The sequence below is a fragment of the Streptomyces shenzhenensis genome (assembly GCF_021462265.1).
Taxonomy (GTDB): Bacteria; Actinomycetota; Actinomycetes; order Streptomycetales; family Streptomycetaceae; genus Streptomyces; species Streptomyces shenzhenensis.
In genome coordinates this window covers 1-55,928 of sequence record NZ_JAJONF010000057.1, presented here as the reverse complement: position 1 = coordinate 55,928, position 55,928 = coordinate 1, and the positions used below count along the sequence as shown (strand labels likewise).

The following is a 55,928-nucleotide window of genomic DNA, read 5'->3' as shown; positions in this document are numbered from 1 at the left end:
AGCCGTACGGGACCACGCCTACGCGTTGATGGTCCTGGGCCAGGCCGAGGCCGATCGCGGCGGCATCGGCACCGCCCGTGTCCAGCTCGGCAAGGCGCACGAACTCTTCACCGGTCTCGGTCTGCCCGATGCCAAAGATGTCAGCCGGATCCTCGATAATCTGCCGGGCGGCTCCGCACCGACGGACGAACAGTGACGGTACCGGTCGCCGGCCCATATCGGCACATCGCGTCACGTCGCTAAAATCGCCCTCGCGATGGAGCGGGAATACCGAAAAGGCGAGGCGCACGTCGAATATACCAGGGATGGACCACGCATATTCCCCGGCGTGCGAGGATAAGAGCCAGCGGTCGCAATAGGCGCACAAAAAGCCGTGGAGCAGTCATTGATTCAGCTCCGGGACAGCGCGGACCGAATTCGGCCCTTTCTTAGGAGGCGTTTGAATGCCCAAACCTCGCGAACAGAAGGACAACCACCTCATCTACGCCGACGCCGTGGGATCGCGCGGTAAGTCGGGCGTGTGGTTCGGCGAGCGCGAAGACTTCAAGGCCAAGCAGGTCAGCGTGATGGACGCCGTCAAGGAGCGGATCGAGTGGGTGCCGGTCGAGGACGCCGTCATGGCGATCAGCCTTGACCCGCCGGGCATCGTTCTCATGGCGCCCAACCCGTCGCTGCCCGGCATCATCGTCCTCGCCGACGGTGCGACGTCCGAGAACACCGAGCATCTCAAGAAGCACTACACCGAGATCGTTCAGGGTGTGCTGAAGGACGCGAACATCGCGCAAGAAGACTGATCGATCCATCCTGCTGCGGTGTCATCGGCAAGCGACGGTGGCACCGCAGTGGGCTTCTCGCTGTGCGGTTCGTTCCGACGCATGGCTGGTTCCGTTTCTTTAGGAGTTCACCGTGACGAACGATGCCGATCGACTCTGGAACAAGTATTTGCTGGTCGCTCAGGGGGCGGAGGGAATTGTTTTCGATCCCGTCTCCCTGGGGAGCGCGAGTCTCACCGCCGATGAGATGAAGCGGATCCGCGACAACGAGCCCCAGATCCTGGCGGAGATGAAACAGCTGGGCTTCACTTCCGAGCCGCCGGCCGCACCTCAGCGTGATCTCATCTTCGACCGGATCAACAAGCTGGGCATGACCGGAAAGCCGCCGCGGATCAGCGGATACCGCATCGTGGTGACCGACCGCTGCAACATGACCTGCACGTACTGCTTCGTGGACACCAACACCGGCGCCGACGACATCACCATCCCCGAGCTCCGCGAAGGACTCGAGTACCTCTTCGAGCAGAACGCCGGCCAGGAGGAGGTCACCATTCAGTGGTTCGGCGGTGAGCCGACCACCCGGTTCGACCTGATGCAGTACGGAGACGAGTACGCTCTCGAACTCGCCGAGAAGCACGGCGTGGGGCGTGTGCAGTTCACCGTCGTCACCAACGGTGTCCTGATCAAGGACCCCATGATCGAGCACTTCAAGAAGTTCAAGTACGGCGTGGGCGTCTCCTTCGACGGGGCTCCGGACGACAACAAGGTCGAGCGGTTCCTGCTGTCGGGCAAGCCCGCGGACCAACGGATCCACCGGAACATCCAGCGGCTGATCGATGCCGGGGTGCACGTGGGCTGCAACCTCACCCCCACGCCGCTCAATGTGAGCAACCTGCCGGACACCGTCGAGTACGTGCTGTCCCTCGGCATCAACTTCATCTACGTCAACACCCCCATTCCGATCTCCGGCCGCTGGCACGTCGACGGCGAGGCGCTGTGCCGCGCGGTGTTCCGTTCGCGGCTTCTGGCGCTGTCCCGCGGTGCCATGCTGTTCTCCTCGCTCGACCGCATCTATCAGGCCCTGGACACCCGCCTGCCGAAGATGTACGAGCACATCCAGCAGGACGGTGGCCTGAACGCGGCTCTGCTGTCCCGCGGGCGCATTTCCATCCTCGACCTGAACTGGCGCGACGACTCGTTCGTCTTCCCGATCAGCCGGCTTCGGGAGCAGCCTGAACTGCTGGCGGGAGCCGCCAAGAACCTCCTGCCGGCGAAGGAGTGCGCAGAGTGCCCCGCCGCTGCCGTCTGCGGTGGTCCGTCCCGCAACGACGTCTCGCTCCGGAACAACCCCGAGCCCGACCCGCAGATGTGCGACTTCTTCCAGGTGGGTCTCGAACTCGCCCTCACCGACCAGACGGGGTTGCAGTGACCGACAGCCTCGGAGCACTCCGCGGAGTGCTCGTCTCGACCGCCGACAACTGCGAAGTGAACTGCCGGTTCTGCTTCCGGGCCGATGTCGGACGCGACGTCCTGAGCCTCGACACCTACGCCCGGGCACTGTCGCGGCTCCACGAACTCGGCGTGGAGGAGCTGTGCCTGTCCGGCGGTGAGCCGACCGACCACCCGGAGTTCCGTCAGCTCGTGCGCGTCGGACTCCAATTCGGCTTTCGCACCTCGGTGGTCACCGCCGCCAGGACCGGCCCGCGACTCGATGCCCTCGCCGGTGTCGCCGGCATGCTCAGTCACGTCACCGTCTCCGCCGACAGTCGCAGAGCGGACGAAATCGGCCGCACCGGCCGGACGATCTCCTCGACGTCGAAGGTCTTCGAGGCGTTGGGACACCGTCGGGCGAGCCTGCATGTCACCGCATACGAGCTGGACGAAGACGACCTGAAGGCCATCGTCTCGGTGGTGGAGACGGCCGATGTCCCGGTGGAGGTCAGCCCGCTGCTGCCGTCGCCGACGTTCCGTTTCGAGAATCCCCACCTCAAGCGCGACCTGGCGTTGATCGACACGTTCTTCGGCATGTCGGAGCAGTTGAGGACAGTGGTGTCGGACTACCACGAGTGGCTGCGCGGCCCGGTCGTCCGGTCCTGCCAGTCCGCGCGGCTGTACCTGTCCGCGGACGGCTTCCTGCGCCGCTGCCCCTACGACAGCTCTCAGCAGGTGTCGGTCTTCGCGTCGCGGCAGGAGATCGGCGAAGCGCTCGAGCAGTCGTTCTGCGAACCACCGACCACCGGTCTGGCCTGCATGGCGATCTGCCGTTCGGAATCCCACGAAGGGTGAGTTGTCCATGAACACGATGCAGGATCAGCCGTCCGTGGTGGTCGGCACCATGCGCTGCTCGGGGTCCTTCAACGGCCTGATGGTGCTGGGCCGCGACGCGGACGAGGGCCGGGAGTTCGTCGAGGGCGCGATCGCCCGCGGCTTCACCACGTTCGACACCTCGCCCGTGTATGCCCGCGGGAGAGCGGAGGAGGACCTCGGCGCGCACCTTCCCGACGACGCGTCGGTCTGGACCAAGATCGGGATCGACACCACCACTCCCCTGCCCACCCTGGACTACAGCCTCGAAGGAATGGCCAAGTCGCTGCAGGGCAGCCTGAAGCGGCTCGGGCGCGACCACGTCGAGGTCGCCTTCGTGCACAATCCGGAGCCGAGGCGGGTGTCGGACATCGACTTCGCCGGGCTCGCCAGGCACTGCTCACAGACGGGGCAGGCGGATCTGGTGGGCGTCAGTGTGCTCCTGCCGGACGTGAGTCTGCCGCAGATCGCCGGCAGGCTGCCTGTCGGCAGCGTGGTCATGTGCGAGGCGGACCAGCTGGATCCGCAGGACACGAACGTGACGCGCCTCCTCGCCGACTACCGTCTCGTGGTCCGCAGTCTCTTCTCGGGCGGGTCTCGGCTGCGGGCGGTACCGCCCGAGCGCAGGGCGGAGGCGATCGCCGCCAGGATCTCCGAGATTCACGAGATCTACCGCCCCGAAGCCGTGGTCGTCGGCCCTCGGACCAAGGAGCAGCTGGACGACTACGAGGCGGGGCCGGCCTGGCTCACGTCCGCTGCTCGGCACTCCGCACCCGGAGGGTCCCATGTCACTCGATGAGGCGGAGGTCGCGCAGCAGCTGCGGGTGTTCGGATTCGCCCACCTCCGGGGGGCCGCCGCGGACACCGTGGAGGAACTGCAGCGTGCTTTCGGCCGGCTGATCGATCTGCCGGCGGACGGTACGCCGAACGAGAGGGTCACCAGGTTCGACGCCCTCAACGAGATGCCCGAGCTGGGGCTGATCTCCGGGTCGGCGTGGGTGGGCGCGATCTGCGGGGCATTCTTCGAACGCAACCACGAGGTCATCACCAGCGATGCCAACGCGCTCGTCGGCGACTCGTACTGGCACTCGGACGGTTTCTACACCACGCCGTTCCTGCGTTTCGTTCTGTACCTGGATGCCACCGCGCACGACACGGGTGCCCTGCGTTTCCTCCCCGGCTCGCATCGAGCCGACAACGGCTGGCTCGGGGAACCGACCCGGCACGTCATCAGGCATGGGGAGGACCTCGGTCTCGCCGGTGGCGACGTTCCCTCGGTGGTCGTCGAGTCCCAGCCCGGTGACGTCATCGTCTTCGACACGAACGTCCTGCACTCGGCATGGCACGGCGACATACGACGGCAACTGGCGTTCAACTGTGTCGGTGACCCGGTGACCGAGACCGAACAGCGCGACACGCGTCGTTACTTCCTCAACCGCTACGTCTCCGGATCGGTGCCCATCGGATGAGACTCTCCTCTTTGTCGGTGACCGACGCCGAGGTCACCCGCTTCAGGACGTTCGGGTTCCTCCACCTGCGCGGCGTGCAGAACGACGTGGTGCCGGCCGTCTCCGACGCCTTCGAAGACGTCTTCGAGAACTTCCCGCAGGTCGGCCGGCAGGGGCGGGCGGGCGTCGCCCGGATCGCCGAGCGGAGCGAGGTGCTCCAGAAGGTGCTCCTGGCCGACGACCGGTGTCCTCGGGTGGCCCGCGGGCTGCTGGGCACGGACGTCGTTTACGTCGGCGGCGACGGAGTCCGCTACGACGGTGCCACCTACTGGCACCGGGACGGCAACCACCGCGCTCTGCGGCTCCTCAAGATCGTCCAGTACCTGGAGCCGCTCGACGGCGACACCGGAGCGCTGCGGATCATTCCCGGCACCCACCGCAGAGGCGGGAGCTGGGACTTGTTCGCCGCGGAGATGGAGAACCCGCTGCGCCGCCTCGGGATGCGGCCCGCCGAGGTGCCGGCCTTCACCGTCGCCTCCTCCCCCGGTGACCTCATCGCCTTCGATCCGCACTCCTACCACGCGTCGTTCGGCGGTGCCGACAAGCGGCGGCAGATCACCACGACGTATGCGGCCGTGCCGGAGTCGGCAGAAGCGCGACAGGAGCTGACGAGCTATCTGCTCGCCGACCGATCTCTCCTGTGACCCCCTCCCCCGGTACTCGGGCAGCCTTATGAAGCGCGTGAATTGAACGGGTTGGTTTGTGATGGACAACGTAACGGCGGAGACCACGGTGCCGCAGATCCCGACGGACCGGGAAGCGGAACCGGTCAAGTGGTTCGACGAACTGCGTGAGTCGCACGGTGTGCGCTGGGACGAGAGCACGAACACGTGGTACGTGACGCGATACGACGATGTGTACGAACTTCTCCCTGATCCCCGGCTCGGCGCCCAGGTGGAAACCTATTGCCCGCCCTCGCTGACGGAAGAGCAGGAGAACACCTACTGGCGGGTGACGGAGTTCATCGACCGCTGGCCCGTGTTCTCCGATCCGCCGCGGCACACCGGTATGCGGCGGCTGCTCCTGCCGCTGTTCACGCCCGCCGCCGTCCGGCAGATGGTCGCCGCGATGGCGGATTCCGTCGCGGCGACCGGTTCCACGGTGACGCCTGACAGGCTGTTCGCCGATGTCGTCAGGCCGGCTCTGGCAGCCGGCCTGGGCGATCTCCTCGACGAGGAGCCGGACGGCCTGGCACAGCTCGCGGACTGCGCCACCCGGATCCTGGCCGTCGGGCCGATCGAGACGTACGACCCCGGCATCGGGCGGCTCGCGGAAGAGGCCCTGGACGAGCTGACCGGGCTCGTCGCGCAGCGCTGCGCGGCTCCCCTGGGGGTCCTCGCCTCGGCGCTGAGCCGCGGCCTGTCCGACGGGACGTTGGATCTTCTGGACGCGACCGCGATATACGCCCAGCTGGTGAGTGGCGCGCTGGAACCCACCGCGGCGGCTGTCGCACGCCTGTTGGAGGCGTTGACCGGCCCGGAGAGCGCCGCCGTCGACCTGAAGGAAGACATCGACGGGGCCGTGGACGAGGCGCTGCGGCTGGTCACGCCCTTCCACTTGGCCACCAGGCGCGCGCTGTCCGATCTGACCCTGCACGGTCACACCGTACGGGCCGAGTCGCGCGTGGTCCTCGTACTCGTGGCGGCCAACCGCGACCCTAGGCGGTTCGCCGACCCGGGCACCTTCCGTGCGGACCGGACCGGGGCTCGCCATGTCGCCTTCGGGCGGGGCCGGCACGCGTGTCTGGCCGCCGGACTCACGCGGCAGGTCATGAGGGAGATGATGCTGCAACTCGCGTCGACCGGCCTGTTGGAGGAGCTGCCCCGGCTGACCGCGGTGTGGAAGGGGGACTTCGGGGCGCGTTTCGCCGACGACCTCGTGGTCACGCGGGACGCCTGAGGCAGGCCGCGGGGGCGCGGGACCGGGCCGTCGCGGTCCCCTGTGCCCTGACGAGCGCCGGCAGGGCCGCGTGGACCGGCGACCGGCGCCCCCGGCCGGCCCGCTCCGCCGGCTCCTGAACCGCAGCGACGCGCGGCGGTCCGCGTTCCCGTCGATCCCCGCTTCCAGACAAGGCATCACGATGATGGTCGAACCGAACAGCCTGACAGCCCTGCGCCCGGACAGCTTTCAGCCTGATGCGGAAAGTTCGGAGGCCGGACACGCCAGAAGTTTCGAGGAGACGTGGGACTCCCTGAAACCGCTGCTGCCTCGTGTCCCCGTCACGCGCGTGTACGACACCACCCCCCTGGATTACATCAGCTCCCCCGTGTGGTCGGCCGTGACCCCTCTCGCCAAAGACCTGACGGTGAGCGCGGGAAAGGGGGCGACGCCGATCGCGGCGAAGCTCAGCGCCGTCATGGAGGCGATCGAGCGAGTCTCGGCCGAGGAAATTCCGGCCCGCCGGATCGTCAGGGGTTCCTACAGGGAACTCGCTCCCGCCGCTGCGGTCGATCCGGAGGAGTTCAGCCTGCCGCAGGACACCACGTACCGGCCCGACGCCGTCTTCTCCTGGACGGGAGCGTACGACCTGGCGCAGGGGAGCCATCATCTGGTGCCGACCGACCTCGTCCTCAATCCCTCCACGGAAGGCATGACGGCTCGGATCGAGACCAACGGGCTCGCCTCCGGGAACACGTATTCAGAGGCGGTCCTCCACGCGGTCTGTGAGCTCGTCGAGCGCGACGCGGTGTCGGAGGAAGCGTTCTACTCCGCTCACCACGATCCGCTTTTCTCTCCTCGTCGGCCTTTGCGGGTCATATCACCGGAGTCGGTTCCGGCCGGAACCGCAAAAGAGCTCATCGACACGCTGAGCGGTCAGGGTCTGGTCGTCCGGATACAGGATCTGACCAACGTGATCGACGTTCCGGTCATCCGGGTCGTCCTTTTCGACGACGGATACTTCGGGCAGGAGGGCAAGGTGACCTACTTCCCCGGGTACGGGGCCGACCTCCAGCCCGAACGGGCGCTGCTTCGTGCTCTCACCGAGGCGTGCCAAGGTCACGCCAGCTTCGCCACGGGCGCGCGAGAGGTGTTCGAGACCGGGCGCGCCCGGCGCAGGCCGGCCGAGTTGAAGCGGATCGACTCTCTCTACCGGAACCCCGGCTCCCTGGCGTTCCCGCAGGCCAAGGACGGCAGCGGCAGCATCCTGCAGAACATACACACGGTCGTCGGCCGACTGCGGGACGCGGGACACGAAAAGTGCCTGGTGACAGAACTTACCCGCGGGGATCTCGGCGTGCCGGTGGTTCGTGTCCTGATTCCGGGCCTCGCGTCTCCCTACGGTGAGAGTTCGCGCACCCCTACCCTCCGCCTGCTGGAATCGGTGATCTGAGCCATGAAGACCACCATATTCACCGGGCCGTCCCTGCCGCCGGGCGAGGCACAGGCCCTTCTGCCGCAGGCGCAGGTCCTTCCCCCCGCGAAGCGCGGCGACGTCTACCGGGCCAGAGAAAGCGGGAGCTCACGGATCCTCATCATCGACGGATCGTTTTCGCAGGTGCTCCCGGTGTCACCACGAGAGGTCGTCGAGGTGGCTCGCGACGGCGCCCAGATCGTCGGGGCGTCCAGTATGGGGGCCATACGGGCCGCGGAATGCTGGCCCGTCGGCGTCCACGGTGTCGGAGCCGTCTACAGGATGTACCGGTCCGGCCTCTTCGATTCGGACGACCCCGTGGTGGTCGCGACGGATCCCGACGACGGCCACTCGGCGGTGAGCGTCGCCCTGGTCAATATCCGTGCGGCGATCAGAAAGCTGTACGGTCTCAAGCTGATCACCCGGTCCCAGGGTGTGGAGCTTCACCGGGTCGCCGCCGAATCGTACTATCCCGACCGGGTCTGGCGGCTTCTGTTCAAGAAGGCCGGGATCGACGACCCGAGTGGCGTGACAGGTGAAGTCGCGGCCTCCGTCGACATCAAGAGGGTGGACGCGCTGAGGGCTGTTCGCTTTCTGTCGCTCCTGCCCGACGGGGCACCTGCCGATGGAAACGGCCGCCGGTTCAGCCAAGGGCCGCGATACTCCTCGCACGACCCGCTTCTCGGCCACAGCCGTGAAGAACTCGATCTGTCACTTCCTCCGTTCGTCTTCGGAACCGGCCGGTATCAGAAATACATCCGGTTCCTGCTGGCCGAACAGCTCGACTTCGCAGGACTGACCACCGGAAGCGAGTCGAAGCTGTCCCGGAATTCCTCGGTCGAGCCGGCTCTCGCGCGCCTCTTCCTGGACATTCCGTCACTTTCCGCAAATCTGATGGACAAGATTCATCATTTCAGGCAGTTCGAGACGGAAGTGATGCTGTGGCATGCGGTTCACCGGCTGAAGGATCACAAGAGGAACCGCACGGAGGTGACACCTCCGCATGAGACCAGGGTCAGGGACTCGACAGCGAAGGCCCACGGCTATGACAACTGGGACGCGCTGACAGCCGACTTGCGTGCCGGCGCTCTGCCCAGCGGGGTCCCCCTCGGCTGGATCGAGGAAGCCTGTCACGGCTTGACTCTCGCCAGGTCCTGACTTCCCGGGGCCGCCGAGCGGCGACTCCGACGGAGGCCGGCGGCAGGAAAGCGCGGGCCTCCGACCTCGATCGTTCTTGAGGATCCGTCGCGGATCGGCCGGACAGCCGAACGGCGGCCCAGCCGGTGCGGGGACCGGGCCGCCGTGGTGACGGCCGAGTGCGTGAGCGGTCAGGCAGCCGGCGGGGGCAGGGCACTGCCGGCCTCGGCGCGTACCTTCTCGACCGCTTCCCACTCCTCGGTGCCGAGGTTGGCGAGCGCGGCCGGGAAGACGCCGTCCTGCTCCTTGAGGATGTGGTTGCGCAACATCGCCATCACCTCCATCAGGCGGTGCGGCCAGGCCGGATCCGAGGGCGTGGTGCCGTCGGCGGCCTCGGCCAGAACCGACTCGACGCTGCGGTGCTCGGCTTCCAGCGCGGCGATCTGCTCGGGGAAGTCGGCGGCCATCGCGGGGAACAGGCCGTGCTCCTCGACCTGCGTGTGGGGGGCGAGCACGGTCGCGATCTCGCGGGCGATCTCGGCCGTCCGGGCCACGTCACCGGCCTCGTGGGCGGGGCGGAGGTGGCTGATCAGACGGACGACCTCGTCGTGCTCACGGGTCAGCTCGTCGATGGACGCCAGGGACTGGCAGCCGCAGTACTCACACATCGAGGTCTCTCCTTGCCTGTGGGTTCCGTCGTCGTCGGTCGCGTGGTCTCACGTCGTGGGGTGTGCCCTGCGGTGCCGCTGTCCACGGCCGGTGCGTGGAGCCCGGTCGCCGCCCTGGACGGTGGAGCGGACACCGGTGAGGGTGAAGCCCAGCGCCGCGGCGGCCACGATCGCGAGCAGGACGAGGCCCGCCGCGTACGTCCTGTACTGCCCGTACAGCGAGCCCATCACCAGCGGCGGCACGAACCCGCCCAGGCCGCCCGCGGCGCCGACCACGCCGGTGACGGAGCCGACCTGGTTCGCCGGGGTCAGCAGGGCCACCAGGGCGAAGGTCGCCCCGCTGCCCGCGCCCAGCGCGCCGGCCATGGCCAGGAAGGCGATCGTGCCCACCGGTGCCAGCGACGGAGCGAGCGACTGCACCACCGCGCCGACGGCCACCACGGCCAGCGAGCCGGCCAGCACCCGCACCGGGCCGATACGGTCGGACAGCCAGCCGCCGACCGGCCGCATCGCCACCGCCAGCAGCACAAACCCGGCCATCCGGTTCGCGGCGTCCGCCTGAGTCAGGCCGTAGCCGGTCTTGAGGTAGGTCGGCAGGTAGACGGAGAAGGCCACATAGCCGCCGAAGGCCACCGCGTACAGGGCCGACGCCTGCCAGGTGATGCCCAGCCTGAAGGTGGCCGCCAGGCGGCGGGCCGGCGACTCGGTCGGCACCGTGCGGCCGGGGGCGTCGCGCAGCAGGAGCCCTGCGACCACGGCGTAGGCGGCGAGCACCGCCGCGGTGATCAGGAACGGGGTGGACATGCTGTGTGCGTCGACCAGCTTGACGGTGGTCAGGGCGCTGATCGCGGTGCCGCCCATGCCGACGCCGAAGACGCCGATGGCCAGGCCCCGCCGCTCGGGCGGGAACCAGGCGTTGACGAAGGGCACGCCGACGGCGAAGGCGGTGCCGCCGATTCCGAGGAAGAACCCGCCGGCCAGCAGGGCCGCGAGGGAGGAGTGCCCGGCCAGGCCGAGGTAGAGCACCGGCACGATGGTGGCCCCGGACACGATCGGGAACATGATCCGGCCGCCGAACCGGTCGGTCAGCGCGCCCACGGGGATACGGCCCAGGGAGCCGACCACGACCGGGACGGCCACCAGCAGCGACTGCTGGAACGAGGACAGGCCGAGGAAGTCCTTGAACCGCGGGCCGAGCGGGCTCAGCAGCGCCCAGGCCCAGAAGTTGACGGCGAAGCCGACGGTGGCCAGGGCCAGCATCAGCCAGGCCCGGCCGGCCACCGGGGCACCTGATGGGGAGCTGTCGCTCTTCGGCTTCAACGGCTGGACCATGTTGTTCGTCCCTTCCCTCTGCATGGTGGTACGGCGCCACCGGGAGCACTCGCGTACGGCGGGCCCCTGGCCTGCCCCAACGGCATCCCTCGACCACTGTCCGCATCCGGGCTCGCGGACGGCATGGGCCATCAGTCCCTGCCGGCGGACAGACCGGCCCAGGCCGCGCATCCGTACGGCCGTGTATCCGGCTTGTCCGCTGAGCCGATGTGAAGCGGCGGTCGCGATCGGCGGTGCGGGTGGCGGCGGCCGGCCGGGCGCCCGTGCCCGGTTTCCTCTGTCCGGCAACCGTCCTGGCGGCGGACCGGGGCGGCCGGCGTGTCCGCCGTGTTCCTTCGTACGGCGCCGCGAGAGGCCGCCTGCCCAGTTCGTTCCGGCAGCGGCGCGGGCGGTCCCGCGGGACGACCAGCGCAGTGCCCGGGTGCCCGCGGCGTGCGGCCGAAGCCGAATCTGATCAGCAGGTGCGGATGGCACCGTTTCTGTCGTGGGAGGGCCGCCGCCCGCGGGTCGGGCCGTGCCGGCGTGCGACGGCCTCGTAACGACCAGGGTCCGACGGCTGGCCGTCCGCGCCGAGCGGATCGGTCAGCCGATCAGGTGGCGGGCAGGGCGGTGGCCAGATGCCGACCGCGCAGGCCGGACGCCTTGAACCTGCTGGTGGGCGGACTCCGCCCACGGCCGGGTCATCGTTCTTGCCGTACACGGTGTCCCTTGCCGCCAGGGGCGGCGGCCTGACGGGGACGAACGGGCGATTCCTCGTCGCCGTCACCGGACAGCAGCCCGGCCAGCTCCCGCTGGTACGGGAAGGAACCGGGCTGGTAGCCGCACCAGGGCTCTTCGGCGAACGGGTCGCCGGTCACGCCGTAGGCCCGCGACCGCGAGCCGCCGCAGACCCGGCGGAACTCGCACGCCCCGCACCGGCCCTGGAGCATGCCGGGTGCCCGCAGCGCGGTGAACAGCGGTGAGGTGCGATAGATCGACGTCAGCGGCGACTCGCGCACGCTGCCGGCGCTCAGCGGCAGGAAGCCGCTGGGGTGCACGGTGCCGGTGTGCGAGACGAAGACGAAGCCGCGGCCCGCGTTGACGTCCAGCGGCGGGCGCCGCACCCGGCGCACTCGCGTGTCCAGGCCCGACTCGGCGGCCCGCTCGCGCAGTTCCCGGTAGAGCGGTCCGAGTCCGAGCACCGCCACGTGGTCGTCGCCGGCGTCGGCGAGGATCCGGCGCTGCAGGGCGACACGGCGGAAGTGGTGGGCCTCGGTGGTCTTGGCGGGCACGGTCAGGCCCACGTCGTAGACGAAGTTGAGCACGTCCTCCACCTCGGCCGGGGTCAGCGCGCCGAGACCGCGGCCGCGTCCGGTGGGCACCAGGAAGAACGCGCTCCACAGCATCGCGCCGTGGTCGGCGACCAGGCGGACGATGTCAGGGAGGTCGTGCAGGTTGTGCCGGGCGACCGTGGTGTTGATCTGCACCTTCATGCCCAGGGCGCGGGCGGTGTCCCAGGCGTCCAGGGTCCAGCGGAACACGCCGGGCACCCCGCGGAAGGTGTCGTGGACCTCCGCGGTGGAGCCGTCCAGGCTGAGCGAGATTCCCGACGCACCCGCGGCGCGCACGGCGCGCAGTCGCTCCTCGGTGAGCGTCGGGGTGCCCGAGGGGGAGACGGCGACCCGGACGCCGATCTGCCTGCCGTAGGCGATGAGGTCGGTCAGGTCCGGGCGCTGGAACGGGTCGCCGCCGGTGATCACGAACAGCGGGGCCGGCTGTCCGAAGGCGGCGACCTGGTCCAGCAGGTCCTTGGCGGCGGCGGTGTCCAGCTCGCGCGGGTCACGGTCGGGCACGGCCTCGGCCCGGCAGTGCAGACAGGCCAGCGGGCAGGCCCGGGTGGACTCCCAGATGACGATGAACGGCCGTTCCCCGGCATCGTGCCGCTGAAGGCGAACGGCACGGTCGGCAGCGTTCATCGAACCGCCCTGCCCAGTGCCCTGAGACTGCGTCCGGCCGCCCGGGAGTCAGGGCAGACGTGACGGGCGGCCGGACGGTGACCGGCCCGGACCGTGCGCAGCACCCCTGACGGAGGACGGCGGTGGAGACAGCCGCACTGATGCCGGTTGCAGTAGTACACGGGATACCTCCGGATCGGTCGCTGATCAGCATGCGCAGTCGGGACGGGCCGGCGCGGCGGCCGAACAGTCCCTCCCGTTGGGCCGACAGGCCCTTGATCCGGTCGGCGCGCCAGGACCGGGCGGTAGCGGTAGCGGTAGCGGTAGCGGTAGCGGGACAGGTGTGTGCCGCGCGCCAGGGCGGTCAAGGCCGGCGCGTATCCGTTCCCCAGGTGTTCGCGGTGCCCGCACCCCAGGCCCGCACCGAGGCCCGCCGTCGTACCGCCCGGCACCGCTGAGCACCATCTGCTCGCTTTCTTCGATTGGTCAGTGTCCCGCCGAGACTGGCCCACCGGCCCCCGCAATCGGGACCTTCGGCCCCCGCCCCGGACCCGCACTTCAAGTTAGGTTCACCTAATAGTTCCGATGTGGGCAGTCAGATGTGAGCAGTCCGCTGTGGGCAGAGAGCGAGGCAGGGGCATGGCATCGACGGACCAGCGAATTCCGCGGAACCGCATCTCCCCTCCCGGCGCCGGACTCGACGCCGCCCGCATGCCCGGCCACTGGCTGCTGGCCAGGCTGGGCAAGCGCGTGCTGCGCCCCGGCGGTGTGGAGCTGACCCGGTGGATGCTGGACGCCCTGGGCGTGGATCCGCAGGACCGGGTGGTGGAGCTGGCCGCGGGCCTGGGAGCCACCGCCCGGCTGACCCTCACCCGCCGTCCGGCCGCCTACACCGCCGTCGACCGCGACGCCGCCGCCGTCGCCGCGCTCAGCGCTCTCACCGCCCCCGGCCCGACCGAGGTGCGCGCGGTACGGGCGGACGCCACGGACACCGGGCTGCCGGACGGCGATGCCACCGTCGTGTACGGGGAGGCGATGCTGACGATGCAGCCCGAGCCTGCCAAGCGGCGCGTCGTACGCGAAGCACGCCGTCTCCTCGACGACGCCACCGGCCGCTACGCCATCCACGAGATGTGTCTGCTGCCCGACGGCCTCGACCCGGCGCTCGCCGACCGGATCACCGCGGACCTGCGGGGCGCCATCCACGTGGGCACCCGACCCCTCACCCCCGCCGCCTGGAGCGAACTCCTCACCTCGGAGGGATTCACCGTCACCGCTCGCAGGACGGCGCCGATGGCACTGCTCGAACCGCGCCGGCTGATCGACGACGAAGGGCTGGTCCCGGCCCTGGGCATCGCCGGCCGGGCGCTGCGGGACCCGGCCGCCCTGCGCCGTCTACTGCACATGCGCCGCGTGTTCCAACGCCACAGCACCCACCTCGGCGCGATCAGTCTGCTCGCCGTCCCCACCCCGACCCGAGCCTGAGGAGGCATCCCGTGCCCGCCACCGTGATCACCGATCTGGCCGCCGAACTCGCCGTGCCCGAGGACGGCACGCTCAGCCGCGTCCTGTACCGCGACGACCGCCTGCGCGTGGTCGGCTTCGCCTTCGCCGCGGGCCAGGAACTGACCGAGCACACCTCCGCCCTGCCCGTGGTCATCCAGGTCGTCCAGGGCCGCCTCGACCTCGTCCTGGGCGACGAGAAGACCGAGGCGACACCGGGGAGCTGGATCCACCTGCCCGCCCGGCTGCCGCACACCGTGCGTGCCATCGAGCCCAGCGTCATGCTGCTGACCATGTTGCCCGCCCCCGAGCCCACCGGATCAGCGAAGCCTTCCGCAGCCTGACCGGCCCCGGGCCCGGGCGAGCGGGCCCAGGCCACACGGACCACCGCCCGACGCCCGACCGTTGTGCGTGAGCCGGTCGTGCTGAGCCGTCGCCTTGGCCGGGGCCTGCACGCCGCCCTACGGTTTGACCATGAACAGACGACTACGCGAGCGAGTGGTTCTCGCTGCCGTCGGCGCGCTTGTCGCCGCAGCGGTGGCGAAGGAGCTGCGACAACCGCCGCAGGAGCGGACCTGGACCGGGCGCATCGCCGGGCTGCCGTACGACTTCCGGCGGCCCACCTTGCACAGGCTCGTCCGCGAGTTCTGGGATCCCGACAGCGATGCCTTCTTCACACCGCACGCGTTCGGCATCGGCTACGGAGTGAACCTGGCCCGCGTGGCCCGGGAGCTGCGCCGGTCTCCTTGACCGGGTTCCGGGACGAGCACGCCGCAGCCCCTGCCCGTCACCCGGGCGTGAGGGTGACGGAGAGCGAGCACGTGGCGTGACGGCGGTCTGCGGCGCGGCGGCAAGCCGGTCATGGCCGCTCTGCCCGCCCGCGGCACCATCCAGACACCGATCTTCGACGTCATCGGCTCGATCGCCGGACGCCGGTTCTCCGCCACCGGCGCCCCTAAGGCGCTTGCTGCCCGTCACCCGTACGGCGCGTCGGCGGTCACCGCTCTCTCCCATGGAGGCTTGTCACCATGCAGAAACTCTCACTGGACGCACTGGTCCGCGAGCACCTGGAACGCGCCACGGCCGCCTCCACCGGACGCAGCGCCGCCACCGTCTACGGCGGCCACGAACACGTCCTGCGCCAGACCCTCCTCGCGCTGACCGCCGACACCGTGCTCGCCGAGCACGAGAACCCCGGTGAGGCGACCCTGCTGGTGCTGCGCGGACGCGTCCGTCTCAGCAGCGGGGACACCTCCTGGGAGGGCCGCACCGGCGACCTGATCACCATCCCAGAAGCCCGGCACAGCCTGCAGGCGGTGGAGGACGCCGCGGTGCTGCTCACCGTCGCGAAGACCTGATATCCGACCGTCATCCCCAGGACCAGGCTGCGGCACGCGCCGGGGAAGCGCCGGCAGAGGCGATCCACGGTGTCGCGCCTCCCCTGTGCCCTTGGCCTCTCGGCCACCCGTCCCCTGGGCGGCGGGGCGGCTCGGTCCTGTGCTCAGGGCCGGTCGGCCCTGCCTCCTGCTGCCGTCCGCGAGGCAAGCTGACCAGACACCAGCAGTCGGCTCTCCGGGACGAGGTCCGAAGGGGCTGCTACCGCCGATCTGTGCCCGTGCGTTCCGGCATCCGATGCCCGCCGCGGGCCGCCACGGCCCACGCAGTCAGGCGGTCGGCCGCAGCACTACTCCGTCGCACCCCGGTCGTGGACGACGGACGGGGAAGGAAGGGGGCATGATGCCCGGCATCGTCGGTGAAGTGATGACCCGTGAGGTCGTCCGGGCCCGCCCGGAGACACCGTTCAAAGAGGTGGCGCGGCTGCTGGACCGGCACCGGATCAGCGGGCTGCCCGTGGTCGACCACGACGACAAGGTCGTCGGCGTGGTCTCCGAGACCGATCTGATCCGTCACCAGGCGGCCCCGTCCGCCGGCAGCCGCGCTCCTCGGCTGCCGAGGCCGGCAGCGGGGTACCCGGCCGGCGCGGGTGTGACCACCGCGGGCGATCTGATGTCCACTCCCGCGATCACGGTGCACCCCGAACAGCAGGTCGCGAATGCCGCACGTGTGATGGAACGCCACAGCGTCGGGCGTCTCCCGGTCGTGGACGAGGAGGACCGGCTGATCGGTATCACCACCCGCCGCGACCTGCTGCGGGTGTTCCTGCGTACCGATGAGGAGATCCGCCGGGATGTCGTCGCCGACGCGCTGAGCCGCGGCCTGGGCCCGGCTGCGAACGCCGTGACGGTGTCGGTCCGGGACGGCATGGTCACGCTGGAAGGGTGCCTGGAGCACCGCAGCGACATCCCCGTGGCGATCCAGATGACGTACCGGGTCGACGGGGTGGTGGGCGTCGTCGCCAGCCTGACCTGCCGCCGCGACGACGCCCGAGGGCCGAGCGGACCAGGAGAGGGGACCGCTCGGCCCTCCTAGTGCCGCGGCGCGAGGCGGTTGTATGAGGACCGGCGGAAAGGACCGGACACAGAGGCGGGGAAGCAGCGGCCGACACCGCGCACCGCGCAATCAGGATCCGCGAGAAGCGGATGGTCCTTCCCGCCCCTTTTCGTGATCAGGCAGCGCCCAACGCGGTGGGCAGGTCGGGGCGGACGTCGAGCAGGTGATCGGCGCCGGTGATGCGCAGCACCTTGCGGCTGATGCGGTGGCCGGCCGCGACCCGCAGCGTCCGGCCGCACCGCTCCGCCACTGCGTGGACGCGTTCGAGGAACACGACGCCGTCCGTGGTCAGCAGCGGGCAGTCGAAGTCCACGATCACCGTCCGCTCGTCGCAGTCCCGGATCAGGGCGGCGGCTTCCGTGGCGAGGTCATCGGCATTGGCGAGGTCGACGACCTCGTTCACCCGGATGATCCGGTAACCATCGATGGTGTAGCTCGGCAATGCCATGCTCGCCTCCGGAGCTCGGTGTCGTGCCTGGCGAGCGGCCCGCCCGGCCAGGCCGTTCTCGGCCGGTGACCGATGCCGCGAGCCGCCCGCCCGGCTTGCGGGTCGCCGGGCCCCGGTCGGCGCCCGAGGATGCCCCCGGAAGGGGCGTGTCCTCGCGTCTACCCCCTGCCTGGAGTTCATGCCTGTGGTGGTGGCGCGCTGTCGAGGTCCGCGCGGAAAGGGCCTGGGGCGCCGTCGTCTGTGCCTGAGGCCCTGGCGGGCAGTGGTGGCAGGCGCTCGTCGGTGAGTGGGCCGAGGAGGGAGGGCCACTGCGAGCGCGGCCAGTCGCCTCTCTAGGCTGCGGGGAATCGCCGGTTCTCCGCTCCTGCCCTCGGCAGGGCCGCGGGAATACCGGCACCGCTATGTGAGAGGCGCTGAGAATGGCCGTGCAGCAGCACAGTATGGACCGGCATCACCCGGCGGTGGTGGCGCATCGCAAGCACCGTACGGAGGACGTCCAGCTGCGCACGGCCGACGCCATCACCCGGTTCGCGGGCTCGATGCCGTTCGTCTACGTGCATGCGGTCGTCTTCGCGGTGTGGATGCTGTTCTTCGAGGCCAGTCCGTGGCCGTCGCTGACGCTGGTGGTGTCGCTGGAGGCGATCTTCCTGTCCACGTTCGTCATGATCGGCCAGAACCGGCAGGCGGCCTTCCAGCAGTTGAAAGCCGATCATGACTTCGTGGAGGAGGAGCTGGAGCTCAAGACCAACACCGAACTGACGCGCGCGATCCATGCCATGACCCAGGAGCTCCATCGCCGCCTGATCGAGGATGGCACCGCGCAGTAGGACCCTGCGCGTCCTCGGCCGGCCGCACCGCCGCGATGCGCGGCGGCGGTCACGTCACCGAAGCCGCGGGCGGGTTCGGTCTTCGGCGTGGGCCGTGGCACGGCGGAGCTCGCACAGACGCGCGTCCTCGGCGACCGCGCGCTTCCTGGGGGATGAGTTTCCGTTTCTTTCCTGCCCCGGTCGGTCGGACGAGCGGGCTCCCGCCGGCGAAGTGTGCCGGCCGGACGAGCGGCGGTCTGCCGCCGGGGTCACAGGCGCACGATGATCAGGGCGATGTCGTCGCGGGCGCCGCTGACCACGCCGAGGCGGGCCAGCAGGGCGTCGGCAAGGCGCTCAGTGCCGTACCGGCCATAGCCGGCCAGGGTGTCCGTCAGCCGGTGCAGGCCGGCGTCGATGTCCTCGCCGCGGCGTTCGATGAGCCCGTCGGTATACAGAACGAGGGTGTCACCGGTGCGGTAGGACAGGCTGGCCTGGAGCCGCGCGGCGTGCTGGGGGCGCGCGCCCAGCGGCGGATCGGTGGCCTGGTCCAGCAGGTCGCAGGTGCCGTCGGGGTGCAGCAGGACGGGCGGTGGGTGACCGGCGCTGCTGTACGTGATCCGCCGGTCGCGGGAGTCGATGACCGCCTGCAGGGCGGTGGTGGCCAGCGCTCCGTCGACGGAACGGGAGTACAGGCCGAGGACCTCCAGTGACCTGGCCGGCTCGCGCAGTGCCCGGACCACGGCGGACAGCGCGCTGCGGAGCATGCCCATGACGGCCGCGGCTTCCAGGCCGTGCCCGACAACGTCGCCGACCGCGACGGCGAAACCGTCACCGGGCAGGTCGACCACGTCGTACCAGTCACCGCAGACGTTCAAGGACCCGGCAGCGGGCAGGTAGCGCACCGCGATATCGGGATGCCGGGTCAGATCCGGGGAGTGGAGCATGGCCTCCTGCAGGGTGACGGCGACCTGGCGCTCGCGGGCGTGGGCCTGGCGCAGTTCTTCGTTCAGCCGCAGCAGTTCCCGCGCCCGCGCGTACAGCTCGGCCTCCATCGCCTTCCGCCCGCCGAGCGCCTCGCGCCCGCCGCCGGACGGGCGGCCGGTGTGGGTCAGCACGAACTCGGTCACGTCCTCCACCCGGTGGATGATCCACGCGACCTGTCCGTCCGGGCCCAGCACGGGGGTGTTGACCGGCGACCACCACCGCTCCTCGAAGACACCGGGCCTGCCGGGGACGGAGATGTCGTACTTCTGCACCGCCATCCTGTCGGGGTCTTTCGAGCGCAGTGCCCGGTGGAGCGAGGCCTCCAGGTTGCGCACCCCGTCCGCGCTCGGGTCCGCCGGATTGTCCGGGAAGACCTCGAAGAGGTAGTGCCCGACCAGGTCCTGCCGACTCCGGCCGGTCACGCGCAGGTACGCCTCGTTGACGTCGACGACCACCAGATCGGGGCCGAGCACCAGGTACGGGCTGGGCGTGGCCGTGAACAGCGCCTTGTAGTCGATCTCCGATGTCACGGGCTTTACGCCAGTCCTTTCCGGTCCCCGCAGGTCCCGCCAATCTAAGCCGGAAGCACGGGCGCGCTCTCGCCATGATCCGCCAGCCGGCGGACCGGGGGACGGCGCTCCCCGTCCGGGGCAGGGTCACGCTCGGGTCCTGTGTGAGTGCGCAAGAAGCGGAGGCCCGGCATCCGACACGGCGGGTCTGCTCGTCCGGCGGGCCGGACGGCGCGGCCGGCCCAGAGGCCGCTCTGCGGGAACTCAGGGGGCGGGCGGAGGGACGAGGGTGTTGTCGCCGGTGCGGCCGGCGAGGTAGTCCGCGACGTTGGCGACGGTGGTCTCGGCGATCTGGCTGACGGCGTCCCGGGTGAAGTACGCCTGGTGCGAGGTGACCAGGACGTTGCTGAAGGTCATCAGCCGTGCGAGGCGTTCGTCGGTCATCACCTCAAGCGACTTGTCGAGGAAGAACACCCCCGCCTCCTCCTCGTACACGTCCAGGCCGACCCCGCTGAGCCGGCCGGCGCGCAGGGTTTCCAGCAGGGCGCCGGTGTCGATCAGGCCGCCGCGGCTGGAGTTGATCAGGATCGCGTCGTCCTTCATCAGCCCCAGTGTCCTGGCGTCGAGCAGGTGGTGGGTGGCGGGCAGCAACGGCACGTGCAGACTGACCAGGTCCGCCTCGGCGAGCAGCTGCTCCCGCTCGACGTACTCCATGCCCAGGGCGACGCAGTCGGGGTTCTCGGCGATGTCCCAGCCGAGCAACCGCATTCCGAAGCCGCGCGCGATGGCCGCGAACGCGGCTCCGATCTTGCCGGTGCCCACCACCCCGGCGGTCCGGCCGCGCAGGTCGCGGCCCATCAGCCCGTCGAGCCGGAAGTCGAACTCCCGGGTGCGGTGCGCGGACCTGACGATACGGCGGTTGACGGCGAGAGCCAGCGTCCAGGCGAACTCGGCCACCGAGTAGGGCGAGTAGTACGACACCCGGGCCACCGTCAGCCCCAGTTCCTTGGCCGCGGTCAGGTCGATGTTGTTGTAGCCGGTGGCCCGCTGGGCGATCATCCGGGTGCCGCCCTCGGCCAGCGCGCGCAGCACCTCGGCGTCCAGCGTGTCGTTGACACTGCTGAGCACCACCTCGTGGCCGGCCGCCGTCGGGGCGGTGTCCCGGTTCAGGAACAGCCCCAGACAGCGCAGTTCGTGACGGTCGTCGATCGCGGTGTCGAACGCTGCGTGCAGCAGCGGCTGCTCGTCCACGAGAACTCCGTACGCAACGATCTCCACGTGCACTCCTTGGTAGCGGCGACGATCTCTCCCCCACCCTAGAAGGGCCGCACGCGCCGGCGGGCGGCACGTCGGCTTGCGGGCGCGGTCAGGAGGCGCGGAGCACGTCCAGGGACATCGCCGCCTTGGGCCGCCTCCGGACTGGGGGTGCGGCCGGCGGCCGGTGCGCAGGACGGACGACCCGGTCGCCGTCTCCATGTGCCCCTGGGGGACCACCTCGCGCAGGGGGCTGCCCGCCATGAGCCCCCGGTCCGTCCGCCCGGCCCGGGACGGCCGGATACAGTGCGCGCGACGGCAGCCCGGTTGCCCTAGGAGGGGAAAGCGTGACCGACACCAGCGAAACCCGATCCGCCGACAGTGCTGCGGCGCGCGCGACTGAGCGGAGCCGGCTGCGCCGCCTGCTGCGTTACCTCCCGCTGATCGCCCCCGTCCTGCTGTGGACCGTGCCCTGCTGGCTGCTGCTGTACACCGGCCAGCGCTGGCCGCTCCCTGTCACGCTCGCCGGCACCGCCCTGTTCACCCTCGGTCTGATCGGGATGCCGCTCGCGATGGCGCGCGGCCACGGCCGACGCCAGCAGGACTGGGCGGCGATCGTCGGAGACACCCTGCTGGGCGCCGTCTGGATCCTGTTCACCTGGTCCGTCGTGCTCGGTGTCCCGCTGCGGCTCGCCCTGACCGTGGCCGGCGCCGGCCAGGACCGGGCCCGGATCGTCACCTGGGCGGTCCTCGGCGCGGCCGCCGTGCTGCTCACCTGGGGGTACGCCGAGGCCCGCCGGGTACCACGGGTACGCCGCCTGGAGGTGCGACTTCCGCGCCTGGGGGCCGGGTTGGACGGCACGCGCGTCGTCCTCATCACCGACACCCACTACGGCCCGCTGGACCGTGCCCGTTGGTCGGCGCGGGTCTGCGAGACGGTCAACACGCTGAAGGCCGACGTGGTCTGCCACACCGGAGACATCGCGGACGGCACGGCCGAACGCCGCCGCGCCCAGGCCGCCCCGCTCGGCACCGTGCAGGCCACCCACGCCCGGGTCTACGTCACCGGCAACCACGAGTACTACAGCGAGGCCCAGGGCTGGGTCGACCTGATGGACGAGCTGGGCTGGGAGCCGCTGCGCAACCGCCATCTGCTGCTCGAACGCGGTGGCGACACCCTCGTGGTCGCCGGCGTGGACGACGTCACGGCCGAGTACTCCGGCCTCGCCGGCCACGGCGCCCACCTCGCCGGGGCCCTGCACGGCGCCGACCCCGACCACCCCGTCCTGCTCCTGGCCCACCAGCCCAAGTTCGTCGACCGGGCGGCAGCCGGCGGCGTCGACCTCCAGCTCTCCGGCCACACCCACGGCGGCCAGATATGGCCCTTCCACCACCTGGTCCGCATCGACCAGCCCGCCCTCGCCGGCCTCAGCCGCCACGGCACCCGCACCCTCCTCTACACCAGCCGTGGCACCGGCTTCTGGGGCCCGCCCTTCCGCGTCTTCGCCCCGAGCGAGATCACCCTGCTCGTGCTCCGCTCCCCGCAGCGGCCCCCCACGCCGTAGCGCTGGGCGGGCCGGCGGTTCCGCCTGGAGATGCTTCCACCAGGTATTCGGGACGCCGACCTCGGTCGGGTCGAGAGCGAGCCGAGGTGTAGGTGATGTCGATGCCCCTGGGCGTGCCGGAGGCGAGGGAGCCGCCGGGAGAGGCCGCCGGCGCGGGCGGTTCCCCGGCCGGTGCGAAGGCGACGGCGCACATGGAGCGCGCGGCTCCTGCGGGCGGGCCGTCGTGCAGGCGAAGCCGGTGCCCTGCGAACCGGCACAACGCGTCACTCCGAAGGAATGCGAAACTCGAATCTGGGTCGGTCCCACGGCACGGCGGGCGGGTTCGCGAGCGCGGTCCCGGTCCGCACCGCGCCGACGCGGTGGTAGAAGTCCTCGGCGGGAAGATGCGACACGACGTCGACGCGGTCGAGCCCGGCGGCGCGGGCCTCGGACCGCATGTGCGCGACGAGCAGCCGTCCGATACCGCGCCCCTGAGCTTCGTCGGCGACGAACAGCAGGTCGAGCTCCGGTGGAGCGAGGACGAGCGAGTAGAACCCGATGACCTGGCCTTCGTGATCGTCTGCGCCGACGGCTACGAAGGTGCGGTGGGCTTCGATGTAATCAGGACCGACCCGGTAGCCGGCCACTGCGGATGCGTACTCGCCCCGGTAGGCGCCTGAGCCGCGCACGAGCCGCGTGAGCCGTTTGGCATCCCGCGCGACCGCCCTCCGTATCGTGATCGGCCGGCTGGTCGGGGAAGTGCGTGAACTCACCAGGAGAGTATGTCGCACCGGGGAGTGCCTTCCCGCGGCGGGTCGGGGACTCGGACAGGTGTTCCCGCACCGCTCCCGGGAACCGCTCGTGCGAGCGCGACCGATGTCACGCCGGAGCCGTGCGCCGCAGCGCTCCGGCGCGGCGCGGCTCCGACGCAGCGCGGCTTCGGCGTCTCACGGCTCCGAGCGGAGGTCCCCGTCGGAACGGTTTCCGGCGGGCCTCGCCGCGTCAGCCGCCATTCGCGCCGGGCGAGGTGGTGCAGATGGACTCCATCCCGCGCACCGCCCACCGCGGCCGCGGCCGCGGCACAGCGACCGATCAGACTCCGGTGAGAACGCTCCACCTTCGCGACGACAGGTCGGTCGGCGGCAGACTCACCCGGGTCCGGTCTTCGCCGTCGGCGCGCGGCGCGTGGCGGTCAGCGCGGCTGGACCGGGAAGAGCATGCAGCTGCTGGTGGCGTGGGCCAGCAGCCGGTCCTCGGAGTCACGGAGCTCCGCCTGCGCGAGGGCGGTGCGGCGCCCGGCGTTGAGGACGGTGCCGATGGCGCGGACCTTCCCGGTGTCGACGGTGACCGGGCGCAGGAACTTCAGGGTCAGGTCGAGCGAGGTGTAACCCGTGCCCTGTGGAAGCACGGACTGCACCGCGCAGCCGGCCGCCGAGTCCAGGAGCGTCGCGTAGACGCCGCCGTGGACGCTGCCGATCGGGTTGTAGTGCTCCTCGCCCGGTACCAGTACGAAGACCGCCCGGCCGTGTTCGGCCTCCTCGAGGGTGAAGCCCAGGGTGGCGGCGATCGGCGGGGCGGGCAGCCGCCCGGCCATGATCTCGCGGAGGAAGTCGAGACCGCTGTGGTGGGGAACGGCGGCGGCGGAGACCGCGGGGTCTTCCCAGTCGAACGTCCGTGACCTGCTCATGTCCGGCCCCCACTGTTCTGGCTTCATATGCCGAAGCTAGATGGCCGGAGCTCTGGCTGTCAACGTCGAAGCCAGCCTAGAATGGGCGCATGAGCTGGCTGGAGACGAGCACCGAGAACTGCACGGTTCAGCGGACGCTGGACCTGGTCGGCGAGAAGTGGTCGTTGCTGCTGGTTCGGGACGCCATGAACGGCGTCCGGCGCTTCGACGACTTCCGGCGGCACGTCGGGCTCTCCGAGGCCGTACTGGCGGACCGGCTGCGCAAACTGGTGGCCGCCGGAATCCTGGAGACCGTCGCCTACCGCGAGCCGGGCAGCCGTACCCGGCGCGAGTACCGGCTCACCCGCAAGGGCTGGGACCTGTGGCCCGCGATGATCGCGCTGAAGCAGTGGGGCGACCGGTACACCGCGGACCCCGAGGGCCCGCCGCTGGAGGTTCACCATGCGGACTGCGGCGAACCGGTTCGGGCCGTGATCGTCTGCGGGCAGGACCACGGACCGCTGACGCCACCACAGGCCCGCACCCGCCCGGGCCCCTCGGCGCATCCCCAGGCCTGACCGACGCACCACCTCCCCCGGTCGAACAGTTGCTCTACTGAGTGGCGGGAGGGCGATCCGGCGCGATCCGGCGCGGGGCGCACCTCGCACCGACATCGAGGAACACGAACGCCATCGGGGTGCGCGGACGCCGCCGGGACACGCGAACGCCATCGGGTAGCCGCGGTTTGCCTCACGGGCAAATACCCCTAGGGGTATTTGACGCCCCTCCGCCGACGGCCATACCCTCGCCGGAGAGATACCCCCGGGGGTAATTGAGGAGGCAACCAAGTGGCTCGCGAAGTGACACAGGAAGTGTTCGCGGCGGCATGGGCCGACGGAGTGCTCGTGGTCGACGTCCGGGAGGCGGACGAGTACGCGGCCGGGCACATCCCCGGCGCGCGGCTGATGCCGCTGCGCACCGTGCCCACCCGCTACGCCGAACTGCCCGCCGGGCAGCCGGTGTACGTGGTCTGCGCCAGCGGCAACCGCAGCCGGACCGCGGCCGACTGGATGGACTCCCACGGCGTCGACGCCCACTCGGTCACCGGCGGCACCAGCGCCTGGGCTCGCGGCGGCCGCCCCGTCGCGATCGGTTCGCACGAGCACGCCGCCTGACCTCCGCCCGCACCCGCACACCGGCCAGCCGGAAAGGAGCCCTGCCTTGGCCGCTACGCCCACTCCCTCCGACGCCCCGATCTCCGGTCGTCACCGAATCGCCGTCGTCGGCGGTGGCAGCGCCGGTATCAGCGTCGCCGCCCGCCTGCGGCGCGCCGGCGTCACCGACATCACGCTGATCGAACCGTCCGACACCCACTGGTACCAGCCCCTGTGGACCCTGGTCGGCGGCGGCCAGGCCGCCCTCGGCACCACCCGCCGCCCCGAGGCCTCGGTCATACCGGACGGCGTGCGCTGGATCCGCCGCCGCGCCCTGGCGGTCGACCCCGAGGCCCGCACGGTGGCCCTGTCCGGCGGCGCCGAACTCACCTACGAGTACCTGGTCATGGCGCCCGGCCTCCAACTCGACTGGGACGGCGTACCGGGCCTCGCCGAAGCCGTCGGCCACGACCGGGTGAGCAGCAACTACGCACCCGAGTACGCCCCGCGCACCTGGGAACTGATCAAGCAGATGCGCTCGGGCACGGCCGTCTTCACGCACCCGGCCTCTCCGCTGAAGTGCGGCGGCGCCCCGCAGAAGATCGCCTACCTGGCCGCCGACTACTGGCGCAAGCAGAAGGTCCTCGACCGTATACGCGTCATCCTCGTCGTCCCCGACCCGGCTCTGTTCAAGGTGCCCGCCTGGTCACAGGTCCTGGAGAAGGTGGCCGACCGGTACGGCATCGAGGTGCGGCTGCGCTCGGAGATGACCGCCGTCGACGGCGACGGCCGCCAGGTCACGATCACCGACCACGCGAACGGCACGAAGGAGACCATCGGCTACGACCTCCTGCACGCCGTGCCGCCGCAGAGCGCCCCCGACTGGGTCAAGGCGAGCCCGCTCGCCGACCCGGCCAGTGCGCAGGGTTTCGTCGCCGCCGGCAAACACACCCTCCGGCACCCGTCGTACGGAGACGTCTTCGCCCTCGGCGACGTGGCGAACCTGCCGACCTCGAAGACCGGCGCGGCCGTGCGCAAGCAGGCGCCGGTGGTCGCGGCGAACCTGCTGGACGTGATGAACGGCCGCTCCCCGTCCAGGAGTTACGACGGCTACACGTCCTGTCCGCTGGTGACGGCCCGCGACCGGATGCTGCTCGCCGAGTTCGACTACGACCTCAACCCGACCCCCAGCTTCCCGCTGATCAGCCCGTTCCGGGAGCGGCGCGCGATGTGGGTGTTCAAGCGGTACGGCCTGCCGCCCGTGTACTGGCACGGCATGCTCACCGGCCGCCTCTGACCGCTCGGCCCGGTCGTCCCCGGCCCGCGCCGCCCCTCTCCCCCCCCACCCCAGCCCTTCGGCAAGGGCGGACCAGACCCCTACGCGTACCCCCCGGGGTAATGCGACCTTTCCGACATGGAGGTCATCCGACCATGTTCTTCGCCCAGTACTACCTCGACTGCCTCTCCCAGGCGTCGTACCTGATCGCCGACGAGACCACCGGCAGGGCCGTCGTCGTCGACCCGCGCCGCGACGTCTCCGAATACCTCAGCGACGCCGCCGCCCACGGCTTCACCATCGAGGCGGTCGTCAACACCCACTTCCATGCCGACTTCCTCGCCGGCCACCTGGAACTCGCCGACCGCACGGGCGCCTGGATCGGCTACGGGCAGCGTGCCGAGGCCGAGTACCCGATCCGCAAGCTGGCCGACGGCGAGCGCATCAGCCTCGGCGACGTCCAGCTCCAGATCCTCGAGACGCCGGGCCACACCCCGGAGTCGATCAGCGTCCTGGTGTACGAGCACGCCGACGACGCGGTCCCCTACGGCGTTCTCACCGGTGACGCGCTGTTCATCGGTGACGTCGGCCGCCCCGACCTGCTGGCCTCGATCGGCGTGACCGCGGACGAACTCGGCAAGATGCTCTACGACACCATCCAGCACAAACTGATGGCCCTCCCGGACGCCGTGCGGGTCTTCCCCGCCCACGGCGCCGGATCCGCCTGCGGCAAGAACCTCTCCACCCAGCGCCAGTCCACCATCGGCGAGCAGCGCGCCACCAACTACGCCTGCCGGCCGATGAGCGAGGAACGGTTCGTGGAGCTGGTGACGGCGGGCCAGCCGTCCGCGCCCGCCTACTTCGTCTACGACGCCATCCTCAACCGTAAGGAGCACGGCCTGTTCGACGCGGCCGCCGCGCCCCGGCCGCTGTCGGTGCAGGAGTTCATGGCGCGGCGCGCGGCGGGGGCGGTCGTGGTCGACGCCCGCTCGCCGCAGGACTTCGCGCCGGGCCATCTGCGCGGCTCGGTCAACGTGCCCGCGGACGGCCGCTTCGCCGAGCAGGCGGGCACCGTCGTCGCCCCCGAGCAGGAGGTCGTCGTCATCGCGCCGCAGGACCGCGAGGAGGAGATCGTCACCCGGCTCGCCCGGATCGGCTTCGACAAGGTCGGCGGTTATCTGCGCGAACCCGAGGGCGCCTTCCCCGCCCTGGCCGACGAGATGGGACAGGCCAGCCGCCTGACCGCCGACGAACTGCGCCGGCTGCTCGACGGTGCCGAACCCCCGCTGGTCCTGGACGTGCGCAACGCCGCCGAGCGCGAGGAGGGCTTCATCGAGGGGTCGTCGCACATCCCGCTGGCCGAACTGGCCCGCCGTATCGACGAGATACCGGCCGGCCGGCCCCTGGTCGTGCACTGCGCGGGCGGCCACCGTTCCTCCATCGCGGCCAGCCTGCTGCGCCACCACGGCCGCACCGACGTCTCCGACCTGCTCGGCGGCTACGGCGCCTGGCTCGCCCTGACGGCCGCGGCCGAGGTCTGATCCACCGCGGGCGGGCGGTGACCGGAGGCACCGGCCGCCGCCCGCCCCCTTCGAAGGCACCGAGGAACGTCCGTGGGCCGCGGCGGCGGGAGCCGGGGCCGGCAGGCCGCCCTGGTCTCCCTCGGACTGGGGCCGCTGCCCGGCGCCGCCGGACTCGGACCGGCCGGCTGCTACGCCGACCTCGCGGCCCCGCACGGCCGCCGGCACGTCCGGGTGTGCGACGCGACGGCGTGCTTCGCGGCGCAGGCCGGACGGCCACCTCGTCGACGTGGCGAACGAGCTCGGGGTCGCGCCCGGCACTTGCTCGCCGGACGGCGCCGTCCCGGTGCAGGAGGTCCGTTGTCTCGGCTGCTGCTGCACGGGGCCCGCAGCGCTCGACGGTGACGTACCGTGCGCAGGTCCCGGCCTCGCCGCTCAGCTCGCGGCGGGGACGGCGAGGCGGCGCATGGGGGGCGGTGCCCGAGATGGGCGGTTGTGCCTCGCACGGCCTATAATTGAAGAGTTCTTCAATTGGTTAGTTGCGCTGCTTGGCAGATGATCACGGAGTGGAGGTCGGGGTGGGAACAGTCGTCGAGGCGTTGCTGGCGCGGGTGCGGGCGGCCCGGTCCGCTCTGGCGGCCGCCCTGGAGGCCGAGGACCCCTACGCGGTCGCGGTCGCGCAGGACGAGCTGGACGACGCGGTGAGGTTCGCCCGCAGGCACGGGCTGGACGTCGAGGCGACAGAACCGGACGAGGGGTGATCGGGATGCCGGTTCCGCTGTACGAGGCGAAGGCGGAGTTCTTCCGGATGCTCGGGCACCCGGTGCGGATCAGGGTGCTGGAGCTGCTGCAGGACGGGCCGAAGCCCGTACGCGGCCTGCTCTCCGCCATCGAGGTCGAGCCGTCCAACCTGTCGCAGCAGCTGGCGGTGCTGCGCCGCTCCGGGATCGTCACCGCCACCCGGACCGGTTCCACCGTCGTGTACGAGCTGGCCGGCGGGGACGTGGCCGACCTGCTGGCGGCGGCACGCCGGATCCTGTCCGTGCTGCTGGCCGGCCGGCAGGAACTGCTGGAAGAGCTGCGGTCCGCGGACGCGGCCCGGTGAAATCGCAGGAGAGGGAGACGGCATCGTGAGTGAGGGAGCCGAGGCGGCCGGGCAGCCGGGGGACACGAAAGGCGGGGGGAAGGTCAGGGACCGCGAGTGGCGGATCGAGCGCGGTGTCGCGATCCGGGCGGGCTTCTACATTTTCGGCACCCATCTGTTCGCCGGGTTCGTGTGGCTGCTCTTCTATCTCGGCGAGCACGCGCACAAATAACCACGTCGCCGGGGTTCCGGCCGCCCCGGAGCAGAGCGTCGTCACCCCGGGCCTGGGGCCGAACGGCCCTGTTCAACCGCTGGGCCACCGGTGAAGCTGTGGAGGGGACCGGCCGGCGGACGGCCGTTCCTCTCCCGCGGGCGGCCGCCCAGGCGCTTCCTCCTGGGCGGACCAGCCTGGGCGCGGCGTGCGGACTCCTCGGCCGGCCAGGTGCGGTGAGTGGCGTGTGTGAGGGAGAAAGGACTGCCGAGGTTGATCGCTGTGGTGGGGCATGAGGATCTCGCGCCCTGGACCCTGGCCCTGCTGGAGGAAGAGCTGCGGGCGCGGCTGGCCCGGTGTGCCGAGGCCGGGTGGACGGGCATGGTCCGGGTCGGACAGGGGCTGCCGGTGGCGTTCGGACGAGCCGCGAAGCAGGCCGGGCTGGCGCTGGTGACCGTGGTGCCCACGCTGAACCGGGTGCCCGCGCTGCTGCGGGAGCGGGACTGGCGGGCGGCCGGGGAGTTGCTGCTGCTGTCCGAGCAGGTGCGGCTGCTGGAGTACGACCCGGCGGACCGGGACGCCTGTGTGGGCGCCGACGAGCGCCTGCTGCGGGCCTGCGCCCGGGTGCTGGCGATCTGGGACGGCACCGCGTCCAACGGCCGTGACCGCACCGCTCACCTGGTGGCGTACGCGCGCAGTCACGGCATCGACGTCGAGGTGCTGTGGCCCGCGGGCGCCGAGCGGGTGGGGGGTCCCGAGGTGGCGGAGGCGCCGTCATGACGGCCGGTACGCCGCCGTGGGTCCGCATGGCCGAGCTGGGCCGAGCCGGACCGGGTCGCTGAGACCGCCGGCCGCGGCGACGCCGGGAGGTGTGGTCACCGCTCGGCGTCGTGGACAGGGCCGGAGGTCGCCGCGATCCCGGTCTCGCGGCCGTTGCGGGAAACCTGCGTCCGCACCGCGCACCTGCACCGGGCTCCCCCGCGGCGGAGGACTGACGGTTCCCCCCTCGCGGCTCGGGCGGGGCGGACTCGGCCGCCCCGCCCGGTGTCGCGGGTCTCGGGGCGGCCACCGGTGCAGGGCCGTTGCTACGTCGGCGGTTTCGCCGGCGTCTGAGCGGCCCGCAGGTCGGCGAGAAGTTCGGCCTGCCCGGCGAGCACTCCGGACAGGATGGTGCGGGCTATCCGGAGCAGCTCGGCGATCTGCGGGCTGACCAGGGAGTAGTACACGGTGGAGCCCTCCTTGCGGGTGACCACCAGATTCGCGCGGCGCAACACCGCGAGCTGCTGCGACAGGTGAGCCGGCTCGATGCCCACCTCGGGCAGCATCTCCGCCACCGCGTGCTCGCGCTCGCTCAGCAGCTCCAGAACCCTGATACGTGCCGGATGCCCCAGCGTCTTGAAGAACTCGGCCTTCAGTTGGTACAGCGGCGTGCTCATCGTGCCGTCCCCTTCCCGGCTGAGCAGCACGGCCGTGCCGGCCGGTCCTCGCTGCATCGCATCCGCCCACTCGTCACACCCATGCGGCCCATCCTCGCCTGCGGCGTCGGCCAGGCCGAATCCGCGCACGGGCACCCGGACCGCCCGACAGCCGATATTACAACCTCGTCAATTGCCAAGATCGGAAACCTCGTAGGTGGTGCGGCAGGCTCGCGGTCGGAGCCTGCTCGGCGTCTGACGGGCGGTGCGGGCCGCGGCCGGCCACGTGGGCAGGGTGAGCACGTGCCGGTGGCGCAGGGCTTCGAGCCGGCTGCTCATCAGGTCTCCGCGCTGGCGAGGCGGAATCCGCTCACCGTCTTCGGGTGCAGGCGCAGCAGGGTGTCGTGCGGGCCGTGGCTCCAGCCGGCGAGGGTGCGCTGATAGTGAGCGGCCTCGTCGGGATCGGTGATCACGTCGACCGGCCCGGCGACGGTGACGCTCCAGCCGATGCCGGTCGCCGCGCGGACCTCGTCCACCTGGTAGGTCGCGGTGGCGGGAACCGCGGCGGCCGGAGCGGGCGCGCGTACCACCAGGCGGCCGTACTCCCACCGATGCCGGCCGGGCCGGACGACGGTGAGGTCCCGCCAGCTGTACACCAGCCGGCCCAGCGCACTGCCCTCCAGCAGCCACAGGGCCTCGGAACCGGAGACCTCGACCATGCGCAGCACGGCGGGCACAGTGCTCATCCGGCGGTCGCCTCCGGATCCTCGATGACGGACCGGGACGTCCGGGCCGGGAACGGCGGCACGACACCGGCGCTCTCCAGGTAGAAGCGGGCGCCCTTGATGGCCTCGGGCGTGGTGGCGTACTCGCGCCCCTCCAGACGCAGCAGCTCCAGCGCGCCGACGGAGTCGAGGACCTGCCGCTGGCCCGCACGTATGCCGGAGGTCATGACGACGACGCCGCGCCGGTGCAGTTTCGCCACCGCGTCCTTGAGGACCAGGGCCCCGGTGGCGTCGATGGTGGTCACCCGCGACATACGAAGGATGACCACGCGCACGTCGGCGACCTCGGTCAGTTCGAGGAGGAAGCGGTGGGCGCCGGCGAAGAACAGCGGGCCGTCGATCCGGTACGCCACGATGTGCTCCGCGAGCAGCGCGTGCTCCTCGGCACTGTGGTCGCCGCGGTCGAGCGGCACCTGATCGAGACGCGCCTGCTTGGCCACCGCGCGCAGTGCGAGCGCGCCCGCGACCACCAGGCCGATGATCACGGCGTACACGAGGTCGAGTGCGAGGGTGGCGACGGCGGTGAGCGCCAGAATCAGGGCGTCGGACCGGGTGGCCCTGGCCATGGCGCGCAGGGAGCCGACCTCGACCATGCGGACGGCGGTGGCCAGCAGCACACCGGCCAGCGCGGCGAGCGGGATCTTGGAGACGAGGGGGGCGGCGGCGAAGACGATCACGGCGAGGACCCCGGCATGGGTGAGCGCGGCCAGCCGGGAGCTCGCGCCGGTACGGACGTTGACCGCCGTACGCGCGATCGCGCCGGTCGCCGGTACCCCGCCGAACAGCGGGGCCGCGATGTTGGCCAGGCCCTGCCCGAACAGTTCGCGGTCGGGGTCGTGCTTCTGTCCCACCGTCATGCCGTCGGCGACCGAGGCCGACAGCAGTGACTCCAGTGCGGCCAGTGCCGCCACCGCGACGGCCGGGGCCAGCAGCGAGCCGAGCGCCCCGGGGTCGAGGAAGGACAGCGAGGGAGCCGCGAGCCCGGCCGGCAGATCACCGATCGGCTTGGCGGCACCCAGGCCCGCGACCTGCGCCACGACGGTGGCCCCGATCACCGCGAGGATGGAGAACGGCACGGTCGGGCGCAGGCGGGCGCCCACCAGCATGACCACGGCCACCGCGACCGCGAGGCCGACGGCGGTCCAGTTCGGGGACCCGGCGAACTCCTCCACCGCCCGCCAGGTCACCACCAGCACGCGATCGCCCTCGGGCTTGGGCACCCCGAGCGCGTTCGGAATCTGCTGCAGGCCGATCACGCAGGCGATGCCGAGCGTGAAGCCCTCCACGACCGGCGCGGGGATGTACTGCATGTACTTGCCGGCCTTGAGCAGGGCCAGCACGACGAGCATCACGCCGGCCATCAGGCCCACCGTGAGCACCCCGGACGGCCCGTACGCCGCGACGATCGGTACCAGCACCACGGTCATCGCACCGGTCGGCCCGGACACCTGCAGATTCGAACCGCCGAAGACCGCGGCGAGCGCGCCGGCGACCACCGCGGTCGCGAGCCCGGCCTCGGCGCCGAGCCCCGAGGAGACACCGAAACCAAGCGCGAGCGGCAGCGCGACGATGGCCACGGTCAGTCCCGCAAGGAGGTCCCGGCGCGGGTCACGGCCCATTTCCGTCAGGTCGGCACGGCCGGGCAGCAGAGCGGCGATCCGGCCCCGGACCCGGATGAACACGGACGTCATCGCGCGGCGACCTCGGCTTCCCGCAGTTCGGCCAGCAGCTTGTGCTGCCCGGCCAGCACCTCGGTCAGGATCCGCCGTGCGGCACCCAGCAGGCCGGCAACGTCCCCGCTCGCGAGCGCGTAGACCACCGTCGAGCCCTCGCGCCGGGCACTGACGATGCCCGAGCGGCGCAGCAGCGCCAGTTGCTGCGACAGCCCCGAAGGCTCCGCCTCGATGGCTGCGAGCAGGTTCCGGACCGGCATCGGCCCGTCCTGCAGAAGCTCCAGCACCCGGATCCGCATGGGGTGCCCCAGCATCCGGAAGAACTCGGCTTTGGCCTGGTACAGCGGAACGGACACGGCTCCTCGACTTCCCGACTACCTGCAGACACAGTAAACAAAGCATCTAACGAATTGCGAAATTTTGCAATTCGGCATCTGGTCGTCGCTCCGGGAGCCGATTCGAGGTCGGGAGCGGGTTGTCAGAAGGCGGCCGCGACCGCTGCGCTCCGCGCCTCCACGTGGGGCTCCTGCCGCGCTCGGCGTGCAGGATGAAGCCGGAGGCCGGGATCGCGCCGCGACCGGTGCGGGGGGAGCGACTCCGTCGCGGTCGTGGCGGTCCCCGCCACCGGTGACGACCCCGCGGCAGCGGCACTCGCCGAGGCGGCCGCCGAACTGGCCGACGAGCAGTCGGACCTCGTCGGTGACGCCCACCGCGTCCGACCGGGCCCTTCGCGATTCGGCGAACTGCGCCTGGCCGGCGGATCCACGATCCCGGGCAAGGCCCTCCTGGACCGCGGACGCCGGCCGGCTCCGAAAGCGCGGAGGGGGACCGGAGACCGGACTTGACGCTCTCTCAGGTCAGGGGCGTGAAGTGGACCAGGATCCGGCCCGTGTTCACCGTGTCGATCTCCACACGGTCGTAGAGCTTCCTGATGTGCCTCTGGCCGAGGAAGGCGAGGACGCGCCCCTTGAGCTGCCCGGTGCCCTTTCCGTGAATGATCTGCACGACGGGCTCCCCCGTGCGTTTCGCCTGGAAGACGATCTGCCGCAGCGAGAGTTCGATGTCGCGGTTGTTCCGGAAGACCGGGTGCAGATCCAATGTCAGCAAGGCGCTACCTCCCGCTGCCGCCGCCTGTGACGTCCTGACCCGAGTGTGTCATGCGACGCACGGCCAGGACCCCGACGGGTGCGCTCGCACGAGCTTGTCAGGCTGTGACGTCGCCTCCGCGGCAGCGTTGGTACCTGCGTCCCGCCCCGCACGGGCAAGGCCCCTTGCGGCGGTGCCGGTCGATCGACTCCGTTCCCGCGCCGGACCGCACCACACCGACGCTCCCTGGGACAGCCCAGGCCCGGAAACGCGGGCACAGGCCGAGAGTCCCGGCGCTCTCCGGTGTGACGAGCCCGCCGGCCTGCTGACGACGCAGCAGCTCGATGGCCTCCTGACACGGCCCCGGCCAAGGACAGCCGGCCGGGCCGGTCGGTGCGTCGGTGGACGGTGTCGGGACAATCGTGGCCATGAGCGACCGAATGTCCGATGCCGAGAACCGTCTGGCCAGGATCGAAGGGCTGCTGGAGAGCGGCGAGCGCGATGTGGTGCCGGCGTGGCGCCGGGCGACGCGGGGCGAGCCGCGGTGGGCGGTGACCGCTGTGATTCTCGTGGCGATCGCCCTCCAGCTGATACTGCCGCACCGGCTCGCCCCGCAGCCCTACTGGGCCCTGCCCGTCCTGGAGGTGGTGCTGCTGGCCGGCCTCATCGCCGGCAACCCCCGGCGTGTCGAGCCCCGCACCCGGTGGCTGCGGGTGCTGGGACTGATCCTGATGGGGGCGATCAGCCTGGCCAACGGCTGGGCGGCGGTCCGGCTGGTGGCGGGCCTCGTGAACGGCAGCGAGGGCATGGACGCCGGGCCGCTGCTGCTGACCGGTGGTGGCATCTGGCTGACGAACGTCATCGTGTTCGCCCTCTGGTACTGGGAGTGGGACCGGGGCGGGCCGATGGCACGGGCCCTCGGCCAGCACCAGTTCGCGGACTTCCTCTTCGTGCAGATGCAGAGTCCGGAAACGGCGCCGTCCGACTGGGAGCCGGGTTTTCTCGACTACCTGTACCTGTCCTTCACCAACTCCACCGCGTTCAGCCCGACCGACGTGATGCCGTTGTCCCGCTGGGCCAAGATGCTGATGATGCTGCAGTCCTCCGTCTCCCTGGTGACGGTGGTCCTGGTGGTGGCGCGGGCCGTGAACATCCTGCGCTGACGCCCGGGCTGCCTTAGGTTCACCGGTATGAGCGAAGAGGACTCCCTGCGGCTGGTCACGGTCGAGCGCACCGGCACCGGCCGCTTCACCGCGACGAACGCCCGCGGCGGCACGATCACCTTCGGTACCGGCGACGGCACCGAATTCACCCCGGTCGAGCTGCTGCTCGCCGCGATCGGGGGCTGTACGGCGGCGGACGTGGACGTGTCAACGAGCCGGCACGTCGAGCCGACCGCCTTCACCGTCACCGTCAGCGGCCACAAGGTGAGCGACGAGGACGGCAACCGGATGACGGATCTCGCGGTCGCCTTCTCCGTCGCCTTCCCGGACGGCGCGGCCGGCGACCGGGCCCGCGCGATCCTGCCCCGGGCGGTCGCCGTCTCCCACGACCGGCTGTGCACGGTCAGCCGCACGGTCGAGGCGGGCACCCCGGTCGCCGTGTCGGTCGAGGAGGTGTGAGGTGCTGTGCCGGGACGACCCGTGACGTGCGCCGGGTCTTCGGCGGCGCCGCGTGGCGGTGACAGGCGGGGCGGGGGGCCGTGTCGTTGTGGGCAGTGCCTGAGCGCCGCCGCTCGGCTGGCCCACGGTTCTGCCCCTACAGCTCGTCCACCGCCCCGAGGCCGGTCAGTGCGCCGACCGGGTCGAGGTCGGGGGTGCCTCTGGGCCACCAGTCGTCGCGGCCCGGCTCCGACTCGTAGGCGTACCACAGGCCGTCCCGGCCGAAGCGGAGCTGGAGGTGGCCGCCGGGGTGGGTGAGGTGGTTGCGCCACGGCCGGAAGGCCGGGAGGTCCGCGGCGAGCAGCAGCGGCCGGGCCCGGTCGAAGCGGCCGGCCGGCGGGTCCCAGGGCTCTTCCAGTACGGCCAGCCCCTCCGGTCCGCCCTGACGCCAGGCGGCGACCGCGCGCGCCAGGTCGCCGGGGGCGCGGCCGACGGCGTCCGCGAGCGTGGCGTAGAGGGCACGGGTGGACGCGGTGAGACCGGACCCCGGGCGGGCAGCGGCGAGCCGTACCGCGTCCTGCCAGAGGGTCAGTGCACCGACCGGGTCGCGGCCGGTGGCGAGCACGGCGTGGGCGCGGGCCGCCGCGTCGGTGGCCAGCTGGTCCAGCGCGAACGGGTCCGGGCCGCCGGGCACCCCCGGATAGACGGGGGGCTGCTCGGGATGTGCCGGTACCGGCAGCGGAGGGGGCAGCGGCGGGAGTCGACGCGGCACGAAAGCCTCGGTCGCCCGGACGCCCGGCAGGGAGACCGGCTGCCGCTCCCGGGCCGCGCGGGCTGCGTTGCGCCGGGACAGCGCGTCGAGCACCTCGCGCTCGCCGCGGCCGCGCAGCAGGAGCAGTACGAACGGGTCGGCATCCAGCAGCCGCGCGGTCTGGTAGCAGAGGGCTGCCGCGTGCTTGCAGGGGTGACCGAAGTCCGGGCAGCTGCACCGGGGTTCGAGCTCACCTGGCCCGGGCAGCAACGGCACCCCGGTGTCGACGAGGGTCTGCGGCAGCTCCTTGTCGAGCAGCGCGGCGATGTCGGCGGGCCGGTCGGCGGCCGCCTCCAGCAGCCGCTCCCACTCGTCCTCGCCGAAGGTCCGCAGGCGCACCTGCACGCGGTACGGCCGGGGCCGGCTGCCCTGCACGTACGCCAGGACCAGTCCCGGGGTCACGGTGATGGCGTCCACGTGCCCGCGCTCGGCGTAACCCCGCCCGCGCACAAGCCGCTTGACGTCCAACGCGCCTTCTTCCAGCGCCCGCACCCACGCGTTGCCCCACCAGGTCTCGGCGAAGCCGGAAGCGCCGGCGGGGTCGCGAGGCGTCAGGGAGGGGAGGGCCGCGAAGGTGCGGCGGAGCTCGCTGTCGCGGTGCGGGGTGGCCATGGTGCGCGGGAGGCGGGGCGTCGCGGAGGGGGCCGGGGCTGAAGCTGGGGCCGGAGCCGGGGAAGGGGTCGGGGACGAGGCCGGCGCTGGGGTCGGGGCCCAGGCCGGTGCCGGGGCCGGAGCCGGGGAAGGGGTCGGGGTCGGCGCCGGGGTCGGGGCCCAGGCCGGGGCGCTCGGCTCCGGAGGGTCCGTGAGGGCCGTGGCGGCCGTGGCTGGCCGGGGCTCGGGCTCGACGGCGTTCGGCTCGGCTGCGGGTTCGACGCCGTTCGGCTCGGCTTCCGGCTCGACGGCGTTCAGCCCCACCTCGGGCTCGACGGCGTTCAGCTCGGCAGCGTTCAGTCCCACGGCGGGCTCGGCAGCCTTCAGCTCGACGGCGTTCAGCCCCACCTCAGGCTCGGCAGCCTTCAGCTCGGCAGCGTTCAGCCGCGCGGCGGGCTCGACGGCGTTCGGCCCCGCCCCGGGCTCGGCAGCGTTCGGCTCGGCCTCGTCCCTCGGCATCTGGAACGCGGTCGCCAGGAACTGCCGCAGGTCGCGGGCGGTGCGACCGCTTGCCGCGGTCGCCGGTGCCGACGAGGGCAGTCGCCGTGCCGGACGGGCCGGTGACTGGTGCGAAGCCTGCGCCGCCGCCTCCTCGGCTCGCCTCGCCTCCGCGCGCGCCGCCCGCAGCGCCTCCCGCGCCAGGTCACCGGGACGACTGCCCGGCGGGACGGCGGCGCGGGCACCGGTGCCGGCCTGGTCCGCCCGTTCGGCGCCGGCGCGGGACTCGGGAGCCGCCTCGGGCCTGCCCCCGGGCTCGGTCTCGGCATCCCGCTGCTCCGCCTCCTTCGCGGCAGCAGCCGCCCGCAGCGCCAGCCGTGCGGCATCCCCCGGCCTGGGCGCCCGCTCCGGGCGCTCCCCCGCTCCCCCGCCCGGAGCCGCCCCGTCGCCCCCGGTCTCCGCCGCCCCGTGCTCCCGCGCGGCCCGCAGCGCACGTCGCGCCGCGTCCCCGGGCCGCTGCTCGCCCTCGCCGCTCATGACGTCCTCCGCAACGACACCAGGTCGGACAGCTCACGGTCCGTCAGCTCGGTCAGCGCGGACTCGCCGGAGCCGAGGATCGCGTCGGCGAGGGCCCGCTTCGACTCCAGCATCTCGGCGATACGGTCCTCGACGGTGCCCTCGGTCACCAGCCGGTGCACCTGGACCGGCTGGGTCTGGCCGATGCGGTACGCGCGGTCGGTGGCCTGTTCCTCCACCGCCGGATTCCACCAGCGGTCGAAGTGGACGACATGGCCGGCGCGGGTGAGGTTGAGGCCGGTGCCCGCGGCCTTCAGGGACAGCACGAGGACCGGGATCGCCCCGCTCTGGAAGCGGTCCACCATGCGCTCCCGCTCCGGCACCGGGGTGCCGCCGTGCAGGAGGTCGACCGGGACCGCGCGGGCCCGGAGGTGCGCGGTGATCATGCGGGCCATGCCGACGTACTGCGTGAAGACGAGCGCCGAGCCGTCCTCGGCGAGCACGGTGTCCAGTAGTTCGTCGAGCAGGGTGAGCTTGCCGGAGCGGGCGGCCAGGCCCTCGGCACCGGTCTCTTCCTTGAGGTAGAGCGCGGGGTGGTCGCAGAGCTGCTTGAGGGCGCCGAGCAGCTTGAGCACCAGGCCGCGGCGCGCCATGCCGTCCGCCGTCTCGATGGCGAGCATCGACTCACGCACCACCGCCTCGTACAGCGCGGCCTGCTCGCGGGTGAGCGGGACCGGGTGGTCGGTCTCCGTCTTCGGCGGGAGTTCGGGGACGATGCCCGGGTCGGACTTCTTGCGGCGCAGGAGGAAGGGGCGGACCAGGCGGGCCAGCCGGGCCACCGCCGCCCCGTTCTCGTCGGCCCCGCCGTTCTCGACGGCGCGCGCGTGCCGGGCGCGGAAGGACTTGAGCGGGCCGAGGAGTCCGGGGGTGGTCCAGTCGAGGAGGGCCCAGAGCTCGGAGAGGTTGTTCTCCACGGGGGTGCCGGTGAGGGCCACGCGCGCGCGGGTCGGGATGGTGCGCAGTGCCTTGGCGGTGGCCGAGTAGGGGTTCTTGACGTGCTGGGCCTCGTCGGCGACGACCATGCCCCAGGGCTGGTCGGCGAGTCTGGCGGCGGTGGCGCGCATGGTGCCGTACGTGGTGAGGACGAAGCCGCCGGTGAGGCCGTCCAGGGTGCGGTCGGGGCCGTGGAAGCGGCGGACCGGCACGCCGGGCGCGAACCGGGCGATCTCCCGCTGCCAGTTGCCGAGCAGTGAGGCCGGGCAGACCACGAGGGTCGGCTCCGTACGGTCCCGCTTCAGGTGCAGGGCGATGACGGTGATCGTCTTGCCGAGGCCCATGTCGTCGGCGAGGCAGCCGCCGAGGCCCAGGGAAGTCATCAGGTCGAGCCAGGCCAGGCCCCTCAGTTGGTAGTCGCGCAGAGTGGCGTGCAGACCGGCGGGCGGCTCGGCCGGCCGGATGCCGGCGGTGAGGCGGTCGCGCAGGGCCGCGAGGACGCCGACGGGGACGGCCTCGACCCGCTCGCCGTCCACCTCTGCCTCGCCGGTGAGCGCCACGGAGAGCGCGTCGACCGGGTCCAGCAGGCCCAGTTCGCGCTTGCGGGCCTTGCGGACGAGGGCGGGGTCGACGAGCACCCAGCGGTCCCGCAGCCGTACGACCGGGCGGTGGGCCTCCGCGAGGGCGTCCATCTCGGCTTCGCTGAGCGGATCGCCGCCGAGCGCCAGCTGCCAGCGGAACTGGAGCAGTTCCTCGCTCTCGAAGAAGCCGGTGCCGTCGGTGGCCGATCCGGGGGCGGGCCGGACCACGGCCGCGGCGGTCAGGTCCTGGGCCAGGTCCCGGGGCCAGTGCACGGCGACCCCGGCCGCCGCGAGCCTGGTCGCCGCCGTCCCGAGCAGTTGCCCGAGCTCCTCCTCGCTGAGCGCGAGCACGTCCGGCACGTCCTGCTCGGCGAGGCGGTCCAGCGGCGGCCACACCCGCGCGGCGCGGCGCACGGCCAGCGCCGCGTCCACCCGTGCGCGGGGACCGAAGGCCGCGTCGGACCGGCCGGCCCACAGCGCCGCCGCGTCGGTCACCAGGGTCGGGTCGGCCAGGCTGTGCACCTGGACGATCGCCGCTCCCGCGCGGTGCGCGCCCTCGCCGTCGTCGAAGAGGTCGGACGCCGACAGGTCCAGGCGCAGTGAGATCCGCACGCCCGCGTCCATGCCGGCGGCGACCTCCGCGGCCCATTCGTGGGCGTCGGGCAGCCGCTGGGGTTCGCGGGCGGCGAAGGGCCGGCCCGCGGTGTGCGGGGCGGCCGGGGTGCGGGGCAGGGTGTCGGCGACGGCGTCCAGGAAGGAACGGATCAGCGCTTCCGGCTGGGGCAGCAGGAGCGGGCCGGGGCCGGGCAGCGGGACGGCGTGCCCCTCGGCGGGCAGGGCGGCGGCCACCGCGCGCAGGTGGGCGATGTCGGCGGGTTCCAGGGGGCCGGCCCGCCAGGCGTCGTGGCCGGCCGGGGTGAGGCCGGGCAGCAGCCGGCCGCGGGCGGCGAGCCGCAGCGCGTGCAGGGCGGCCGCGCCCCAGCAGGCGGTGGCGGGATGGGCTGCCGGGTCGCGGCGGGCCCGGACGAGCAGCGGCAGTGCGTCGGCGAGCGGCAGGGTGAGTGCGGGCACCTGCCGGCGGCGGACTCCGGTGGCGCCGTGCCGTCGTACGACCGTCAGCTCCTCGGTCGCGGTGCCGGGCAGCGGGTCCCCCTCAGGGTCCCAGAACGCCATCCGGCCCTGGCGGGGGAGGTCGGCGGGCAGATAGACCGCCGCCAGGCGCACCGGGACGCCGGCGTCGGCCCCGGCCTCTGCCGTGGTGCCCCTCATACGTTCTGCCACCTCCCGCCCTCATGCCGGATCAGACGTCTTCGACTGTACGGGCGGGGTCTGACAGTCGGCCCCGGCGACCGGCCGGGGCGGCGGCTCACGGAACGGTGCGCGAGACGACGTAGATCATCGGGTAGTCCGGGTCGGCCGTGTTCACCACCACGTCCTGGGTGGGCGCCGGGTTCTTCTGCTTGCGGGTCAGGCCCCACCAGGGTCCGCGGCCGGTGAACTTCCAGCCGGAGATCTTCTGGTCGCGGGAGCTGATGCTGATGTCGTCCTTCCTGAGCGCGTCCCGGTTGATGCCCATGCCCTCGAGGAAGCTGTCCAGGCCCGCACTGTTGGTGCGGAACTGGACGTAGAGGCGGCTGGTCTTCCAGTTGTTCGTCTCGTAGTAGGCGATCGGGTCGGCCGGGTGCGGGACCGGTACCTGGTAGAGGCGCCGCTGCACCTTCGACGGCCAGCCCGCGGCGAGGCCGGTCGCCGAGTACTTCGACTCCTTTTCCTTGCCGCTGTCGCGGCTCTGGTTGGCGGAGATCACCAGATAGCCGGCCGGTACGCCGATGAGCAGCACGATGATGAGCAGGGTGAGCCCCCGGCGGCGGGCCTTGTGCCCCGGCGTCTCGGGCCGGCGCCGTCCTTCCTCCGGGGACGCGGCCTGGCGGGGCAGCGCAGCGGTCATACGGTGTCCCGGGTACGGCGGGCCTCCGCGAACCGCTCGTAGCGCTCGTACCGCTCGACCCGGCGGCGCTTGGCGCGGCGGAACCGGCGGGCGACCAGGCGGGCGAGATCGGCGGCCCCGACCATGCCCGCCTCGGGGCCCAGCTGGGCACGCGCGATACGGGCCTCGGGGCGGTAGCCGCGGCCGGTCAGCTGGCGCTTGAACGCGTCCCGCGCGGGGCCGATCAGCAGGTCGTCGGCGGCGGAGACCCCGCCGCCGATCACGAAGCAGGACGGGTCGAGGGCGGCGGCGAGGTTGGCGATGCCGACGCCCAGCCACTGGCCGATGTCCTGGAGCAGCTCGATGCACATCGCGTCGCCCTCGCGGGCCAGCTCGGTGATCATCGGGCCGGTGATCTCGTTGATGTTGCCCTTGACGTGCTCGATGATCCCGTACGCCACCGGGGAGTCGGCCGCGGCCAGCTCCCTGGCCTCGCGGACCAGCGCGTTGCCGGAGCTGTACTGCTCCCAGCAGCCGCGGTTGCCGCACGGGCAGCGGTGGCCGCCGGGCACCACCTGCATGTGGCCGAACTCGCCGGCGACGCCGTACTTGCCGCGCTTGACCTGGCCGTCCTCCAGGATGGCGCCGCCGATGCCGGTGCCGAGCGTGATCATGACCAGGTGGTCCTCGCCGCGGCCGGCGCCGAAGCGCCACTCCGCCCAGGCGGCGGTGTTGGCGTCGTTGTCGACGAGGACGGGGACCGAGAGCCGGCCGGAGAGGCGGTCGCGCAGCGGTTCGTTGCGCCAGGACAGGTGGGGGGCGAACAGCACGCGGTTGCGGTCGGCGTCCACCCACCCGGCGGCGCCGATGCCGACGGCGTGCACATCGTGCCGGTCGGACAGGTCCAGGACCAGTTCGACGATCGTGTCCTCGACGACCTTCGGGCTCTTGGACTTGTCCGGGGTCTCCGTGCGGAGCTTCTCCAGGATGTTGCCGTCGGCGTCCACGACGCCCGCCATGACCTTGGTGCCGCCGATGTCGATGCCGACGGTGGGGACGCGCGGGGCCGTCAGGTGGGACCGGCGCTCCCGGGTGCCGACGGTTCGCAGAACCGGGGCTCGGCGGGAGCCGATGGGGGCGGTGAGGTCGCGGTAGGTGCTCATCGGGCTCGATTGTGCCTCACCGCGGGAAAGGGTGCCGTTCGGGGGAGATAAGGAAGGGTGCGCGCCATTGCCGGGTGCCGGTGCATCGTGGCTGGTCGCGCCCACGCGGCGGAGCCGCACATGCACAGCCCCGCGCCCCTTTCGGGGCGTTGCAGCCGGTGGCGTCGATAGTCCGGGTCACCTCCGCCTTCAGCCTGCCGTCAGCACACGCATCGGTCATATTGTCCGGACATTACGACCGGGACGGCGGTGTCCTCAGGGCCGTACGAGCAGCTGGAACTCGAAGGAGTAGCGGGTGGGCCGGTAGATGTGGTCGCCGAACTCGACCGCGCGGCCGGTGTCGTCGTAGGTGGTGCGCTGCATGGTGAGCAGTGGGGCGCCTTCCGGCTCGTCGAGCCGCTCGGCCTCGGCGGCCGTGGCGCCGCGCGCGCCGATGGACTGGCGGGCGCTGTGCAGGGTGATCCCGGCGGTCCGCATGAGCCGGTACAGGCCGGTCGCCTCCAGCTGGGCGGTGTCCAGGTCGAGCAGACCGGACGGCAGGTGGTTGGTCAGGTACGCCATGGGCTCGCCGTGCGCCAGCCGCAGGCGCTCGATCCGGTGCACCTCGGTCTCCTCGGCGACCCCGAGCGCGGCCGCCACCTCGGCGGACGCCGGGACGACAGTGTTGACCAGCACGTTCGTCGCGGGACGCTGGCCGGCCGACTCCAGGTCGTCGTAGAGGCTGCTGAGTTCCAGCGGGCGTTTGACCTGGCTGTGCACGACCTGGGTGCCGACGCCCCGGCGGCGGACGAGCAGGCCCTTGTCGACCAGGGACTGGATGGCCTGGCGGACGGTCGGGCGGGACAGGCCGAGCCGTGCGGCGAGCTCGATCTCGTTGCCCAGCAGGCTGCCAGGGGTGAGCGAGCCGTGCTCGATGGCCGCTTCCAGCTGCTGGGCGAGCTGGAAGTACAACGGCACCGGGGAACTCCGGTCCACACGGAGGTCGAGCGTCACGGTCGGGTCCACGTCTGGTTTGGGCACGGGGCCGAGCGTATCCCCGTGACGGGTTGACGGGAAGTTGTGTAGTTCGATTGTCCGGACATACGGATTGACAGCGAACGGGGTGCACCAGCACCTTGTTCCCATGCGCATCGGGGTCATCGGGACGGGCCGCATCGGCACCATTCACGCGAACACGCTCAGCCGTAATCGCGAGGTCGGATCGCTGATCCTCACGGACGTGGATCCCCAGCGGGCCCAGGATCTGGCGCACCGGCTCGGGGAGACGGCGGCACCGGGCACGGACGAGATCTTCACGTGGGGCGTGGACGCGGTGGTGATCACCGCCGCCACCTCCGCCCATGCCGACCTGATCGGCCGGGCGGCGCGGTCCGGGCTGCCGGTCTTCTGCGAGAAGCCGATCGCCCTCGACCTGCCGGGCACGCTGAATGCCCTGGCGGAGGTGGAGAAGGCCCAGACGGTGCTTCAGATGGGTTTCCAGCGGCGCTTCGACAAGGGGTACGCCGGTGCGCGCGAGGCGGTGCGCTCGGGCCGGCTCGGGCGGCTGCACACCGTACGGGCGCTGACCTCCGACCAGTCGCCGCCGCCGCCGGAGTGGCTGCCGCTGTCCGGCGGGCTCTTCCGGGACACGTTGATCCACGACTTCGACGTGCTGCGCTGGGTGACCGGCCGCGAGGTCGTCGACGTGTACGCGACCGGCTCGGACGCGGGTCCCGCGATGTTCCGCGAGGCCGGCGACGTCGACACGGGAGCGGCGGTGCTCACCCTGGACGACGGCACGCTGTGCACGGCGACGGCGACCCGGCTGAACGGCGCCGGATACGACGTGCGGATGGAACTGGCCGGCGAGCTGGACACCGTGGTGGTCGGCCTGGACGACCGGACGCCGGTGGCCTCGACCGAGCCGACCGGGCCGCCGCCCGCGGACAAGCCGTGGCCCGGTTTCCTGGAGCGGTTCGGGCCGGCCTACGAGGCCGAGCTGTGCGCCTTCGTCGACGTGGTGCGCGGCGAGCTGGCCAACCCCTGCGACGGGCGCGAGGCGCTGCAGGCGCTGCGGATCGCGGAGGCCTGTGAGATCTCCCGGCGCGAGCGCAGACCGGTGACGCTCGCGGAGATCCCGGACCAGCCGGCCTGACCGCCTCCCCGGACCGGCCGGGTCGGCTGTGTCCGGCCGCGGACCACGGCTGCCGGCGCACCGAGGGGCTGCGCTCCCGAGGAGGTCGGCGCGGTCGCTCGATCGCACCCGTCTCGAGAGCGTCGAGCCGGCCACGCGCGCGTGCCTGCCGGGTGGCGGCGGCCTGCCGCGTCAGCCGCGGGGTGACGGCGGGCGACAGCGCGGGTTCGCCGTCCGCGACCGGCGCAACGCGGCGACGATCTCGGTGTCCCCCGCGCCGCCCCTCATGAGGCCGTTGAAGCCACCAGGCGTTCGGTTAACTCCGCGAAAACTCATCGGACTTGGCGGGAAATTCTGCGGAGTTGTCATTGACATGCCACACTCTACGCGCGTCATCATGGAGTCATGAGATTCCCCCCACGGATCACCCGCATCGGCGCCGCGGGCGCCCTTCTGTCCGCGCTCCTCGTCGGCGGCACCGTCGCCGTCTCCACGGCGGACGCGGCCGCCACCTCGGTCGGCAGCATCTGCTACAGCGCCCTGCCCTCGCAGGCGTACGACACGCTGGACCTGATCGCGTCGGACGGCCCCTTCCCGTACTCGCAGGACGGGACCGTCTTCCGCAACCAGGAAGGCCTCCTGCCCAGCGAACCGTCCGGCTACTACCACGAGTACACCGTGGTCACCCCCGGCTCCTCCACGCGCGGCGCACGCCGCGTCATCACCGGCGAGGCGAGCCAGGAGGACTACTACACCGCCGATCACTACGCCTCGTTCGACCTGATCGACTTCGGCTGCTGAGGCCCGGCGCCCGGCCCCTCGCCCCGCGCACCCCCCACAGCACGGAGTGAGGCCCGGCCGATCGGCCGACGACCGGTCGAGGACGGGCCCGTCGCACGCGTACCGGCACCGGCGGCCTGACCACCGGTGCCGGTCCGGCGTCTCGCCGGCCCGGATCACCCGCCCCGCGGGGCGGCGGCGCGGCGGCACGGTTCCCGGCGCCGTCACGGTGTGAGGATCACCTTTCCGGCGACCGTGCCGGACTCGGCGAGCCGCATCGCCTCCGCGACCCGGGCGAGCGGCATCCGGGCGGCGATCGGCGCGTCGATGTCGCCCCGCCGCAGGGCGTCGAGGACTTCGGTGAGGTCGGCGTGGAGCCGGGCCCGGAAGCCGTCCTTCCTCCTGGCCCCGGCCCACACGTTGAAGAAGTAGGCGTGGCGCCCGTTGGGCAGCGCGTTCCAGAGCATCACCCGGCCGACCGTCTTGAGCACCGGCCACATCTTGGAACCCCCGACGTCCCGGGTGGATGCGGACCCGTACGAGACGAGGGTGCCGCCGGGGGCCAGCAGCCGCCAGGAGTCGAGGACGCCGGGGCCGCCGACGTGGTCGAAGACGGCGTCCACACCATGGGGGGCGATCTCTCGCACGCGGGCCGGGACGTCCTCGGACCGGTAGTCGACCGGGGTCACGCCCCGCTCCCGCAGGGCCGCGTGATGGCGGGGGGAGGCCGTGCCGATCACCTTCACGCCGGCAAGCCGGGCGAACTGGACCAGGACGGAGCCGACACCGCCGTTGGCGCCGTGCACCAGCACGGTCTGGCCGGCCTTGACGCGCGCCATGTGGTGCAGCATCCGCCAGGCCGTGATCCCGTTGGTGACGAGGGCCTCCGCCTCGGCCGCGTCGACACCGTCGGGCACCGGCACCGCGTCCGCCGCGGCCACGGCGACGTGGCTGGCCCAGCCGCCGACCTTGACCAGTGCGGCAACCCGGGTTCCGGCCAGGTCCGGATCGACGCCGGGGCCCGTGGCGTGGACGGTGCCGACCAGGTCGTAGCCGGGCGAGAAGGGGAACGGCGGCTGGTCGAAGTACTTGCCGCGGCGCATCTGCTGTTCCGCGAAGGAGACGCCGGTCGCCTCCATCCGGATCACGACCTGGCCGGGTCCGGGTACCGGGACCGCTCCGTGACGGATCAGCAGCCCTTCCGGTTCGACCTTGCCCGGCAGAACGACCTGCGTGAGTTGCTCGGCGCCCATGGCGACCTCCCTGACATCCCGATGGGGTTGGCTGTTAGTTGCGATCGCTTCAGTGAGAAGCTCTAACAGAAATGAACCCTAGCAACCGCTAGTGAGGCACGCAATAGTTACTGGGTATAACCGACGTGACGAAACCATGGACAGCGCAGGCGCAGGGCCCGCCTCACCGCGACGGCAGAGGGGTGGGCGGTCGACTGTCGGCTGTCGGCCTCGTCGTCGACGTGGGGCCACGGAAAAGCCCTGCCGGCGGTTGCCGACAGGGCTGAAGGGTCCTCGTCAGAGCCGAAGTGCCGTACGGCCGTCAGCGGAGCTGGAAGGCGTCGGCCAGCATGGCGGTCTGCACGTCGAGCAGGGTGGCGGGGCTGTGGCCCATCCCCGTGAACTGGCCCGCGACCTCCAGGCCCACCGTGCCGTGCAACTGCGGCCAAGCCATCACCGCGCCGGTCAGCGCCACCGCCGCGGCCGGATCGGTGGCGGGCAGGCCCGTCCACTGCCGGACCCACGCGGCGACTTCCGGCTCGTCGCGCAGCCAGGCCTGCAACTGCGCCAGCAGCGGATCCAGACCGGCCAGCGGCCGGCCCTCGGCGAAGACCGACAGGAACGGCCCGAGGACCGAGCGGGCCTTCATCACGGTCTCCGGGGGCGCGGTGAAGCCCGCCACCGGGGTGCCCTGGATGAGCAGGTAGAGGTGCGGATGAGCCACCGACCACGCCCGGTAGGCCCTGGTCAGCGCGAGCAGCGCCGCGCGCCCTCCGCCGTCGGTGTCCACCGCGTGGACGGCCTCGGCCGCGGCCGTGTAGGCGTCCAGGACCAACTCGGCGAGCAGGTCGTCGCGGCCGGCGTAGTAGCGGTAGAGCGCCGGGCCCGACAGCCCGATCTCCTTGGCGATCCGCAGCAGCGCCACACCCTCGACGCCGCCGGCGGCAAGCTGGCGCACGGCCACTTCCTTGATCTCCGCGCGGGTCTGTTCCCGGTACCGCTCACGCGGACTGCGCGCCTGGGCTGCCATGACCGGTCCTCCTGCGGCTCCCCCGGGGGGTGCCCGGCACTCAGGCTCCGGCCCGCCCGGATCGTCATTCGTCCTTGCAGGTGTTGCACTCTATCGCTTTCGCGACACAGTGCAGTCCCGCAGGCGGGCTCAGCAGCGCCGCCGGACGCGCGCCTCGGCGAGGTACGACGAGTCCGGGCTCCGGCCGCGGCCTTCTTCCTGGAGGGTCGGCCGGCCTCCGGTGTGCGCTCATCCCGCGTTCGTCGAGAACAGTCCGCCCGTCGGGCCCTGCTTGTCGCCGCCCTGGGCCTTCTTCAGGGCGTTGGCGAGGCTCTCGATGGTCAGGGACTGCAGGATCACCCGGCCGTTGCCCTCCAGGGTGGCCAGGGAGAGGCCCTCGCCGCCGAAGACCGCGTTCATGATGCCCTGGCGGTTGAGGCCGCCGACACGCTGTACGCCGTATTGGATGCCCTCCTCGAAGGCGACGACGCAGCCCGTGTCGACCTCGATACGGCCGCCGAAGTCGGCGGGATTGAGGTCGATGAAGTTGCCCGCACCGGCGATGATCACCGTGCCGTGGCCGGTGAACTTCTCCAGGATGAAGCCCTCGCCGCCGCTCATGCCGGTGCGGCCGCCCCGGAAGGCGATACCGAACTCGACGGTGGACTCGGCCGCCACGAAGGCGTCCTTCTCGGCGAACCAGGCGCGTCCGCCGTCGAGCTCCAGGGCCCGCATCTCGCCGGGCAGCACACCGGCGAAGCCGACGGTGCCCTCGCCGCCCTGGGAGGTGAAGTACTGGAACGCCAGCGACTCGCCGGCGAGCATGCGCTGGCCGACCTGCATGGCGGTGCCCATGGCCTGGCGCAGCATGCCGCCCATGCCACCGGCGCCGCCCTGCGGCTGGCCGCCGTTGCCCGACGGTCCGCTCAGCCGGGTCTCCATGGTCACGTTCGTCGTCTTGAACAGGAACTTGCCGGCCTCGCAGTAGACGGTCTGGCCGGGGTGCAGGTTGACGACCGCCATCTGCATGGCGTTGCCGACGATTTCTTGCTGAAGAGTCACGGCAGAAGAACGTAGCCGACGATCCGGCGGTTCCCCTCGCCCGCCCGCCCGAACCGTGGGTGCGCGGGAGGGGAAGTCAGGACAGTTCGCGGTGGATCGTGGCCAGGGCCGCCGCTCCTGCCGCTGTCGGCGTTCCGAACAGGCGGAGGCGGGAGATGCCGCCGTCCGGGTAGATGTCCACGCGCGCGTGGGTGCCGACGGCCGGGCCGGGCAGGACGAAACGGTGGTTCGTGTCGGGCTGGAGGCGGGTGCGCGGGAGGATCTCGTGCCAGTCGGCGTCCCCGCCGTCCTCGCCGTCCCGGACCGACACCGACGCCCATCCCGCGCTGTTGCCCAGCAGGTACGCCGTGTCGATCTCGATCGCGCGGATCTGCGACTGGGCGGCGAGCCGGTAGCGGATCCAGTCGTTGCCCTGGTCGCGGCGGCGGCGTGTCTCCCAGCCGTCGTCCATCTTGCGGGAGCGGCCCGGCTGGATGGTGTTGGTGGCCGGCGAGTAGAAGAGGTCGGACGCGTCCTCGACCCGGCCGCCGTTCTCCAGGGCGACCACGTCGAAGGTGCCGAGCACGGCGAGCCACCCGGGGTCGGGGACGACCTCGCCGTGGACGCGCAGGCGCGCGATGCCGCCGTCGGGGTGCTGACGGACGCGGAGGTGGGTGAAGCGCTGCTCCAGGGAGACCGCGAAGCCGTTCGCCGCGTGGCCGCCGACGGGTGTGCGCGGGACGAGGGTCGTCCACTGCACGTCGTCGCCGAGCAGTTCTTCCGGGGACGGGGAGCCGGCGGCCGAGGTGCCCTCGACCGACACCGCCCGCGGGTGGTTGCCGCGGAAGTGGGCGGTGTCGACGACGATCCCGCGGACGACCCCGGGAGCGCCGAGGCGGACCAGTGCCCAGTCGTGGTCCTCGGCGGTGGGCCAGGGGTGGCCGGCCGAGGCTCCGCGGCGGCGGCGCGTCTCCCAGCCGTCCATGATCTTGCCCTTGTGCCCGAAGTGCTCGGGGTCGAACTCGGCCCGTCCCGGAGTCAGCAGGTTCTCCCGCTGGGCGAAGAACTCGTCGTTGGCGGCGACGACCCCGGCCCCGAGCCGCCGGTCGGCGAGGTCGGGGTACCGGGTGAAGGGGAAGTCGGCGGTGCGGTAGTCGGCGTACGGGTCGCCGCCGGAGTAGGGGGGCGCGGCGCCGGTGAAGGGCGGGATCGCCGTCAAAGAGGTTCTTCCTTCCGGGTGTCGGCCGTTGCGGGTGCGGGAGACCGGGAGGTCACGGGGTGCGGGTGAGCAGGCGGCCCCGCGGGGGCGTGAACTCGCCGTCCGCGAGGATGCGTTCGCCGCGCAGCCAGGTGGACTTCACGACGCCGTGCAGGGTCTTTCCGGCGTACGCGGTGACCCGGTTGCGGTGCTGGAGGCCGGCCGGGTCCACGGTGAAGGTCTCGTCGGGCGCGAGGACGGCGAAGTCGGCGTCCCGGCCCGCCGCGATGGCGCCCTTGCGGTCGTCGAGGCCCACGAGCGCGGCCGTGCGGGCCGACATCCAGCGGACCACGTCCTCGAGACCGTGGCCGCGCCTGCGGGCTTCCGTCCATACGGCGGCGAGGCTGAGCTGGAGGCCCGAGATGCCGCCCCAGGCGGTCGCGAAGTCGGCGGTCTTCAGGTCGGCCGTGGCGGGCGAGTGGTCGGTGACCACGCAGTCGACGGTGCCGTCGGCCAGCGCCTGCCAGAGCAGGTCCCGGTTGGCCGCCTCCCGGATGGGCGGGCAGCACTTGAACTCGCTGGCGCCGTCCGGGACTTCCTCGGCGGTGAGGGTGAGGTAGTGCGGGCAGGTCTCGACGGTGAGGCGGACGCCGTCCGCCTTGGCCGCCGCGATCAGCGGCAGCGCGTCGGACGAGGACAGGTGCAGGACGTGCACGCGCGCGTGCAGGCGCCTCGCCTGGGCGATCAGCTGGGCGATCGCCGTGTCCTCCGCGTCGCGCGGGCGGGAGGCGAGGAAGTCGGCGTACTTCGGGCCACCCCGCTGCGGGGCGGTCTCCAGGCGGTGCGGGTCCTCGGCGTGCACGATCAGCAGGCCGTCGAAGGACGCGATCTCCGCCAGCGACCGGGCCAGCTGTTCCTGGTCCAGAGGGGGGAACTCGTCCACGCCGGACGGCGACAGGAACGCCTTGAAGCCGAAGACACCGGCCTCCTGCAGCGGGCGCAGGTCCTTGACGTTTCCGGGCAGTGCGCCGCCCCAGAAGCCGACGTCGACGTGCGCCTTGCCGGCCGCGACCGCGCGCTTGACGCGGAGGCCGTCGACGGTCGTGGTCGGCGGGAGCGAGTTGAGCGGCATGTCGACCAGGGTGGTGATGCCGCCGGCCGCCGCCGCGCGGGTGGCGGTCCAGAAGCCCTCCCACTCGGTACGCCCCGGGTCGTTCACGTGGACGTGGGTGTCGACCAGGCCGGGCAGCAGGACGTCGTCGCCGAAGTCCGCCAGGCGGGCGCCGGCCGGGACGTGGGCGCCGTAGGGCAGTACGGCCGTGATCGTCCCGGCGGACACCGCGACCGAGGCGGCCCGCGTCCCCTCCGGGGTGATGACGCGCGTCGAGCGCAACACCAGTTCAGCGTCGGACACCCGGACCCCTCTCTCTGCGCCGTTTTACTTCCGGTTGCTTCCGGGAAACGGGATTTACACCCACGTAACAGAGTTCAACGTTCTGTTGAAGGAGTCTTCACTCCCGCTCTCGCGGCGTCAAGGGCACACTGCTTCCCGGCCCCCACAGGCACTCACCCTGGACGTTTCCACAAGGCGGAATTAGCATTCCGACAAACAGAACGAAGTGATGTGCGACCAGGGAGTCAACCGACTGCCGGGTAGGCTGCCGGCCTTCCCGCCAGTCCCGAAAGGAACGCGCCGTGCCGACGTCCGACGCCAGCGCCACCGGCTCCGCCAAGTCCGGCGGCGGGGTCCAGTCCCTTGAGCGCGCCTTCGATCTGCTGGAGCGGATGGCGGACGCGGGCGGCGAGGTGGGCCTCAGCGAGCTGTCCGCCAGCAGCGGACTGCCGTTGCCGACGATCCACCGGCTGATGCGCACGCTGGTCGCCTGCGGCTATGTGCGGCAGCAGCCGAACCGGCGGTACGCCCTCGGACCCCGGCTGATCCGGCTCGGCGAGTCGGCGGCCCGGCTGCTCGGCACCTGGGCGCGGCCGTATCTCGCGCGGCTGGTCGAGGAGACCGGGGAGACGGCGAACATGGCGCTGCTCGACGGGGACGAGATCGTGTACGTGGCGCAGGTGCCGTCCAAGCATTCGATGAGGATGTTCACCGAGGTGGGGCGGCGGGTGCTGCCGCATTCCACGGGCGTGGGGAAGGCGTTGCTGGCGGATGTGCCGGACGCCGAGGTGCGGGCGCTGCTGGGGCGGACCGGGATGCCGGCGGCGACCGAGAAGACCATCACCACTCCGGAGGGGTTCCTCGACGCCCTGGAGGAGGTGCGGCGGCTGGGGTACGCCGTGGACGACAACGAGCAGGAGATGGGGGTGCGGTGCCTGGCGGTGTCCGTGCCCGGTTCGCCGACCGCGGCCGCCATTTCGATCTCCGGTCCCGCGGGTCGGGTCACGGAGGCGGCGGTGGCGAAGATCGTGCCGGTGCTGCGGCAGGTGGCGGTCGAGTTGTCCCAGACGTTGGCGAGTTCGGGAGCCTGAGCGGCAGGGACCGCCCCGCCGTTGGGGAGTGCGGGGCGCGTCGCGGCTGGTCATGCCCGCGCCGCGGAGCCGCACCTCGATACGGCCCCGCGGCCCGTACGGCGCTCAGGGTCTCGGCGTCTCACCGAACAGGTCCACCGCCCGGCGTACGTCCGACAGACCTCGCGACAGCGCGCTCACCGAACCGATCGCGCCCGCGATCAGTAACAGCGACCGGCGCAGGCGGGGGACCTCCGGGATGCCGCCCGCGGCCATCGCGGCCAGGGCCGCCAGCTCCTCCTCGGCTATCGCCCGGTCCGGGAACTCAGCCGGATGCCCGGCCAGTTCGCGGCGCAGCCGGGAGACCGCCGTGCGCAGTTCCGTCACCCTCGAATCCTCGTCGCTGCCGGTCACTGGCCTCTGTCCCAAGCTCCGCAACACAGCTCTCCCCCCTCGCCGGGCGCCCCAGGACGGCGGCCGGGCGCCCGGGGACGCCGGTCAGTAAACGCCCTTCCGTACGGAAAGCGCTACCGCGCGGACCGAATTTCAGCCCTTCGGAGCCGGGCGTCCGCTCCGGCGTCGGGTATGCAGGACGCATGACGGACACGCGTGACCAGATCGCCGGGCTGCTGCTCGCCGCAGGCGGCGGCAGACGGCTCGGCGGGCGCCCCAAGGCGCTGCTGACGCACCGGGGGCGGCCGCTGGTGGAGTACGCGGTCGGGGTGCTGCGCGCCGGCGGCTGCGGGCCGGTGCACGTGGTTCTGGGGGCCCGTGCGGAGGACGTGCGGGAGCGGGCCGAGCTGGGCGGCTGCGTGGTCGTGGCGAACCCGGACTGGGCCGCGGGCATGGGGTCCTCGCTGCGGGTGGGGCTGGAGTCGCTCGCCGGGGCGGGGGTGCGGGCGGCCGTGGTGTCGCTGGTGGATCAGCCGGGGATCGGCACGGCGGCCGTCGCGCGGGTCGTCACCGGTTTCCGGGACGAGTCCTCACTGGTGTCGGCCACGTACGACGGGGTGCGCGGGCATCCCGTCCTCCTCGGCTCGGCCCACTGGGCGCAGATCGCCGCGAGCGCGACCGGGGACCGGGGCGCCCGCGCGTATCTCAAGGCCCACGAGGACGCGATCACGCTGGTCGAGTGCGGGGACGTGGCCGAGCCGTACGACATCGACACGGAAGCGGACCTGGGCCGCCTTGAGTGAACGGCGGCCCGGCTCAGAGCACCCGGACGTCAACAAACCATTGAACTTCCACGATGAGGAAAGTAGTATCCGTTTTTCAGAAGCGCCCGGAACGACTGGCACCCGGTGCCACCGCTGAAGGAAGTGACAGCTGATGTCCGCACCAGCGCCGTCCGCGCCGGCCATCGTCCACGCCGAGCCCCTGCCCCGGCAGGAGGAGGTCCTCACCGACGCGGCGCTCGCCTTCGTCGCCGAGCTGCACCGGCGGTTCTCGCCGCGCCGTGCCGAACTCCTCGCCCGCCGCGCCGAGCGCCGCGCCGAGATCGCCCGCACCTCGACCCTGGACTTCCTTCCGGAGACCGCCGCCGTCCGCGCGGACGACTCCTGGCGGGTCGCCCCCTGCCCCGCGGCCCTGGACGACCGGCGCGTCGAGATCACCGGTCCCACCGACCGCAAGATGACCGTCAACGCCCTCAACTCGGGCGCCCGGATCTGGCTGGCGGACTTCGAGGACGCCTCCGCGCCGACCTGGGAGAACGTCGTCCTGGGCCAGCTGAACCTGATCGACGCCTACACCAGGAACATCGACTTCACGGACCCGGCGAGCGGCAAGTCGTACGCCCTGCGCCCGAACGAGGAACTGGCGACGGTCGTCATGCGGCCGCGCGGCTGGCACCTGAACGAGCGGCACGTCGAGGTCGACGGCGAGCAGGTGCCCGGCGCCTTCGTCGACTTCGGTCTCTACTTCTTCCACAACGCGCGGCGGCTGCTCGACCTCGGCAAGGGACCGTACTTCTACCTCCCGAAGACCGAGTCGTATCTCGAGGCCCGGCTCTGGAACGACGTGTTCGTCTTCGCGCAGGACCACCTCGGCATCCCGCGGGGCACCATCCGCGCCACCGTGCTGATCGAGACGATCACCGCCGCGTACGAGATGGAGGAGATCCTCTACGAACTGCGCGACCACGCCTCGGGGCTGAACGCCGGGCGCTGGGACTACCTGTTCTCCATCGTGAAGAACTTCCGTGACGGCGGGCCCCGGTTCGTCCTCCCGGACCGCAACGCGGTCACCATGACAGCCCCGTTCATGCGGGCGTACACCGAACTCCTCGTCCGCACCTGCCACAAGCGCGGCGCGCACGCGATCGGCGGGATGGCGGCCTTCATCCCGTCCCGCCGGGACGCCGAGGTCAACAAGGTCGCCTTCGAGAAGGTCCGTGCCGACAAGGACCGCGAGGCGAACGACGGTTTCGACGGCTCCTGGGTCGCCCACCCCGACCTGGTCCCGATCGCCATGGAGTCCTTCGACCGGGTCCTCGGCGACAGGCCGAACCAGAAGGACCGGCTGCGCGAGGACGTGCACGTCGAGGCCGCCGACCTGATCGCGATCGACTCGCTGGAGGCGAAGCCGACCTACCCGGGTCTGGTCAACGCCGTCCAGGTGGGCATCCGTTACATCGAGGCGTGGCTGCGCGGGCTCGGCGCGGTGGCCATCTTCAACCTCATGGAGGACGCGGCCACCGCCGAGATCTCCCGCTCGCAGATCTGGCAGTGGATCAACGCGGGTGTCGAGTTCGAGAACGGCGAGAAGGCCACGCCGGAACTGGCCCGCAAGGTCGCCGCCGGGGAACTCGCCGCGATCCGCGCGGAGATCGGCGAGGAGGCCTTCGCGGCCGGCCACTGGCAGCAGGCCCACGACCTGCTGCTCACCGTCGCCCTAGACGAGAACTACGCGGACTTCCTGACGCTGCCCGCGTACCAGCAGCTCAGGGGCTAGGGCGTGTTGCGAAAGTCCCGTCGTCCGCCCGGAGGGCGGGCCGCGCGGCGTCAGGTGCGTGCTCTCGGCGTGCCGGGCGGAA

Annotated in this window: 58 protein-coding genes; 34 read left to right on the top strand and 24 right to left on the bottom strand. The window is 71.9% G+C overall.

Going from position 1 to position 55,928, the window contains the following annotated elements:
• The 10 genes from LQ326_RS41690 to LQ326_RS41645 form a co-directional block, all read left to right on the top strand.
• On the top strand, window positions 1–196 hold a 196-nt coding region (locus LQ326_RS41690), incomplete at its 5' end, for a hypothetical protein (RefSeq protein WP_234544291.1).
• 247 nt (window positions 197–443) lie between these two features.
• Window positions 444–794, top strand: coding sequence for a hypothetical protein (locus LQ326_RS41685; RefSeq protein WP_075029623.1), 351 nt, complete (start codon window positions 444–446; stop codon window positions 792–794).
• Window positions 795–906: 112 nt separating this feature from the next.
• Window positions 907–2,202, top strand: coding sequence for a radical SAM protein (locus LQ326_RS41680; RefSeq protein WP_234544290.1), 1,296 nt, complete (start codon window positions 907–909; stop codon window positions 2,200–2,202).
• A complete protein-coding gene (locus tag LQ326_RS41675; protein WP_234544289.1) occupies window positions 2,199–3,059 on the top strand; it encodes a radical SAM protein in 861 nt (286 codons plus the stop codon). Before LQ326_RS41680 ends, LQ326_RS41675 begins: the two co-directional genes overlap by 4 nt.
• Window positions 3,060–3,066: 7 nt before the next feature.
• Window positions 3,067–3,876 carry an aldo/keto reductase family protein gene (locus tag LQ326_RS41670; protein ID WP_234544288.1) on the top strand — a complete coding sequence of 270 codons (810 nt, stop codon included), beginning with the start codon at window positions 3,067–3,069 and terminating at the stop codon, window positions 3,874–3,876.
• On the top strand, window positions 3,863–4,546 hold the full coding sequence (locus LQ326_RS41665) for a phytanoyl-CoA dioxygenase family protein (protein WP_234544287.1): 684 nt from the start codon (window positions 3,863–3,865) through the stop codon (window positions 4,544–4,546). The genes LQ326_RS41670 and LQ326_RS41665 overlap by 14 nt, the downstream gene beginning before the upstream one ends.
• A 17-nt stretch (window positions 4,547–4,563) precedes the next feature.
• Window positions 4,564–5,229: a phytanoyl-CoA dioxygenase family protein gene (locus LQ326_RS41660; RefSeq protein ID WP_234544286.1), complete on the top strand. Its 666-nt coding sequence runs from the start codon at window positions 4,564–4,566 to the stop codon at window positions 5,227–5,229.
• 61 nt (window positions 5,230–5,290) lie between these two features.
• Complete coding sequence (locus LQ326_RS41655; protein ID WP_234544285.1) at window positions 5,291–6,484, top strand: cytochrome P450; 1,194 nt, start codon at window positions 5,291–5,293, stop codon at window positions 6,482–6,484.
• Between the two features lie 181 nt (window positions 6,485–6,665).
• Window positions 6,666–7,916: a YcaO-like family protein gene (locus tag LQ326_RS41650; protein WP_234544284.1), complete on the top strand. Its 1,251-nt coding sequence runs from the start codon at window positions 6,666–6,668 to the stop codon at window positions 7,914–7,916.
• 3 nt (window positions 7,917–7,919) lie between these two features.
• Complete coding sequence (locus tag LQ326_RS41645) at window positions 7,920–9,095, top strand: TfuA-like protein (protein WP_234544283.1); 1,176 nt, start codon at window positions 7,920–7,922, stop codon at window positions 9,093–9,095.
• 170 nt (window positions 9,096–9,265) lie between these two features.
• On the opposite strand, the gene LQ326_RS41640 is transcribed toward LQ326_RS41645, so the two are convergent.
• The 3 genes from LQ326_RS41640 to LQ326_RS41630 form a co-directional block, all read right to left on the bottom strand.
• Entirely contained in the window at window positions 9,266–9,742 is a 477-nt protein-coding gene (locus LQ326_RS41640) for a hemerythrin domain-containing protein (RefSeq protein WP_234544282.1), read from the bottom strand.
• Window positions 9,743–9,790: 48 nt separating this feature from the next.
• Window positions 9,791–11,002, bottom strand: a complete 1,212-nt coding sequence (locus tag LQ326_RS41635; protein ID WP_234544296.1) for an MFS transporter — start codon at window positions 11,000–11,002, stop codon at window positions 9,791–9,793.
• A gap of 752 nt (window positions 11,003–11,754) precedes the next feature.
• A complete protein-coding gene (locus tag LQ326_RS41630) occupies window positions 11,755–13,029 on the bottom strand; it encodes a TIGR04053 family radical SAM/SPASM domain-containing protein (RefSeq protein ID WP_234544281.1) in 1,275 nt (424 codons plus the stop codon).
• 618 nt (window positions 13,030–13,647) lie between these two features.
• On the opposite strand from LQ326_RS41630, the gene LQ326_RS41625 reads away from it, so the two are divergent.
• The 5 genes from LQ326_RS41625 (at window position 13,648) to LQ326_RS41605 (ending at window position 16,941) form a co-directional block, all read left to right on the top strand.
• The gene (locus LQ326_RS41625; RefSeq protein WP_234544280.1) at window positions 13,648–14,493 is read left to right on the top strand and encodes a methyltransferase domain-containing protein; all 846 of its coding nucleotides are present in this window, start codon (window positions 13,648–13,650) and stop codon (window positions 14,491–14,493) included.
• Window positions 14,494–14,504: 11 nt separating this feature from the next.
• Window positions 14,505–14,855: a cupin domain-containing protein gene (locus LQ326_RS41620; protein ID WP_234544279.1), complete on the top strand. Its 351-nt coding sequence runs from the start codon at window positions 14,505–14,507 to the stop codon at window positions 14,853–14,855.
• Window positions 14,856–14,985: 130 nt separating this feature from the next.
• On the top strand, window positions 14,986–15,261 hold the full coding sequence (locus LQ326_RS41615) for a DUF5808 domain-containing protein (RefSeq protein ID WP_234544278.1): 276 nt from the start codon (window positions 14,986–14,988) through the stop codon (window positions 15,259–15,261).
• A gap of 278 nt (window positions 15,262–15,539) precedes the next feature.
• Window positions 15,540–15,869, top strand: coding sequence for a cupin domain-containing protein (locus LQ326_RS41610; protein ID WP_234544277.1), 330 nt, complete (start codon window positions 15,540–15,542; stop codon window positions 15,867–15,869).
• A 376-nt stretch (window positions 15,870–16,245) separates the two neighbouring features.
• Window positions 16,246–16,941: a CBS domain-containing protein gene (locus tag LQ326_RS41605; protein ID WP_372497094.1), complete on the top strand. Its 696-nt coding sequence runs from the start codon at window positions 16,246–16,248 to the stop codon at window positions 16,939–16,941.
• Window positions 16,942–17,077: 136 nt separating this feature from the next.
• Here the strand turns inward: LQ326_RS41605 and LQ326_RS41600 are convergent, their stop codons facing one another.
• The gene (locus LQ326_RS41600) at window positions 17,078–17,410 is read right to left on the bottom strand and encodes an STAS domain-containing protein (RefSeq protein ID WP_234544276.1); all 333 of its coding nucleotides are present in this window, start codon (window positions 17,408–17,410) and stop codon (window positions 17,078–17,080) included.
• 419 nt (window positions 17,411–17,829) lie between these two features.
• Here LQ326_RS41600 and LQ326_RS41595 point away from each other — a divergent pair, with 419 nt between their 5' ends.
• Window positions 17,830–18,237, top strand: coding sequence for a DUF1003 domain-containing protein (locus LQ326_RS41595; protein ID WP_234544275.1), 408 nt, complete (start codon window positions 17,830–17,832; stop codon window positions 18,235–18,237).
• Window positions 18,238–18,485: 248 nt separating this feature from the next.
• Here LQ326_RS41595 and LQ326_RS41590 read toward each other — a convergent pair whose 3' ends face one another.
• Both LQ326_RS41590 and LQ326_RS41585 read right to left on the bottom strand, forming a co-directional pair.
• On the bottom strand, window positions 18,486–19,730 hold the full coding sequence (locus LQ326_RS41590) for a SpoIIE family protein phosphatase (protein WP_234544274.1): 1,245 nt from the start codon (window positions 19,728–19,730) through the stop codon (window positions 18,486–18,488).
• Window positions 19,731–19,973: 243 nt separating this feature from the next.
• Window positions 19,974–20,987 carry a 2-hydroxyacid dehydrogenase gene (locus LQ326_RS41585; protein ID WP_234544273.1) on the bottom strand — a complete coding sequence of 338 codons (1,014 nt, stop codon included), beginning with the start codon at window positions 20,985–20,987 and terminating at the stop codon, window positions 19,974–19,976.
• 323 nt (window positions 20,988–21,310) lie between these two features.
• Here LQ326_RS41585 and LQ326_RS41580 point away from each other — a divergent pair, with 323 nt between their 5' ends.
• Window positions 21,311–22,528, top strand: coding sequence for a metallophosphoesterase (locus LQ326_RS41580; protein ID WP_234544272.1), 1,218 nt, complete (start codon window positions 21,311–21,313; stop codon window positions 22,526–22,528).
• Between the two features lie 263 nt (window positions 22,529–22,791).
• On the opposite strand, the gene LQ326_RS41575 is transcribed toward LQ326_RS41580, so the two are convergent.
• A complete protein-coding gene (locus LQ326_RS41575; protein WP_234544271.1) occupies window positions 22,792–23,280 on the bottom strand; it encodes a GNAT family N-acetyltransferase in 489 nt (162 codons plus the stop codon).
• A gap of 419 nt (window positions 23,281–23,699) precedes the next feature.
• Entirely contained in the window at window positions 23,700–24,194 is a 495-nt protein-coding gene (locus LQ326_RS41570) for a PaaI family thioesterase (protein WP_234544294.1), read from the bottom strand.
• An 89-nt stretch (window positions 24,195–24,283) separates the two neighbouring features.
• Here LQ326_RS41570 and LQ326_RS41565 point away from each other — a divergent pair, with 89 nt between their 5' ends.
• From LQ326_RS41565 to LQ326_RS41530, 9 genes are all read left to right on the top strand, one after another.
• Window positions 24,284–24,751, top strand: a complete 468-nt coding sequence (locus LQ326_RS41565; protein WP_234544270.1) for a winged helix-turn-helix transcriptional regulator — start codon at window positions 24,284–24,286, stop codon at window positions 24,749–24,751.
• Window positions 24,752–25,021: 270 nt separating this feature from the next.
• Window positions 25,022–25,348, top strand: a complete 327-nt coding sequence (locus tag LQ326_RS41560) for a rhodanese-like domain-containing protein (RefSeq protein ID WP_234544269.1) — start codon at window positions 25,022–25,024, stop codon at window positions 25,346–25,348.
• A 46-nt stretch (window positions 25,349–25,394) separates the two neighbouring features.
• Entirely contained in the window at window positions 25,395–26,624 is a 1,230-nt protein-coding gene (locus LQ326_RS41555; RefSeq protein ID WP_234544268.1) for an NAD(P)/FAD-dependent oxidoreductase, read from the top strand.
• Window positions 26,625–26,758: 134 nt separating this feature from the next.
• Window positions 26,759–28,144 carry an MBL fold metallo-hydrolase gene (locus tag LQ326_RS41550; protein ID WP_234544267.1) on the top strand — a complete coding sequence of 462 codons (1,386 nt, stop codon included), beginning with the start codon at window positions 26,759–26,761 and terminating at the stop codon, window positions 28,142–28,144.
• Window positions 28,145–28,412: 268 nt separating this feature from the next.
• Window positions 28,413–28,682: an NAD(P)H-dependent oxidoreductase subunit E gene (locus tag LQ326_RS48965; RefSeq protein ID WP_362749093.1), complete on the top strand. Its 270-nt coding sequence runs from the start codon at window positions 28,413–28,415 to the stop codon at window positions 28,680–28,682.
• Between the two features lie 19 nt (window positions 28,683–28,701).
• Complete coding sequence (locus tag LQ326_RS41545; RefSeq protein WP_234544266.1) at window positions 28,702–28,884, top strand: hypothetical protein; 183 nt, start codon at window positions 28,702–28,704, stop codon at window positions 28,882–28,884.
• Between the two features lie 5 nt (window positions 28,885–28,889).
• Window positions 28,890–29,228, top strand: coding sequence for an ArsR/SmtB family transcription factor (locus LQ326_RS41540; protein WP_181806557.1), 339 nt, complete (start codon window positions 28,890–28,892; stop codon window positions 29,226–29,228).
• Between the two features lie 25 nt (window positions 29,229–29,253).
• Entirely contained in the window at window positions 29,254–29,439 is a 186-nt protein-coding gene (locus LQ326_RS41535; protein ID WP_181806566.1) for a DUF6126 family protein, read from the top strand.
• Window positions 29,440–29,691: 252 nt separating this feature from the next.
• Window positions 29,692–30,198: a hypothetical protein gene (locus LQ326_RS41530; RefSeq protein WP_234544265.1), complete on the top strand. Its 507-nt coding sequence runs from the start codon at window positions 29,692–29,694 to the stop codon at window positions 30,196–30,198.
• A 305-nt stretch (window positions 30,199–30,503) separates the two neighbouring features.
• Here the strand turns inward: LQ326_RS41530 and LQ326_RS41525 are convergent, their stop codons facing one another.
• From LQ326_RS41525 to LQ326_RS41510, 4 genes are all read right to left on the bottom strand, one after another.
• The gene (locus tag LQ326_RS41525) at window positions 30,504–30,854 is read right to left on the bottom strand and encodes an ArsR/SmtB family transcription factor (RefSeq protein WP_234544264.1); all 351 of its coding nucleotides are present in this window, start codon (window positions 30,852–30,854) and stop codon (window positions 30,504–30,506) included.
• 317 nt (window positions 30,855–31,171) lie between these two features.
• Window positions 31,172–31,579 (bottom strand): pyridoxamine 5'-phosphate oxidase family protein, encoded by a 408-nt coding sequence (locus tag LQ326_RS41520; protein ID WP_234544263.1) that lies wholly within the window; start codon window positions 31,577–31,579, stop codon window positions 31,172–31,174.
• A complete protein-coding gene (locus LQ326_RS41515; protein ID WP_234544262.1) occupies window positions 31,576–33,309 on the bottom strand; it encodes a SulP family inorganic anion transporter in 1,734 nt (577 codons plus the stop codon). Before LQ326_RS41515 ends, LQ326_RS41520 begins: the two co-directional genes overlap by 4 nt.
• Window positions 33,306–33,647, bottom strand: coding sequence for an ArsR/SmtB family transcription factor (locus LQ326_RS41510; protein WP_234544261.1), 342 nt, complete (start codon window positions 33,645–33,647; stop codon window positions 33,306–33,308). Before LQ326_RS41510 ends, LQ326_RS41515 begins: the two co-directional genes overlap by 4 nt.
• Window positions 33,648–33,899: 252 nt before the next feature.
• Here LQ326_RS41510 and LQ326_RS41505 point away from each other — a divergent pair, with 252 nt between their 5' ends.
• The gene (locus tag LQ326_RS41505; RefSeq protein WP_234544260.1) at window positions 33,900–34,136 is read left to right on the top strand and encodes a hypothetical protein; all 237 of its coding nucleotides are present in this window, start codon (window positions 33,900–33,902) and stop codon (window positions 34,134–34,136) included.
• Window positions 34,137–34,143: 7 nt separating this feature from the next.
• Here LQ326_RS41505 and LQ326_RS41500 read toward each other — a convergent pair whose 3' ends face one another.
• Complete coding sequence (locus LQ326_RS41500) at window positions 34,144–34,398, bottom strand: Smr/MutS family protein (RefSeq protein ID WP_181806563.1); 255 nt, start codon at window positions 34,396–34,398, stop codon at window positions 34,144–34,146.
• Window positions 34,399–34,805: 407 nt separating this feature from the next.
• On the opposite strand from LQ326_RS41500, the gene LQ326_RS41495 reads away from it, so the two are divergent.
• The gene (locus tag LQ326_RS41495; RefSeq protein ID WP_234544259.1) at window positions 34,806–35,540 is read left to right on the top strand and encodes a DUF1345 domain-containing protein; all 735 of its coding nucleotides are present in this window, start codon (window positions 34,806–34,808) and stop codon (window positions 35,538–35,540) included.
• A gap of 27 nt (window positions 35,541–35,567) precedes the next feature.
• Window positions 35,568–35,999 (top strand): OsmC family protein, encoded by a 432-nt coding sequence (locus LQ326_RS41490; RefSeq protein ID WP_234544258.1) that lies wholly within the window; start codon window positions 35,568–35,570, stop codon window positions 35,997–35,999.
• Between the two features lie 136 nt (window positions 36,000–36,135).
• Here the strand turns inward: LQ326_RS41490 and LQ326_RS41485 are convergent, their stop codons facing one another.
• The 5 genes from LQ326_RS41485 to LQ326_RS41465 form a co-directional block, all read right to left on the bottom strand.
• Window positions 36,136–38,415: an SWIM zinc finger family protein gene (locus LQ326_RS41485; protein ID WP_234544257.1), complete on the bottom strand. Its 2,280-nt coding sequence runs from the start codon at window positions 38,413–38,415 to the stop codon at window positions 36,136–36,138.
• Window positions 38,412–41,237, bottom strand: a complete 2,826-nt coding sequence (locus tag LQ326_RS41480) for an SCO1167/SCO6262 family helicase (RefSeq protein WP_234544256.1) — start codon at window positions 41,235–41,237, stop codon at window positions 38,412–38,414. The genes LQ326_RS41485 and LQ326_RS41480 overlap by 4 nt, the downstream gene beginning before the upstream one ends.
• 97 nt (window positions 41,238–41,334) lie before the next feature.
• The gene (locus LQ326_RS41475; RefSeq protein ID WP_234544255.1) at window positions 41,335–41,916 is read right to left on the bottom strand and encodes a sugar kinase; all 582 of its coding nucleotides are present in this window, start codon (window positions 41,914–41,916) and stop codon (window positions 41,335–41,337) included.
• Complete coding sequence (locus LQ326_RS41470) at window positions 41,913–43,058, bottom strand: ROK family glucokinase (RefSeq protein WP_234544254.1); 1,146 nt, start codon at window positions 43,056–43,058, stop codon at window positions 41,913–41,915. The genes LQ326_RS41475 and LQ326_RS41470 overlap by 4 nt, the downstream gene beginning before the upstream one ends.
• Window positions 43,059–43,313: 255 nt before the next feature.
• A complete protein-coding gene (locus tag LQ326_RS41465; RefSeq protein WP_234544292.1) occupies window positions 43,314–44,051 on the bottom strand; it encodes a GntR family transcriptional regulator in 738 nt (245 codons plus the stop codon).
• A gap of 130 nt (window positions 44,052–44,181) precedes the next feature.
• Here LQ326_RS41465 and LQ326_RS41460 point away from each other — a divergent pair, with 130 nt between their 5' ends.
• Both LQ326_RS41460 and LQ326_RS41455 read left to right on the top strand, forming a co-directional pair.
• Window positions 44,182–45,192, top strand: coding sequence for a Gfo/Idh/MocA family protein (locus tag LQ326_RS41460; protein ID WP_234544253.1), 1,011 nt, complete (start codon window positions 44,182–44,184; stop codon window positions 45,190–45,192).
• 384 nt (window positions 45,193–45,576) lie between these two features.
• Complete coding sequence (locus tag LQ326_RS41455; RefSeq protein WP_234544252.1) at window positions 45,577–45,972, top strand: ribonuclease domain-containing protein; 396 nt, start codon at window positions 45,577–45,579, stop codon at window positions 45,970–45,972.
• Window positions 45,973–46,175: 203 nt separating this feature from the next.
• Here the strand turns inward: LQ326_RS41455 and LQ326_RS41450 are convergent, their stop codons facing one another.
• The 5 genes from LQ326_RS41450 to allB all read right to left on the bottom strand — a co-directional run bounded on the left by LQ326_RS41450 (window position 46,176) and on the right by allB (window position 51,845).
• Entirely contained in the window at window positions 46,176–47,204 is a 1,029-nt protein-coding gene (locus tag LQ326_RS41450) for a medium chain dehydrogenase/reductase family protein (RefSeq protein WP_234544251.1), read from the bottom strand.
• A 301-nt stretch (window positions 47,205–47,505) separates the two neighbouring features.
• Entirely contained in the window at window positions 47,506–48,213 is a 708-nt protein-coding gene (locus tag LQ326_RS41445) for a TetR/AcrR family transcriptional regulator (protein WP_234544250.1), read from the bottom strand.
• 228 nt (window positions 48,214–48,441) lie between these two features.
• Window positions 48,442–49,254 (bottom strand): AIM24 family protein, encoded by an 813-nt coding sequence (locus LQ326_RS41440; protein ID WP_181806605.1) that lies wholly within the window; start codon window positions 49,252–49,254, stop codon window positions 48,442–48,444.
• A gap of 76 nt (window positions 49,255–49,330) precedes the next feature.
• Window positions 49,331–50,452, bottom strand: a complete 1,122-nt coding sequence (alc, locus tag LQ326_RS41435) for an allantoicase (RefSeq protein WP_234544249.1) — start codon at window positions 50,450–50,452, stop codon at window positions 49,331–49,333.
• A gap of 52 nt (window positions 50,453–50,504) precedes the next feature.
• Window positions 50,505–51,845 carry an allantoinase AllB gene (gene allB / locus LQ326_RS41430; protein ID WP_234544248.1) on the bottom strand — a complete coding sequence of 447 codons (1,341 nt, stop codon included), beginning with the start codon at window positions 51,843–51,845 and terminating at the stop codon, window positions 50,505–50,507.
• A 281-nt stretch (window positions 51,846–52,126) separates the two neighbouring features.
• Between allB and LQ326_RS41425 the strand changes: the two genes are divergently transcribed.
• Window positions 52,127–52,915, top strand: a complete 789-nt coding sequence (locus LQ326_RS41425) for an IclR family transcriptional regulator (protein WP_234544247.1) — start codon at window positions 52,127–52,129, stop codon at window positions 52,913–52,915.
• A 105-nt stretch (window positions 52,916–53,020) separates the two neighbouring features.
• Here the strand turns inward: LQ326_RS41425 and LQ326_RS41420 are convergent, their stop codons facing one another.
• Window positions 53,021–53,335 carry a DUF5955 family protein gene (locus tag LQ326_RS41420; RefSeq protein WP_234544246.1) on the bottom strand — a complete coding sequence of 105 codons (315 nt, stop codon included), beginning with the start codon at window positions 53,333–53,335 and terminating at the stop codon, window positions 53,021–53,023.
• Window positions 53,336–53,490: 155 nt separating this feature from the next.
• On the opposite strand from LQ326_RS41420, the gene LQ326_RS41415 reads away from it, so the two are divergent.
• The gene (locus LQ326_RS41415) at window positions 53,491–54,090 is read left to right on the top strand and encodes a nucleotidyltransferase family protein (RefSeq protein WP_234544245.1); all 600 of its coding nucleotides are present in this window, start codon (window positions 53,491–53,493) and stop codon (window positions 54,088–54,090) included.
• Window positions 54,091–54,223: 133 nt separating this feature from the next.
• Window positions 54,224–55,846, top strand: coding sequence for a malate synthase A (aceB, locus tag LQ326_RS41410; RefSeq protein WP_234544244.1), 1,623 nt, complete (start codon window positions 54,224–54,226; stop codon window positions 55,844–55,846).
• Window positions 55,847–55,928 lie beyond the last annotated feature (82 nt).

Coding starts and splice junctions, on each gene's coding strand:
- LQ326_RS41685 (WP_075029623.1), top strand. CDS start 444: ATGCCCAAACCTCGCGAACAGAAGGACAACCACCTCATCTACGCCGAC.
- LQ326_RS41670 (WP_234544288.1), top strand. CDS start 3,067: ATGAACACGATGCAGGATCAGCCGTCCGTGGTGGTCGGCACCATGCGC.
- LQ326_RS41665 (WP_234544287.1), top strand. CDS start 3,863: ATGTCACTCGATGAGGCGGAGGTCGCGCAGCAGCTGCGGGTGTTCGGA.
- LQ326_RS41655 (WP_234544285.1), top strand. CDS start 5,291: ATGGACAACGTAACGGCGGAGACCACGGTGCCGCAGATCCCGACGGAC.
- LQ326_RS41650 (WP_234544284.1), top strand. CDS start 6,666: ATGATGGTCGAACCGAACAGCCTGACAGCCCTGCGCCCGGACAGCTTT.
- LQ326_RS41645 (WP_234544283.1), top strand. CDS start 7,920: ATGAAGACCACCATATTCACCGGGCCGTCCCTGCCGCCGGGCGAGGCA.
- LQ326_RS41640 (WP_234544282.1), bottom strand. CDS start 9,742: ATGTGTGAGTACTGCGGCTGCCAGTCCCTGGCGTCCATCGACGAGCTG.
- LQ326_RS41635 (WP_234544296.1), bottom strand. CDS start 11,002: ATGCTGGCCCTGGCCACCGTCGGCTTCGCCGTCAACTTCTGGGCCTGG.
- LQ326_RS41630 (WP_234544281.1), bottom strand. CDS start 13,029: ATGAACGCTGCCGACCGTGCCGTTCGCCTTCAGCGGCACGATGCCGGG.
- LQ326_RS41625 (WP_234544280.1), top strand. CDS start 13,648: ATGGCATCGACGGACCAGCGAATTCCGCGGAACCGCATCTCCCCTCCC.
- LQ326_RS41615 (WP_234544278.1), top strand. CDS start 14,986: ATGAACAGACGACTACGCGAGCGAGTGGTTCTCGCTGCCGTCGGCGCG.
- LQ326_RS41610 (WP_234544277.1), top strand. CDS start 15,540: ATGCAGAAACTCTCACTGGACGCACTGGTCCGCGAGCACCTGGAACGC.
- LQ326_RS41605 (WP_372497094.1), top strand. CDS start 16,246: ATGATGCCCGGCATCGTCGGTGAAGTGATGACCCGTGAGGTCGTCCGG.
- LQ326_RS41600 (WP_234544276.1), bottom strand. CDS start 17,410: ATGGCATTGCCGAGCTACACCATCGATGGTTACCGGATCATCCGGGTG.
- LQ326_RS41595 (WP_234544275.1), top strand. CDS start 17,830: ATGGCCGTGCAGCAGCACAGTATGGACCGGCATCACCCGGCGGTGGTG.
- LQ326_RS41570 (WP_234544294.1), bottom strand. CDS start 24,194: ATGAGCAGGTCACGGACGTTCGACTGGGAAGACCCCGCGGTCTCCGCC.
- LQ326_RS41565 (WP_234544270.1), top strand. CDS start 24,284: ATGAGCTGGCTGGAGACGAGCACCGAGAACTGCACGGTTCAGCGGACG.
- LQ326_RS41550 (WP_234544267.1), top strand. CDS start 26,759: ATGTTCTTCGCCCAGTACTACCTCGACTGCCTCTCCCAGGCGTCGTAC.
- LQ326_RS41540 (WP_181806557.1), top strand. CDS start 28,890: ATGCCGGTTCCGCTGTACGAGGCGAAGGCGGAGTTCTTCCGGATGCTC.
- LQ326_RS41525 (WP_234544264.1), bottom strand. CDS start 30,854: ATGAGCACGCCGCTGTACCAACTGAAGGCCGAGTTCTTCAAGACGCTG.
- LQ326_RS41520 (WP_234544263.1), bottom strand. CDS start 31,579: ATGAGCACTGTGCCCGCCGTGCTGCGCATGGTCGAGGTCTCCGGTTCC.
- LQ326_RS41515 (WP_234544262.1), bottom strand. CDS start 33,309: ATGACGTCCGTGTTCATCCGGGTCCGGGGCCGGATCGCCGCTCTGCTG.
- LQ326_RS41495 (WP_234544259.1), top strand. CDS start 34,806: ATGAGCGACCGAATGTCCGATGCCGAGAACCGTCTGGCCAGGATCGAA.
- LQ326_RS41490 (WP_234544258.1), top strand. CDS start 35,568: ATGAGCGAAGAGGACTCCCTGCGGCTGGTCACGGTCGAGCGCACCGGC.
- LQ326_RS41485 (WP_234544257.1), bottom strand. CDS start 38,415: ATGAGCGGCGAGGGCGAGCAGCGGCCCGGGGACGCGGCGCGACGTGCG.
- LQ326_RS41480 (WP_234544256.1), bottom strand. CDS start 41,237: ATGAGGGGCACCACGGCAGAGGCCGGGGCCGACGCCGGCGTCCCGGTG.
- LQ326_RS41475 (WP_234544255.1), bottom strand. CDS start 41,916: ATGACCGCTGCGCTGCCCCGCCAGGCCGCGTCCCCGGAGGAAGGACGG.
- LQ326_RS41470 (WP_234544254.1), bottom strand. CDS start 43,058: ATGAGCACCTACCGCGACCTCACCGCCCCCATCGGCTCCCGCCGAGCC.
- LQ326_RS41460 (WP_234544253.1), top strand. CDS start 44,182: ATGCGCATCGGGGTCATCGGGACGGGCCGCATCGGCACCATTCACGCG.
- LQ326_RS41455 (WP_234544252.1), top strand. CDS start 45,577: ATGAGATTCCCCCCACGGATCACCCGCATCGGCGCCGCGGGCGCCCTT.
- LQ326_RS41450 (WP_234544251.1), bottom strand. CDS start 47,204: ATGGGCGCCGAGCAACTCACGCAGGTCGTTCTGCCGGGCAAGGTCGAA.
- LQ326_RS41445 (WP_234544250.1), bottom strand. CDS start 48,213: ATGGCAGCCCAGGCGCGCAGTCCGCGTGAGCGGTACCGGGAACAGACC.
- LQ326_RS41415 (WP_234544245.1), top strand. CDS start 53,491: ATGACGGACACGCGTGACCAGATCGCCGGGCTGCTGCTCGCCGCAGGC.
- aceB (WP_234544244.1), top strand. CDS start 54,224: ATGTCCGCACCAGCGCCGTCCGCGCCGGCCATCGTCCACGCCGAGCCC.